At 60.6% G+C, this 54,940-nt stretch carries 56 protein-coding genes and 1 tRNA gene (2 of these 57 cut by a window edge); 33 read left to right on the forward strand and 24 right to left on the reverse strand.

Annotated elements, in window-relative coordinates; all coding sequences use genetic code 11:
* Positions 1–1,008 carry the 5' portion of an oligoendopeptidase F gene (gene pepF, locus Q0X23_RS11105; RefSeq protein WP_297860349.1) on the reverse strand. Its footprint begins 816 nt before the window's first position, so 1,008 of the gene's 1,824 nt are visible here — the first part of the coding sequence; it begins with the start codon at positions 1,006–1,008; its stop codon lies beyond the left edge, outside the window.
* Positions 1,009–1,034: 26 nt separating this feature from the next.
* On the reverse strand, positions 1,035–2,378 hold the full coding sequence (locus tag Q0X23_RS11110; protein ID WP_297860350.1) for a GH1 family beta-glucosidase: 1,344 nt from the start codon (positions 2,376–2,378) through the stop codon (positions 1,035–1,037).
* 115 nt (positions 2,379–2,493) lie between these two features.
* On the opposite strand from Q0X23_RS11110, the gene Q0X23_RS11115 reads away from it, so the two are divergent.
* Complete coding sequence (locus Q0X23_RS11115; protein WP_297860351.1) at positions 2,494–3,030, forward strand: GNAT family N-acetyltransferase; 537 nt, start codon at positions 2,494–2,496, stop codon at positions 3,028–3,030.
* Here the strand turns inward: Q0X23_RS11115 and Q0X23_RS11120 are convergent.
* Complete coding sequence (locus Q0X23_RS11120; RefSeq protein ID WP_297860352.1) at positions 3,025–3,792, reverse strand: VOC family protein; 768 nt, start codon at positions 3,790–3,792, stop codon at positions 3,025–3,027. The genes Q0X23_RS11115 and Q0X23_RS11120 overlap by 6 nt on opposite strands.
* 70 nt (positions 3,793–3,862) lie before the next feature.
* Here Q0X23_RS11120 and Q0X23_RS11125 point away from each other — a divergent pair, with 70 nt between their 5' ends.
* The 4 genes from Q0X23_RS11125 (at position 3,863) to Q0X23_RS11140 (ending at position 7,161) form a co-directional block, all read left to right on the forward strand.
* Positions 3,863–4,702 (forward strand): SDR family oxidoreductase, encoded by an 840-nt coding sequence (locus Q0X23_RS11125; RefSeq protein ID WP_297860353.1) that lies wholly within the window; start codon positions 3,863–3,865, stop codon positions 4,700–4,702.
* 52 nt (positions 4,703–4,754) lie between these two features.
* Positions 4,755–5,567 carry a Fumble domain-containing protein gene (locus Q0X23_RS11130; RefSeq protein ID WP_297860354.1) on the forward strand — a complete coding sequence of 271 codons (813 nt, stop codon included), beginning with the start codon at positions 4,755–4,757 and terminating at the stop codon, positions 5,565–5,567.
* Positions 5,568–5,626: 59 nt separating this feature from the next.
* Positions 5,627–6,055, forward strand: coding sequence for a hypothetical protein (locus Q0X23_RS11135; RefSeq protein ID WP_297860355.1), 429 nt, complete (start codon positions 5,627–5,629; stop codon positions 6,053–6,055).
* A 311-nt stretch (positions 6,056–6,366) separates the two neighbouring features.
* Positions 6,367–7,161 carry an RNA methyltransferase gene (locus Q0X23_RS11140; RefSeq protein ID WP_297860356.1) on the forward strand — a complete coding sequence of 265 codons (795 nt, stop codon included), beginning with the start codon at positions 6,367–6,369 and terminating at the stop codon, positions 7,159–7,161.
* Here Q0X23_RS11140 and Q0X23_RS11145 read toward each other — a convergent pair.
* Positions 7,151–7,816, reverse strand: coding sequence for a vancomycin high temperature exclusion protein (locus Q0X23_RS11145; protein WP_297860357.1), 666 nt, complete (start codon positions 7,814–7,816; stop codon positions 7,151–7,153). The two genes, Q0X23_RS11140 and Q0X23_RS11145, sit on opposite strands and share 11 nt — an antisense overlap.
* A gap of 181 nt (positions 7,817–7,997) precedes the next feature.
* On the opposite strand from Q0X23_RS11145, the gene groES reads away from it, so the two are divergent.
* From groES to Q0X23_RS11180, 7 genes are all read left to right on the forward strand, one after another.
* Positions 7,998–8,279 (forward strand): co-chaperone GroES, encoded by a 282-nt coding sequence (gene groES, locus Q0X23_RS11150; protein WP_186814634.1) that lies wholly within the window; start codon positions 7,998–8,000, stop codon positions 8,277–8,279.
* Between the two features lie 94 nt (positions 8,280–8,373).
* Positions 8,374–10,011 (forward strand): chaperonin GroEL, encoded by a 1,638-nt coding sequence (gene groL, locus Q0X23_RS11155; RefSeq protein ID WP_297860358.1) that lies wholly within the window; start codon positions 8,374–8,376, stop codon positions 10,009–10,011.
* A 110-nt stretch (positions 10,012–10,121) separates the two neighbouring features.
* Complete coding sequence (locus Q0X23_RS11160; RefSeq protein ID WP_297860359.1) at positions 10,122–13,241, forward strand: AAA family ATPase; 3,120 nt, start codon at positions 10,122–10,124, stop codon at positions 13,239–13,241.
* Between the two features lie 199 nt (positions 13,242–13,440).
* Positions 13,441–13,788, forward strand: coding sequence for a hypothetical protein (locus tag Q0X23_RS11165; protein ID WP_297860360.1), 348 nt, complete (start codon positions 13,441–13,443; stop codon positions 13,786–13,788).
* A gap of 17 nt (positions 13,789–13,805) precedes the next feature.
* Positions 13,806–15,428, forward strand: coding sequence for an Ig-like domain-containing protein (locus Q0X23_RS11170; protein ID WP_297860361.1), 1,623 nt, complete (start codon positions 13,806–13,808; stop codon positions 15,426–15,428).
* A gap of 30 nt (positions 15,429–15,458) precedes the next feature.
* Positions 15,459–17,894, forward strand: a complete 2,436-nt coding sequence (locus tag Q0X23_RS11175) for a S8 family serine peptidase (protein ID WP_297860362.1) — start codon at positions 15,459–15,461, stop codon at positions 17,892–17,894.
* A gap of 657 nt (positions 17,895–18,551) precedes the next feature.
* Positions 18,552–19,202, forward strand: coding sequence for a hypothetical protein (locus tag Q0X23_RS11180; RefSeq protein ID WP_297860363.1), 651 nt, complete (start codon positions 18,552–18,554; stop codon positions 19,200–19,202).
* A 278-nt stretch (positions 19,203–19,480) separates the two neighbouring features.
* Here the strand turns inward: Q0X23_RS11180 and Q0X23_RS11185 are convergent, their stop codons facing one another.
* Together Q0X23_RS11185 and Q0X23_RS11190 are read right to left on the reverse strand one after the other, a co-directional pair.
* Positions 19,481–19,783, reverse strand: coding sequence for a helix-turn-helix domain-containing protein (locus Q0X23_RS11185; RefSeq protein ID WP_297860364.1), 303 nt, complete (start codon positions 19,781–19,783; stop codon positions 19,481–19,483).
* A 228-nt stretch (positions 19,784–20,011) separates the two neighbouring features.
* Positions 20,012–20,365, reverse strand: coding sequence for a helix-turn-helix domain-containing protein (locus tag Q0X23_RS11190; RefSeq protein WP_297860365.1), 354 nt, complete (start codon positions 20,363–20,365; stop codon positions 20,012–20,014).
* A 495-nt stretch (positions 20,366–20,860) separates the two neighbouring features.
* On the opposite strand from Q0X23_RS11190, the gene Q0X23_RS11195 reads away from it, so the two are divergent.
* Positions 20,861–21,877 carry a ring-cleaving dioxygenase gene (locus Q0X23_RS11195; protein WP_297860366.1) on the forward strand — a complete coding sequence of 339 codons (1,017 nt, stop codon included), beginning with the start codon at positions 20,861–20,863 and terminating at the stop codon, positions 21,875–21,877.
* A 407-nt stretch (positions 21,878–22,284) separates the two neighbouring features.
* Here Q0X23_RS11195 and Q0X23_RS11200 read toward each other — a convergent pair whose 3' ends face one another.
* Together Q0X23_RS11200 and Q0X23_RS11205 are read right to left on the reverse strand one after the other, a co-directional pair.
* Positions 22,285–23,094, reverse strand: a complete 810-nt coding sequence (locus Q0X23_RS11200; protein ID WP_297860367.1) for an SDR family oxidoreductase — start codon at positions 23,092–23,094, stop codon at positions 22,285–22,287.
* The gene (locus Q0X23_RS11205; protein WP_297860368.1) at positions 23,091–23,717 is read right to left on the reverse strand and encodes a metallophosphoesterase; all 627 of its coding nucleotides are present in this window, start codon (positions 23,715–23,717) and stop codon (positions 23,091–23,093) included. Before Q0X23_RS11205 ends, Q0X23_RS11200 begins: the two co-directional genes overlap by 4 nt.
* Positions 23,718–24,060: 343 nt before the next feature.
* Here Q0X23_RS11205 and Q0X23_RS11210 point away from each other — a divergent pair, with 343 nt between their 5' ends.
* Both Q0X23_RS11210 and Q0X23_RS11215 read left to right on the forward strand, forming a co-directional pair.
* A complete protein-coding gene (locus tag Q0X23_RS11210) occupies positions 24,061–25,032 on the forward strand; it encodes a type I phosphomannose isomerase catalytic subunit (protein WP_297860369.1) in 972 nt (323 codons plus the stop codon).
* Positions 25,033–25,076: 44 nt separating this feature from the next.
* Complete coding sequence (locus tag Q0X23_RS11215; RefSeq protein ID WP_297860370.1) at positions 25,077–25,643, forward strand: thioredoxin family protein; 567 nt, start codon at positions 25,077–25,079, stop codon at positions 25,641–25,643.
* A 61-nt stretch (positions 25,644–25,704) separates the two neighbouring features.
* Here the strand turns inward: Q0X23_RS11215 and Q0X23_RS11220 are convergent, their stop codons facing one another.
* Positions 25,705–25,899 carry a hypothetical protein gene (locus Q0X23_RS11220; protein ID WP_297860371.1) on the reverse strand — a complete coding sequence of 65 codons (195 nt, stop codon included), beginning with the start codon at positions 25,897–25,899 and terminating at the stop codon, positions 25,705–25,707.
* A 242-nt stretch (positions 25,900–26,141) separates the two neighbouring features.
* The gene (ispG, locus tag Q0X23_RS11225; protein WP_297860372.1) at positions 26,142–27,365 is read right to left on the reverse strand and encodes a flavodoxin-dependent (E)-4-hydroxy-3-methylbut-2-enyl-diphosphate synthase; all 1,224 of its coding nucleotides are present in this window, start codon (positions 27,363–27,365) and stop codon (positions 26,142–26,144) included.
* Positions 27,366–27,495: 130 nt separating this feature from the next.
* Between ispG and Q0X23_RS11230 the strand changes: the two genes are divergently transcribed.
* A complete protein-coding gene (locus tag Q0X23_RS11230; protein ID WP_297860373.1) occupies positions 27,496–27,966 on the forward strand; it encodes a redoxin domain-containing protein in 471 nt (156 codons plus the stop codon).
* Between the two features lie 47 nt (positions 27,967–28,013).
* Here the strand turns inward: Q0X23_RS11230 and Q0X23_RS11235 are convergent, their stop codons facing one another.
* Entirely contained in the window at positions 28,014–29,006 is a 993-nt protein-coding gene (locus Q0X23_RS11235; protein WP_297860374.1) for a DUF1517 domain-containing protein, read from the reverse strand.
* Positions 29,007–29,263: 257 nt separating this feature from the next.
* On the opposite strand from Q0X23_RS11235, the gene lon reads away from it, so the two are divergent.
* Positions 29,264–31,624, forward strand: a complete 2,361-nt coding sequence (lon, locus tag Q0X23_RS11240; protein ID WP_374707477.1) for an endopeptidase La — start codon at positions 29,264–29,266, stop codon at positions 31,622–31,624.
* Positions 31,625–31,685: 61 nt separating this feature from the next.
* Here the strand turns inward: lon and mscL are convergent, their stop codons facing one another.
* Together mscL and bshA are read right to left on the reverse strand one after the other, a co-directional pair.
* Positions 31,686–32,054, reverse strand: coding sequence for a large conductance mechanosensitive channel protein MscL (mscL, locus tag Q0X23_RS11245; protein WP_297860376.1), 369 nt, complete (start codon positions 32,052–32,054; stop codon positions 31,686–31,688).
* A 157-nt stretch (positions 32,055–32,211) separates the two neighbouring features.
* Positions 32,212–33,324, reverse strand: coding sequence for an N-acetyl-alpha-D-glucosaminyl L-malate synthase BshA (bshA, locus tag Q0X23_RS11250; RefSeq protein WP_297860377.1), 1,113 nt, complete (start codon positions 33,322–33,324; stop codon positions 32,212–32,214).
* Between the two features lie 271 nt (positions 33,325–33,595).
* Between bshA and Q0X23_RS11255 the strand changes: the two genes are divergently transcribed.
* Genes Q0X23_RS11255 through hisH form a run of 3 tightly spaced genes read left to right on the forward strand, consistent with a single transcriptional unit; the run spans position 33,596 to position 35,858 of the window.
* Positions 33,596–34,654 carry a histidinol-phosphate transaminase gene (locus Q0X23_RS11255; protein WP_297860378.1) on the forward strand — a complete coding sequence of 353 codons (1,059 nt, stop codon included), beginning with the start codon at positions 33,596–33,598 and terminating at the stop codon, positions 34,652–34,654.
* Positions 34,647–35,231 carry an imidazoleglycerol-phosphate dehydratase HisB gene (gene hisB / locus Q0X23_RS11260; protein ID WP_297860379.1) on the forward strand — a complete coding sequence of 195 codons (585 nt, stop codon included), beginning with the start codon at positions 34,647–34,649 and terminating at the stop codon, positions 35,229–35,231. The genes Q0X23_RS11255 and hisB overlap by 8 nt, the downstream gene beginning before the upstream one ends.
* Before the next feature lie 27 nt (positions 35,232–35,258).
* Positions 35,259–35,858 carry an imidazole glycerol phosphate synthase subunit HisH gene (gene hisH, locus Q0X23_RS11265; RefSeq protein WP_297860380.1) on the forward strand — a complete coding sequence of 200 codons (600 nt, stop codon included), beginning with the start codon at positions 35,259–35,261 and terminating at the stop codon, positions 35,856–35,858.
* 50 nt (positions 35,859–35,908) lie between these two features.
* On the opposite strand, the gene Q0X23_RS11270 is transcribed toward hisH, so the two are convergent.
* The 4 genes from Q0X23_RS11270 to Q0X23_RS11285 form a co-directional block, all read right to left on the reverse strand.
* Positions 35,909–36,826 carry a carbohydrate kinase family protein gene (locus tag Q0X23_RS11270; RefSeq protein WP_297860381.1) on the reverse strand — a complete coding sequence of 306 codons (918 nt, stop codon included), beginning with the start codon at positions 36,824–36,826 and terminating at the stop codon, positions 35,909–35,911.
* 123 nt (positions 36,827–36,949) lie between these two features.
* Complete coding sequence (rsmA, locus tag Q0X23_RS11275; RefSeq protein ID WP_297860382.1) at positions 36,950–37,756, reverse strand: 16S rRNA (adenine(1518)-N(6)/adenine(1519)-N(6))-dimethyltransferase RsmA; 807 nt, start codon at positions 37,754–37,756, stop codon at positions 36,950–36,952.
* A gap of 58 nt (positions 37,757–37,814) precedes the next feature.
* Entirely contained in the window at positions 37,815–38,576 is a 762-nt protein-coding gene (locus Q0X23_RS11280; protein ID WP_297861213.1) for a metallophosphoesterase, read from the reverse strand.
* Positions 38,577–38,592: 16 nt separating this feature from the next.
* A complete protein-coding gene (locus tag Q0X23_RS11285) occupies positions 38,593–39,267 on the reverse strand; it encodes a Rad52/Rad22 family DNA repair protein (protein ID WP_297860383.1) in 675 nt (224 codons plus the stop codon).
* A gap of 118 nt (positions 39,268–39,385) precedes the next feature.
* Here Q0X23_RS11285 and Q0X23_RS11290 point away from each other — a divergent pair, with 118 nt between their 5' ends.
* Together Q0X23_RS11290 and Q0X23_RS11295 are read left to right on the forward strand one after the other, a co-directional pair.
* Positions 39,386–39,754: a hypothetical protein gene (locus Q0X23_RS11290; RefSeq protein WP_297860384.1), complete on the forward strand. Its 369-nt coding sequence runs from the start codon at positions 39,386–39,388 to the stop codon at positions 39,752–39,754.
* 37 nt (positions 39,755–39,791) lie between these two features.
* Positions 39,792–39,867: transfer RNA gene (locus Q0X23_RS11295), tRNA-Ala, on the forward strand.
* A 603-nt stretch (positions 39,868–40,470) separates the two neighbouring features.
* Here Q0X23_RS11295 and Q0X23_RS11300 read toward each other — a convergent pair.
* A complete protein-coding gene (locus Q0X23_RS11300; protein WP_297860385.1) occupies positions 40,471–41,097 on the reverse strand; it encodes a chromate transporter in 627 nt (208 codons plus the stop codon).
* On the reverse strand, positions 41,091–41,513 hold the full coding sequence (locus Q0X23_RS11305) for a chromate transporter (RefSeq protein ID WP_297860386.1): 423 nt from the start codon (positions 41,511–41,513) through the stop codon (positions 41,091–41,093). The genes Q0X23_RS11300 and Q0X23_RS11305 overlap by 7 nt, the downstream gene beginning before the upstream one ends.
* Positions 41,514–41,600: 87 nt before the next feature.
* Between Q0X23_RS11305 and Q0X23_RS11310 the strand changes: the two genes are divergently transcribed.
* The 4 genes from Q0X23_RS11310 to Q0X23_RS11325 all read left to right on the forward strand — a co-directional run bounded on the left by Q0X23_RS11310 (position 41,601) and on the right by Q0X23_RS11325 (position 45,681).
* Positions 41,601–43,172 carry an ABC transporter substrate-binding protein gene (locus tag Q0X23_RS11310; RefSeq protein WP_297860387.1) on the forward strand — a complete coding sequence of 524 codons (1,572 nt, stop codon included), beginning with the start codon at positions 41,601–41,603 and terminating at the stop codon, positions 43,170–43,172.
* A 69-nt stretch (positions 43,173–43,241) separates the two neighbouring features.
* Positions 43,242–44,249, forward strand: a complete 1,008-nt coding sequence (locus Q0X23_RS11315; protein WP_297860388.1) for an ABC transporter permease — start codon at positions 43,242–43,244, stop codon at positions 44,247–44,249.
* 15 nt (positions 44,250–44,264) lie between these two features.
* The gene (gene nikC / locus Q0X23_RS11320) at positions 44,265–45,119 is read left to right on the forward strand and encodes a nickel transporter permease (protein ID WP_297860389.1); all 855 of its coding nucleotides are present in this window, start codon (positions 44,265–44,267) and stop codon (positions 45,117–45,119) included.
* Between the two features lie 43 nt (positions 45,120–45,162).
* A complete protein-coding gene (locus Q0X23_RS11325) occupies positions 45,163–45,681 on the forward strand; it encodes a GNAT family N-acetyltransferase (protein WP_297860390.1) in 519 nt (172 codons plus the stop codon).
* A 179-nt stretch (positions 45,682–45,860) separates the two neighbouring features.
* Here the strand turns inward: Q0X23_RS11325 and Q0X23_RS11330 are convergent, their stop codons facing one another.
* From Q0X23_RS11330 to Q0X23_RS11340, 3 genes are all read right to left on the reverse strand, one after another.
* Positions 45,861–46,235, reverse strand: a complete 375-nt coding sequence (locus Q0X23_RS11330; RefSeq protein ID WP_297860391.1) for a hypothetical protein — start codon at positions 46,233–46,235, stop codon at positions 45,861–45,863.
* Between the two features lie 257 nt (positions 46,236–46,492).
* Complete coding sequence (locus Q0X23_RS11335; protein WP_297860392.1) at positions 46,493–48,049, reverse strand: methylmalonyl-CoA mutase; 1,557 nt, start codon at positions 48,047–48,049, stop codon at positions 46,493–46,495.
* A gap of 105 nt (positions 48,050–48,154) precedes the next feature.
* Entirely contained in the window at positions 48,155–48,319 is a 165-nt protein-coding gene (locus Q0X23_RS11340; protein WP_297860393.1) for a hypothetical protein, read from the reverse strand.
* 381 nt (positions 48,320–48,700) lie between these two features.
* On the opposite strand from Q0X23_RS11340, the gene minD reads away from it, so the two are divergent.
* Together minD and minE are read left to right on the forward strand one after the other, a co-directional pair.
* A complete protein-coding gene (gene minD / locus Q0X23_RS11345; RefSeq protein WP_297860394.1) occupies positions 48,701–49,504 on the forward strand; it encodes a septum site-determining protein MinD in 804 nt (267 codons plus the stop codon).
* Positions 49,501–49,737 (forward strand): cell division topological specificity factor MinE, encoded by a 237-nt coding sequence (gene minE / locus Q0X23_RS11350; protein WP_119340876.1) that lies wholly within the window; start codon positions 49,501–49,503, stop codon positions 49,735–49,737. The genes minD and minE overlap by 4 nt, the downstream gene beginning before the upstream one ends.
* A 173-nt stretch (positions 49,738–49,910) precedes the next feature.
* On the opposite strand, the gene Q0X23_RS11355 is transcribed toward minE, so the two are convergent.
* On the reverse strand, positions 49,911–50,585 hold the full coding sequence (locus Q0X23_RS11355; protein WP_297860395.1) for a chromosome segregation protein ScpA: 675 nt from the start codon (positions 50,583–50,585) through the stop codon (positions 49,911–49,913).
* Between the two features lie 9 nt (positions 50,586–50,594).
* Positions 50,595–51,635: a tryptophan--tRNA ligase gene (gene trpS, locus Q0X23_RS11360; RefSeq protein WP_297860396.1), complete on the reverse strand. Its 1,041-nt coding sequence runs from the start codon at positions 51,633–51,635 to the stop codon at positions 50,595–50,597.
* 86 nt (positions 51,636–51,721) lie between these two features.
* On the opposite strand from trpS, the gene Q0X23_RS11365 reads away from it, so the two are divergent.
* The 5 genes from Q0X23_RS11365 to Q0X23_RS11385 form a co-directional block, all read left to right on the forward strand.
* Positions 51,722–52,276 (forward strand): sigma-70 family RNA polymerase sigma factor, encoded by a 555-nt coding sequence (locus Q0X23_RS11365; protein ID WP_297860397.1) that lies wholly within the window; start codon positions 51,722–51,724, stop codon positions 52,274–52,276.
* Positions 52,266–52,883, forward strand: a complete 618-nt coding sequence (locus Q0X23_RS11370; protein ID WP_297860398.1) for an anti-sigma factor domain-containing protein — start codon at positions 52,266–52,268, stop codon at positions 52,881–52,883. The genes Q0X23_RS11365 and Q0X23_RS11370 overlap by 11 nt, the downstream gene beginning before the upstream one ends.
* A gap of 137 nt (positions 52,884–53,020) precedes the next feature.
* On the forward strand, positions 53,021–53,653 hold the full coding sequence (locus Q0X23_RS11375) for a ferritin-like domain-containing protein (protein WP_297860399.1): 633 nt from the start codon (positions 53,021–53,023) through the stop codon (positions 53,651–53,653).
* Positions 53,654–53,665: 12 nt separating this feature from the next.
* Positions 53,666–54,169, forward strand: a complete 504-nt coding sequence (locus tag Q0X23_RS11380) for a CHRD domain-containing protein (protein WP_297860400.1) — start codon at positions 53,666–53,668, stop codon at positions 54,167–54,169.
* Positions 54,170–54,178: 9 nt separating this feature from the next.
* Positions 54,179–54,940, forward strand: partial view of a ferritin-like domain-containing protein gene (locus tag Q0X23_RS11385; protein WP_297860401.1) — the 5' portion only. Its footprint extends 132 nt past the window's final position; the window shows 762 of its 894 coding nt (coding positions 1–762); it begins with the start codon at positions 54,179–54,181; its stop codon lies beyond the right edge, outside the window.

The following is a 54,940-nucleotide window of genomic DNA, read 5'->3' on the forward strand; positions in this document are numbered from 1 at the left end:
CATGCCCCGGCAGATGGTCTCGGCGGCCTCCCAGAAGGTGATCTTGGGGCTCGGCACCAGGGGGGCCGGGGCGTCGTAGATGGGCACGTCGTGGGTGTGGAGCTGTCCGCCCAGGGTCTTCTTGCGGATGCGCCAGAAACGGTGCCAGATGGGCAGGTGGGCCTGGAAGGTGGCCAGCAGGTTGTCGTAGACGGCCCGGGGGATGTTATCGCCGCAGGTGCGACCGCCCCCCGCCAGGGCCATCTCGAGGCTGCTTTTGTAGCCCCTGGTACGGGCCTGAAAAGCAAAGCTTTTAACGCTGCCTTGCAGCGTGGCGGCTAGGGTGTTTTTGAAGGCCAGGTGCCCATCGGCATACGATTCCCAGGCAGCCTTGCACACCTCGGGGCTGGGGTGCACCAGCAGCTCACCGATGGTGGTATGGGAGACCGGTAGGTTGCGGCCCTGGTGCTCCACCGGCCTAAACTGCATGTCGGCGTTGGTGGCGGCATAGGCGGTGGCTGCATGTGCTCCCAACGGGTCGGAGGCAGCTGCCAGCACCGCCTCGACCTCCTCACTGCGCAGGTGGGGTTTGCGGATTTTTAGGGCCTCGAGGTAGTGCTCATAAACTGCCAGCGCAGGCTCGGCTTGCAGAAAACGCTCGAGGGTTTCGGGGGGAATGCGGAGTATTTCGGGCTCGAGGTAAGCCCCTGCTGCGGCCAGTTGTGCCACCACCGTGCGGGCCTCGCCCACCATGCGGGTAAAGGTGGGGTTGGTGCCCTCGGTCGAGAGTTGCAGCGAGGCATACTGAAATACCTTCATGGCCTTTAGCATCCGGGTCTCGTAGGTTTGCAGGGCCTCCAGCAAGACCTGGGCCGACTCCCCCAGCCGTCCGGCAAAGGGTTTGACCTCTTCCACCGAACGAGCGGCTTCTTCCAGGGCTTTTTGCCACTCGGCCTCCGAAGGGAAAAGGGCTTCAAGGTTCCAGGTTTGTTCCTTGGGTAGTTCGGATCGCTTGGGTAGGGTCCTCATCCAGTTTATTCTAACTGACCCGCCGGTCAGTCGGACAGGAATTCCTTGAACCAGCGCCCGGAGTCTTTCAGAATGCGCTTCTGGGTGGGGTAGTCTATGTACACCAGCCCAAAACGGGGCTTGTACCCCTCGGCCCACTCGAAGTTATCCATCAGGCTCCAGTAAAAGTAGCCCTCTACCGGCACCCCCTCGCGCCTGGCCCGGAGCACCTGGGCCAGATGGTCCTGGATGTACTTCAGGCGCTTGGGGTCATGTACCCGCTCCCCCTCCGGGGTGTCGGGGAAAGCGGCCCCGTTCTCGGTGATGATGATGCGCTTTACGCCTTTGTAAGCACTGAACTGCTTGAGCAGGAGGTAGATGTTCTCGGGCCAGACCTCCCAGCCCATCTCGGTAAGCTCGCCGCTGCCGCGCTCGGCGTGGGGTATTTCCTGGCCAAAGGTGCCGGGTGTGAAAAGGTCGAAGCGCACCAGCTGGCGGAAGTAGGTCTGCAAGCCGATGAAGTCGAAATCGAAGGCTAGCTTCTCCATATCGCCGGGGCGGATGTGGCGCTGTAAGAGGCGCAAAAAGGGCATGGTTTTCCAGGGGTAGCCCAGCCCCAGGGCGGGCTCAATAAAAAGCCGGTTGGCAATTACGTCGTAGTTGGCAGCGGCCATGCGGCTGAGCCAGGTGGGGCCGGCAGGCTGCACATAGGCAGCCGAGAAGGTGGTGCCTATCTGGGCGTCCGGCAGGTGGGCACGGAGGATGCGCCCACCTTCGGCCTGGGCCATGGCGGCGTGGTGGATGGCGGGCAAAAAGTTGCCAAAGCCCTTGCGGCCTGGGGCATGGGTGCCCTGCATGTAGCCCAGCACGGTAAAAACCGTGGGCTCGTTGAGCACCATCCAGTGTTTGACCTTATCGCCAAAGGCTTGGCTGCAAACCTCCACGTACTCGGCAAACCACCCCAAAATGTCCCGGTTCGTCCAGCCCCCCTTGTCCTCCAGTACCTGCGGCAAGTCCCAGTGGTACAGGGTAACCCAGGGCTCGAGGCCAAGCTCGAGGGTGCGGTCGATAACCCGGTGGTAATAATCCAGCCCTTTGGGGTTGACCGGGCCGGTTCCCTCCGGCAAAATGCGCGGCCAGGCCAGGGAAAACCGGTTGACCTGCATGTTCATCTCGCGGATGAAGGCAATATCCTCTCGGTAGCGGTGGTAGAAGTCGCAGGCCACATCGCCGTTCTCGCCGGTTTTAATCTTGCCTGGGGTATGAGAGAAAGTGTCCCAGATGGAGGGACTACGCCCGTCCTCGTTCACCGCGCCTTCAATCTGATAGGCGGCGGTCGCCACACCCCAGCGAAAGCCGGGGCCAAAGTCCTTTTTGCTAAAGGCTATCACGGCATCAATCTACTACGGAGTCAGGCTGCTACCAATGGGTTTTTTGCGCTGGAAAAGCCAGGGCCAAAGCGTCTTTGTTCATCCTCCAACGAATCCACTGGGTATGGTATGGGCTATGGAAATCCGGCCCGAACGCACCGACGAATACGCCCTGGTGGAGCAAATTCACCGCCTGGCTTTTGGCGGCGAACAGGAGGCCCGGGTGGTGGCCCGGGTGCGACAGTCGCCTTTTTATGTACCAGAACTTTCGCTGGTGGCAGTGGTGGAGGGCCGGCCCGTGGGTCACATATTGTTCAGTGAGGTGGGTTTGCAGGACGAACAGGGCGTGATGCGGAAGGTGGCGGTGCTGGCTCCTTTAGCAGTTCATCCCAGGTTTCAAAACCTGGGTGCAGGAAAACACCTGGTGGAAGCAGGTTTGGCCTGGCTGGAAGCCCGGCGGGCGCCGCTGGTGCTGGTGCGGGGCCACGCCCACTACTACCCCCGCTTCGGTTTTGTGCCCTCGGGGCAACTCGGCATCCGCCCACCGTTTACAGTGGCCCCCCAAGAATACATGGCCAGGCCGCTTTCGGCTTATACCCCCGAGTACAGGGGCACAGTGCGCTACCCGGCGGCGTTTGCCGAGGTGGGCTACCCGGTGGAGTACGGGCTATAAGCTTGTAATCTGAACCTGCGTTCCATTGGGATCGGTCAGGGTCTGGGGGGCTTGGCCCTGGATGGCCATCTGGTAGGAAAGCAGCCCGGTGGCGTCTTTGGGGGCGGTGCGGCCCCGGGCCCACAGGTTGATGCCGATATGGTGGTGGTAGCTATCGGCGGCTAGGAAGCGGGCGCCGGGGTAGTCGCCCTGCATCAGCTCTAGGCCCAGCCCCTGGTAGAAGGCCTGGGCTTCGTCCAGGTCGCGCACGTGGAGGTGCAGATGCCCCAGGGCGGTCTCTGGGTCGAGCGGTTCGCTGCGTTTGGCTTCGGCGAGAAGGGCTTGCAGGTCGAGCGGCATGGATACCATCGCCAGCCGGTCGCCCCGAAAGGGCCATTCTTTGCGGGGTCGGTCGCGGTAAAGCTCGAGCCCGTTGCCCTCGGGGTCGGCCAGGTAGAGGGCCTCCGAGACCCCGTGATCGGAAGCCCCTTGAAAGTGGGGGTAGCGGGCCTCCACCAGCCGTCGGAAAATAGCGGCCAGGGCGGCCCGACTGGGCAGCAGCAGGGCCAGATGGTACAGCCCCAGGGTAGGCTGGGGGCGCAGGGGGGCGTTGGGCGCGTACAGCAGGGTAAGGGTGAATTTTCCGCCTGTGGGGGCCAGGGTGGTCTCTGGGCCTTGCTGATAAAGAACCTCGAGGCCCAGCAAGCCCTGGTAGAAAGCCAGTTGGCGCTCGAGGTTCTGTACCCGCAGGTTGAGCCCGGTTAGCGCCAGCGTTGGGGTCATGGCTTCATAGTATCCAAAGTGCTATAAAATGTAAAGCATTTGGGGACTAGAATTTCGATATGCTATCGGGGTGCGTGTTTTTGTAACGGGGGGGACAGGATACCTGGGGGCCGCTTTGTTGCGCCAGCAGCCTGGCCAGCCCTGGGTGCTGGGGGCCAGCTACTTTAGCGGTACCCCTGGGCTACCGGGGGTGGCGTGGGTTCGCCTGGATATTCGAGACGCTAAAGCCGTTGAGGCCACGCTGGCCCGGTTTCGCCCGGTGGTGGTCGTCCACACCGCCTACAGCAAGGCCGGCCCGGAGGCGCTCGAGTCCATTACGGTGCAGGGCAGCGCTCATGTGGCCCAGGCGTGCCGGAATATCGGGGCACGGCTCATCCACCTCTCCACCGACCAGGTGTTTGACGGCGAGTACCCGCCCTACGCCGAGTCGGCGCCGCCCAACCCCATCACCCCCTACGGTCGGGCCAAGCTCCGGGCCGAGCAAGTTGTGCAGGCCATCCTGCCCCAGGCCACCATTGTGCGCACCTCGCTCATCTGGGGCCTGAACCCTGTGGACGCGACCAGCCAGATGGTGCTGGAGATTGCCGATGGAAAGCGCACAGGGGGGCTATTTGTGGACGAGCACCGCTCCTTTGTGTTTGTGCAAGACCTGGCCAGCGCCCTGTGGGAGCTGGTTTTGCTGAGCCATCCGGGTGTGCTGCACCTGGGGGGCGCCGAGGTGCTGAGCCGGCTCGAGTTTGGCCGCTTGATTGCCCCCCTTCACGGACGTGACCCGGCCTACCTGCCGCCCCAGTCCCGTACCGACTTCCCCGAACCCCGTCCGGCCAACTGCGCCTTGGACAGCTCGCTGGCCCAGTCCATGCTCCAGACCCGCCTGCGTGGGGTGCGCGAGGTACTGGACACACTATAGAAGCAGGGTACTGGGCTTTTTTGAATTTTCTCTGCAGGTTATTCTGAAGCCCATGTTGAAACTCGGCGTGGACTTTGGGCTCTCCAATACCGATGTGGTGCTGGTGGAAAACGACCAGATTCTGGCTCACCAGACCCTAAAAACCGGCCCCGCCAGCCCGGAGGCGCTCCGGGGGGTGCTCCATCACCTGAACGTGCAATCCTCTGAACTGGGGGCCATTGCCAGCGCCGGAGGTTTATCGCGCCACCTGCCCGATACCTTCGAGGGGCTTCCCGTCGAAAAAATCAGCGAGGCCCAGGCGGTAGGGCGGGGGGCCCTGGCCCTGTCCGGCCTGACCGAAGCCCTGGTAGTTTCGGCGGGCACCGGTACGGCCATGATTGCCGCCCGCGGCGCCGAGGCCCAGCACTTCACCGGCTCGGCGGTGGGGGGCGGGACCTTGCTGGGCTTGTCCCGCTTGCTGTTGGGTACCTCCGACCCCCTCGAGGTGGCCCGTCTGGCTGAAGCGGGCAACCCCAGCGGCGTGGACTCAACTCTGGTAGATGTAATTGGCGGGGGTATAGGACACCTGCCCCCCGATGCTACCGCCGTCAACTTTGGCCGGCTGGTAGAAGGAGCCAACCCCAGCCGCGAGGACCTGGCGGCGGGCCTGGTGACGCTGGTGGGGCAGGTGATCGCCATGATTGCCATCAATGCCGCACAGGCCGCCGGCCTGTCGCAGATTGTGATCGTGGGGCATCTGCCCGACCTGAAGCCCATGCGCCAGGCGTTTGAGCGGGTCTGGTACTTTTACCAGATTGAACCCAGGCCCCTCATTCCCCACCTGTCCGGACTGGCCACAGCCTACGGCGCGGCCCTCTGTGTCTAAAAAAACAAGCCGGGCCTTGCAGGGACGTTTGACATAAAAAGCCGTCGTAAACTGAAACCATGAAACCTCCCGCGGGCCTTTTCGCCCACCTGGAAGACGATAACAACTACGACAACCTCAAGCTGGTGTTGTCGGATGGGGTAGGGGAGGAGGTGCTTTGGCTCTCGGCGCTCGAGCTGGCCGAAGGTTTAGCCCACCTGGAGGAAGACGACCTGCTCGATCCCCACGAGTCGGCCTGGTCGCACGAGGCCGTCGAGGTGCCCGAAGTGCACATCTCGCCCTATGGCGTAGCCCGCCGCAGCCCCCGTCTCGAGGGGGCCTACCGTGCTGCCCAGGTCGAACTCTACAACCCCTCCGGCCTCTTGCTGCTGCGCCGGGTGGTGGAAGATGGGGGCGATGTGCTCGAGATGACCACCCCCAACGGCTCGGTTTATACCTTCGACTATCAGCAGGTACGGGCCTACCTGCGTCTTTTGTTGCCCCACTGATACCAGATTCGCTTGATTCGTTACTGAACGATAACGAATCAACCCTACCGAAGTTATCCGCGTAGCGGAGGGCGATACCGCCCCTTGGAAGTTATCCGCGTAGCGGAGGGCGTAAGCCCCTTTGGAAGGGAGACGCTTTTTTCGCCGACCGTTCGGGAGGGGTGTGCTCTAGGATTCAAAAAGATAACTTTTGGGGGATCTTTGGTTTGAACGATTATCTTTTTGAATCCGGTATAACATCATTATCTTGCGTTACAGTTTTGCTTTGGCGTGGAGGGGATTGATTGGCGATGCTCCGCTAAGATGGGCGCATGCGCATTACCTCTACGTCCAACCCCCGCATCAAGGCCGCCGCACTTCTCAAGGAACGCAAAGGGCGAGAGCAAACGGGGTTGTTCTTGATAGAGGGCTCGAGGGAGATCGAGCGGGCCCTGGCGGTGGGCCTGGAGGTGGTGCAGGCCTACTGCGGTGAGCACCTGGATCCCGAGGAAGCCCGAACGGTGGCGGAACTGGGCAAGCTCGAGCGCCTTGTAGTGACGGAAGTTTCAGAACCAGTGCTCAAAAAACTCAGCGCCAGGGAGAACCCGCCGGGAGTGGTGGCGGTAGCCCGGATGCCCAACCCTTCCTTGACTCGCTTCAAGCCGCCCCAAAACGCCCTGCTGCTGGTGGCGGTGGGGCTGGAAAAACCCGGCAACCTGGGGGCCTTGCTGCGCTCGGCCGACGCCGCCGGGGCGGATGCGGTGCTGGTGGTGGGCGGGGTGGACCTCTACAGCCCCCAGGTGATTCGCAACTCCACCGGGGTGGTTTTTTCACTGCCCACCTTTGCCGTACCGGAACAGGCAGTGCTGGACTGGCTGGAAGAACACCGGATTCCCCTGGTGGCCACCACCCCCCATACCGACCAGGTTTTCTGGGACGCCGACTTGAGGGGGCCGGTGGCCATCGCGCTGGGGCCGGAGCACGCCGGGCTGGGGGAGTTGTGGTTGAACCGGGCCCGGCTGAAGGTCAAGATTCCCATGCAAGGCCAGGCGGATAGCCTGAACGTTTCGGTCACGGCGGCCTTGATGCTCTACGAGGCCAGAAGACAGCGCCGGGCTATTGAATAGGGTCTATCCCAATCCGAATTGGGGCCCCCAGGTACCTGGGCTGCTTGTTCAACAGCAAATCCAGCAGCATCTGCACCCGGGCCAGGGGTTCGCGGAAGCGGGTGTTGGAGTGGAAGCCCTCCGGGGGGTCCGGGGCGTTATAGCCAATGGCCTCGAGGCCCCGGTGCCGTGCAATATAGACCGCCCGTTGGTTGTGAAACCGCTGCGAGACGATAGTAAAGCGCTGTTCCCCAAAAACCCCCCTGGCCCGCACCACCGAGTCCAGGGTGCGAAAACCGGCATAATCGCGGTAGATACGCTCTTTAGGAACCCCAAGAGCTATCAAGGCCTCACGCATGGCCGAGGGTTCGTCGTAGTAGGGGCTGCTATTATCGCCGCTCACCAGCAAATAATCAACTTTCCCGGCCTGGTAAAGCTGTGCAGCCGCCTGGATGCGGCCCACAAAGTAGGGGTTGGGCCTGCCACGAACGGTGGTGGGGCCGGTACCCAGCACCAGCCCCACCCGGTTGTGGGGTACCTGAAGAGGGTCTTGGTAGAGCCAGGGTTGGCTATAGCGCTCCACCCAGGCGTTCGTTCCTGACAGGATGAGAAGAGGGGGCAATACCAGCAATCCAGCGCTCCAGGATAAATATTTGAATAGCAATGTCCAGCGCACAATTTTAGTATAGACCTTATCCTGAACTTGATATTAGTAGACTCAACTGTTTTAGGTTGTGCGCCCCAGACCTCTTGACATTCTCATGGATAGCCCGAAATAATATGATTTCGGGTTGACACTCTAAACCCAAGACTGTCAAAAGCGCAACAAGGAGGTAGTATCTATGGCAACAGCAACCATGCTCAGACCCCTCGGTGACCGTGTGGTGGTCAAGCGCATTGAAGAAGAAGCCAAGACCAAAGGGGGCATTGTGCTGCCCGACACCGCCAAGGAAAAGCCCCAGAAGGGCAAGGTGATTGCTGTGGGTACCGGGCGGGTGCTCGACAACGGCACCAAGGTACCTCTGGAAGTGAAGCAGGGCGACACCGTGGTTTTTGCCAAGTACGGCGGAACCGAGATCGAGATTGACGGGGAAGAGTACATCATCCTCTCCGAGCGCGATCTGCTGGCGGTGATGTAAATAAGAGCCGATGGCGGATAGTCCATAGTCAAAGACAAAAGCCCCAAAAGGCCATTAGCTATTCGCTATATGCAAAACTGAAAGGAGTACAACCATGGCAAAAATGCTGGTTTTTGATGAAGCTTCCCGCCGCGGCCTCGAGCGCGGCATGAACGCAGTAGCCAACGCCGTAAAGGTGACCCTAGGCCCCCGTGGCCGTAATGTGGTGCTGGAGAAGAAGTTCGGTAGCCCCACCATTACCAAAGACGGCGTGAGCGTTGCCAAGGAAGTGGAGCTAGACGATCACCTGGAGAACATCGGCGCCAAGCTGATGATCGAGATCGCCTCCAAGACCAACGACATCACCGGTGACGGCACCACCACCGCTACCGTGCTGGGCCAGGCCATCGTGCGCGAAGGGCTGCGCAACGTGGCTGCCGGGGCCAACCCCCTCGACCTCAAGCGCGGCATCGAGAAAGCCGTGGATGTGGCCATCAAGAACATTCAGGAGCTGGCCGTGCCCGTCAACGACCGCAAGGCCATCTTCGAAGTGGCCAGCGTCTCGGCCAACAACGACGCCGAAATCGGCAACCTGATTGCCGATGCCATGGAGAAGGTGGGCCGCGAAGGGGTCATTACCGTCGAGGAGTCCAAGAGCCTCGACACCGAGCTCAACTTTGTAGAGGGGTACCAGTTCGACAAGGGCTACATCTCGCCCTACTTCGTCAACAACCCCGATGCCATGGAGGCCCAGCTCGACGACCCCTACATCCTGATCACCGAGAAGAAGATCACCAACGTGCGGGAACTTCTGCCGGTGCTCGAGCAGGTCGCCCAGACCGGCAAGCCCATGCTGATTATCGCCGAGGACATCGAGGGCGAGGCCCTGGCTACCCTGGTGGTCAACCGCCTGCGCGGCACCCTGAACATTGCTGCCGTCAAGGCCCCTGGCTTCGGCGACCGCCGCAAGGAAATGCTCAAAGACCTGGCGGCCATCACCGGTGGCACCGTGATCAGTGAGGAGCTGGGCTTCAAACTGGAAAACGCCACCCTGTCCATGCTGGGCCGCGCCGAACGCGTGCGCATCAACAAGGACGAGACCACCGTGGTGGGCGGCAAGGGCAAGAAGGAAGACATCGAGGCCCGCATCAACGGCATCAAGAAGGAGCTCGAGACCTCCGATAGCGAATACGCCAAAGAGAAGCTGCAAGAGCGCCTGGCCAAGCTGGCCGGCGGGGTGGCGGTGATCCGTGTGGGTGCCGCTACCGAAACCGAGCTCAAAGAGAAGAAGCACCGCTACGAGGACGCCCTCTCGACCGCCCGCGCTGCGGTGGAAGAAGGCATTGTGCCTGGCGGTGGCGTGGCCCTGTTGCGCGCTGTGCCTGCCATCAAGAACCTGCTCAAGGAGCTCGATGGTGACGAGGCCACCGGCGCCAAGATTGTGCTGCGGGCCATCGAAGAACCCGCCCGCCAGATTGCCGCCAACGCCGGTTACGAAGGCAGCGTGGTGGTGAACAACATCCTCAGCAAGAAGGATAAGAACTATGGCTTCAACGCCGCTACCGGCGAGTACGGCGACATGATGGAGTGGGGCATTGTAGACCCGGCCAAGGTCACCCGCACCGCCCTGCAAAACGCGGCCTCCATCGGCTCGCTGATCCTCATGACCGAGGCCGTGGTGGCCGAGAAGCCCGAAGAGAAGAAGGCCCCCGCTGCCCCCGCCGGCGGTATGGGCGGCGACATGGACTTCTAAAAAACCTCACCGGCTGGCCCCCTCTTCTCCACAGGAGAGGGGGTATGATTTTAACGCCGGTGTAACGTCACGGTTTGTACGATGAATGCGCTTCGGTTGTGGGGAGCGGTGTGCACCAGGAAGCCATCACTCAGCTCAGGCGGCACTTCAAGGCCGTGCTCTGTAGGCGCCCAGGTCAGGCGCTATGGCTATGGGGCGAGCCTGGGGTGGGCAAGACCTTCACCGCCCAGGCCCTGCTGCTAGAGACCCCCTGCCAGAGCCTGAGCCTGCACGCTACCCTCCCCGACAGGGCCCTGGTCCTCTCCCTCCCCCGACCTCCCAGGCGGCCTGCCTGGACCGAGGCCCAGCGCCAGCGGCTCATGCACAGCCAGTACGTGCCGCTAGCGACCCTGGTGGACACCCTGACGGCCACCATGAGCGCCCTAGCTCCTTTCGTGCTTCACCTCGAGGACCTCCACGAGGCCAGCCCCGAGCGCCTCGAGCTGGTTCAAAAACTCGCCCGGGTCGTCCTGCGCTTGCGGGGGGTCGGGCTTCTGGTCACCAGCCGCGGCGAGCCGCTTGAATGTTTCAAAGGGTATCGCATAGCGCCCTTAAGCGAGGCGGAGTCAAATCAGCTGCTCCGTGCCGAAGCCGCGCACGAGCTGCCCCAGGAGGGCCTGGAGTGGGTCTTTTCCCGTGCGAAGGGGAACCCCCTCTTCACGCTGGAGTTCTGGCGTTACCTCTCCCGGCAGGGCTACTTCTGGTCGGATGGCCGACACTGGCACTGGAGAAAACCCCCGGATGACTTCGTTCCCGTGAGTGTGGAGGCGCTAATTGCCCGGGTACTCTCCGGCCTTGTCGAGGCTCCGGAGCAGCAAGCCGCCCTGGAAGCACGGGCCATACTACCCAGCAGGTTCCATGGCGACGCTCTTGAGGCGCTATGGTCCAGGATGGCGGAGATGGATAGCCAAACCCTGAGCCATATCCAGCGACTTCTAAACCAAAAGGGGGTCTTGCAGCAGGATCGCTTTGCCCATCCGCTGATTCAGGAAGTGGCCGAGCGGGAGATCCCCGGCTTACGCAAGCAGGCCTACGCCCGCCGGGCCCTGGCGGCGCTGGCCGGGCAACCCGAAGAGGCGGCCTGCTTCATCGAAATGGCCCACCTGGAACCCCAGGAAGCCCTCAGGCTGCTCGAGGCCGCCGCGCAAAGCGCAGAAGCCAGGGGGGACAGGCCGGGCCGGGCTAGGTGGCTGGCCGAGGCCGTGAAGTGGGGCGGCCTCGAGCAAGCCGGGCGAGCGTTCGAAGCCGCCCAGCTTCTCAAGACTGTGGATCCCACTCGAGCCGTTCAGATGGCCGAAATCGCAGCTTCCGCTCCCTTGCCCAACCCAGAGGCAGTTCTGCTGCTGGCCGAGTTGCTGGCGGCACAGGGACGCATCCGTGAAGCCGAGGTCTCACTGCGGCGGCTTCCTCGATCAGAAGACAGCGCGCTTCGCTGGTGGGAGACCCAGATCTACGTCCTGGGCCAGGGTGGCCGGTGGCAGCAGGTCGTCGAGCTGTGGAGCCAGCAGCCCGGCTATCAGGCCAGGGCCAGGCCCCGAACCCGCCTTCAGGTAGCAACCTGCCTGGCCTTCTTGAACAGGCTCGACGAAGCCCAGCACATCCTGGAGGAACTGCCCATCCTGGACTCGCTGCCCCCGGAAATTCAGCTCGCAGCGCTCAACCTCCAGGGACAGATACAGACCTATCGAGGTTGCCATGCCCAGGCACTCGAAATCGAGGAGCGCTTCATCGTCTTGGCCAAATCCATGGGCTCGGCACAAGCCATCGCCACCGGTCTGCTCAATCAGGCCAGCACCTACAGCGCTTTGGGGTTGCGCAGCCAGGCCAAAGCCTGCTTGCAAGAGGCCAGGGCCCTGAGCATGCACTCTGGTCAGACCATGCGCTACGCGGTGGTGCAGCTTCGGCTGGCCGACGGGCTGGCCGACGAAGGCGAGTTCGAGCAGGCCGAAGCCCTGCTGTTGGAAGCGCAGGGCCTGTTGCAGCAGTACCATCAGGTGCAGTGGCAAACCGAGAGCCACCTCAAGCTGGCCCGCCTCTACCTGACCTGGCAGCCGCTCCACGGGCCCGCCCTGGCGCTCAAGCACGCCCAGGGCGCGCTAGAGCTGGCTCGAGCCAGCCGCGACGTGAAGTTCATGGCCTCGAGCCTGGCCTACCTGAGCCGCGCTCACAGCCAGGCCGGCAGCCCCGTGGCAGCGTTGGAGATCGCTCAGGAAGGCCTGGCCCTGTGCACCCGCGAGGGCATCAAACAGGCCGATGCCTGGCTTGCCTATGGCCTGGCCCTGGAGGCAAATGGGCGGCTGGCCGAAGCCCTCGAGGCCATCCAGGCTGCTTCCGCCCAGCAACACGAGCGCAAACTGGCCGAACGCTTTGCCCTCGAAGCCGACCGCATCTCCGCCAATCTGGAGAACGCGCGCAAACGCCACGAGTGGTTCGTCTCCCAGGGGTTGCTGGGGCTGGCCAGGCTGGCTTCGCGCTACTTCCCAGCGCTGGCCGGCCCGTCCCAACTACTACACGAAAGCCCCCCCCAAAGTGGGCTCCGCCTCAAAGTGCTGGGTCCGGTGGAGCTGGAGCGGGATGGCCAGCCCATCACCTACCGGGGCAAGAAGCGCCTGGAGTTGCTGTGCTATTTGCTCGAGGCCCGCATCGCCGGGAAGACCGAGGTGAGCGGGCTCGAGCTAGCGGACGTGTTCTACCCCGCAGTCGAGGAGGCCAGGGCCAGGGCCACGCTCAAGCAACAGGTTCACCTCATCCGCATGACCCTGGGCTCCGAAGCCATCCAGAGCACCCCGAGTGGCTATGCCCTCGGAGCCATCCGCTCCGATGCCGAGGAGTTCTTGCAGAGGGGGGATGCTCGCTTGTGGCGCGGGCCCTACCTCGAGCACCTCGGCGAAGGCTGGCACGGCAGCGTGCGCGAGGCCCTGACCCAGGCCCTGTACGCTGGGGCCGCAGCCCTGCTGGAAAGTGAGCCCAAAGAGGCCTCCCGGCTGGCCCAGATCCTACTCGAGATGGAACCCTACGACACCAGCTTCTTGCAACTCAGCCTGCAAGCCGTCCAGCGCTCCGGAAGCCCCAAGGCCGCCAGTCGGCTGTACAAAGAGGCCCAGGAGCGCTTTTTGGAAGTGGGCGAGGTCTTGCCGGGGCTCGAGGCTTTCCTCCAGGCAGCCCCTCCAGCCTGGGCTCATAAGCGATAGCCAAAGTGCGCAAAATGCCAAACACTGAACACCCAAATCGCAACCGAACAGCGTTTCGCGTCTTGCGTACGACGTAAGGCATAGAACCCCCAGTCCTCGACCCTCGACGTATTTTTGACCGGCTTTTGACCAGACCTCCCCCAGGCTAGACCCCAAGGTGAAGCGGGGTTTGGAGGAATGCAGGGGAAGGAGAGCGGTCATGGATAAGCCGGTTTCGCCAGCGGACTGGTCAGGCATCTATGCGGGGCAGATAGGCGGGGTAGACTGCACCCTCGAGCTGAAACTCGACCCGCAAGGGAAGCTGCACGGGTACTTCAACAGCGGAGATGAGCGCCTCGAGGTGCGCGGGGTCACCCCTGCGCACGGCGGGGCTATCCGGGGGCTTCTGCAGGAGCCCAGTGAGCCCGCCGGCATCGCCATCTTCCGGGCCTCGCTCGAGGGCCAGGGCCTGCTACTGGAGATGGACGTGCCCGACCCCGATGAGCGGGACTTCTCGGGGGCCGAGCGGGTCTGGCTGGTCCGCCTCGAGGCGCTCTCCGCCGGTTAAACCTGAGGGAGGATCGCATGAAGCTAAGACTCATTTTCCTGCTGCTGGCCCTGGCCGCCTGTCAGAGCGCCGACACCACCCCGCCCACCATCGTCTCGAGCATCCCCGCCAACGAAGCCACCGATATCGTCCCTTCTGCCAAGCTCTCCATCGTTTTCTCCGAGGCCATGGATCAGAACTCGGTCAAGGTGGTCCCGACCCCGGCCACCGATCTGGGCACGGCCATATGGAACGACGGCAAAACCGTGGTCTATACCCCCCCCAGCGGCTGGCAGGTGGGAACCCACTACACCCTCACCGTAGAGGGCAAAGACCTCGCCGGCAACGCCCTCACGGGGAACAAGACCATTGCCTTCCAGACCACGCCGCCTCCGGACAGCACCCCACCAGCTACCCCCACCGGGGTCAAGGCCACTGCGGGCGACGGGGAGTTCTTCGTGGAGTGGAACCCCAACCCTGAGCCCGACCTGGCCGGCTACACCCTCTACGTGGGCACCGCCGCCGATGCGCTGCTGCCCACCCTGTTCGTCGAAAAGCCGGCCACGCTGGCCAAGGCGACGGGGCTCGAGAACGGCAAGGCCTACTTTTATGCCCTGGACGCGCAGGACACCAGCGGCAACCGCTCGGCGAAGTCCAGCGTGGCCTCTGTGACCCCCAAAGACATGACTCCCCCCACCCTGCTCTCCTCGGAGCCGGCCAATGGGGCCACCGACTTAGCCCTGGTGCCCTTCCTGCGCTTCACCTTCTCCGAGCCCATGGACAAAAACTCCGTGGAGATCGGGATGTGCGTGAGCACCGACCCCCCCGCAAGCGCGAGCTGTGAAGCACCGGTACCGGTGAACTTCGGCACCCCTACTTGGAGCGAGGGCGACACGGTGGTGCAGTTCACCCCCACCGACCAGTTCCAAAGCGGCAAGACCCACATGCTGGTGATCTCGGCCAAGGACAGGGGGGGCAACCCCCTCTCCGGGCCGAACAAAGTGGCCTTCTCGCTGCGGGCCACGCCGGACACCACCCCGCCCGAGGTGAGTTCACGCGCCGCCATCATCAACCCTCAGACCCACACCGGCTACATCTTGCTGGAGTTCAGCGAAGCTATGAACCAGCAGTCGGTGCTGAACGCTTTCTTGAGCCAGCCCTCCCTCACCTGCTCTTGGGTCTGGAACGCCAACGCCGTCCGCTGCAACACCACCTTCCAGCAGCTCACCACCTACACCATCACCCTCGCAACCGCCGCCAAGGACACTGCGGGCAACGCGCTGGCCACGCCTTACCAGTTCAGCTTGGACACCGGTAACTTCAACCCCCGCCTCAAGAGCACGAGCCCCCGCAACGGCGCGTGGGGCGTCTCGATCACTACCCCCATCACCTTCACCTTCACCGAGGCCATGAACCCAAGCAGCGTGCAGGGAGCGCTGGAGGTCAGGGTGGGAACAAGCAGCATCTCCGGGACACTCAGTTGGAGTTCCGACAGCACCCAGGTGACCTTTACTCCCAACGCCCCCTACGGCTACGGCAGAACCGTCACCTGGAGGATCACCACCGCTGCGCGGGAGCAATCCGTCGGTCGGACGATAGGCCTGCCTCTTCCCGAAGAAGTCAGTGGCTCGTTCGTCACCGAGCTACAGGTAGGTCCCTAGGGCCCCTTTCACTTTAGAGGAGAAACGGTTATGCACAAGCATTTTTTGGCCATTCTGACCTTGCTCGTGGTTTCGGCCTGCCAGCAGCCGGCCCAGCAACTTCCCCCGCCCACCGTCAGCGTGGACCCCACCGTGAGGCCCAGCGTGCCGACGCTGCCCGGCCTCGAGGACGGCGTGCCCCGCCCCCTGGCCAGCATCCGCGACGCCAAGGGCAACCAGGCCGACTTCGTGGAGAACGAGCTGGTTGTTGCCACCGACGACAGCGCCGCCCTGGGCGCCTTCCTCGCTCGCTGGCAGGGGAGCATCCTGAAGACCTTTGACCCCGCCGCCGCGGGCCTGAGCGGGGTGAGCAAACAGTACCTGGTGCGCGTGCGCGCCGACGCCGCCGACATCTCCAAGCTTTCGGCCAACCTGCGGGCTTTGGACAAGGACAGCCGGGGGGCGCTCTTGGTCTCGAGCGCCGCCGCCCACAAGCTGCTGGCCGCTGCCGCTCAGGAGCAAGTAGGCGGGCTCGCCATCGGGGTGAACTGGGTCAGCAAGGGAGACCTTTTTGCCAACAAGGTCACAGTAGAGGCCCCCGCCGGGGACAGCATCAGCGGCACCGCCTACACCATCAACGCCTTCAACTGGCCGCACATGAAGACCGGGGGCAACCAGGACATCGGAGTGGCCGAGGCCTGGCGGGCGCTGGAGCTGGCTGGAAAGCTCTCCAACAAGGTCAAGATCGCCATTCTGGACATGGGTTTCCAGCCCAACGACGACTTTCCCTCTGGCTGGCTGGCCCTCTCCAACGTGCCCTTCGTCAATCCCATCGGAACCGAGAATTTTCTCTCCTGCTCGGGCGGGAACCCTTGCCCCTGGCACGGTACGTCGGTGGCCCATGCCGCCGCAGGTCTGCCGGATAACAGCTACGGGGCCGCTGGTTCCGCCGGGCCGGTGGCCGACTTGGTATTGGTGTTCACCTCCTACGACTACTTCACCGTGATCGGAGCCCTCACCACGGCCCGCATCGCCGGGGCCAAGATCATCAACATGAGCTTCAGTGCGCCGGTTCCGGCGGCGCTGGCCTGGACCGCCCTGCCCCTCGAGGCCGCCACCCGCGCCATCCGGCTCAGCGGAGCACTGCTCTTCGCCTCGGCGGGCAACGACGGCAAGAACGTCGAGGCTGAGGATTGCTTCATCGTCTGCTGGGAGGAGACCTGGTGGGTCCCCTGCGAGAGCGGTGGGGTGATCTGCGTGGGTGGGCTGGCCTGGGACTCCAAGAACCGGGCTTCCGGCTCCAACTACAGCTCCGATGATGGCGGTGACAGCGACCAGGACGTGGAGATCTTTGCGCCATTCACCCTTTGGGTGGGCCCCGACCCGGACAACCCCGCTAATTACGCCAGAAAAATCAGCGGCACCAGCTTCTCCTCGCCCTTCGCCGCCGGGGTTGCGGCCCTGATCTGGGCGGCCAAGCCCTCCTTGAGCGCGGGCGAGGTCGAGGACATCCTGAAGGACACGGCCCACACCAGCCCCGATCCCAAAGTCAAGAAGTACGTCAACGCCCTGGCCGCGGTGCGGCAGGTGCTGGGCAACGTCCCGCCCAACGTGCAGATCATTTCCCCCGGTAGCGGAAGCGTGCAGGTGGCGGTGAAATCGAGGCTCGAGGCCGCCGTCACCGATTTCGAGGATCCCTTCCCCTGCTGCACCGTCACCTGGAGCTCGAGCGTCGAGGGCAACCTGGGCAGCGGCTACAGCGTTGACTACCTCCCCACCAGCCTGGGCAGCCGCACCATCACCGTCACCGCCACCGACAGCGCCGGCGCGACCGCCAGCGTCAGCCGCGCCGTCACCGTGGTCAACACCCCGCCCACCGTGGCCATCAGCTCCCCCTATAGCGGACAGCAGTTCTTCCGGGGCGTGAGCTACACCCTGCGCGGGGTGAGCTACGATCCCAACGAGCCCGGCTACCAACTCGCCTGCTCCAGCATGGTCTGGAAGGATGGAAGCACCCCCCTGGGCACAGGCTGTGACCTTCCGGTGAGACTCACCTCTAATGGAAACCACACCCTCACCCTCACCGGCACCGACTCCCACGGCGGCAGCGGCAGCGCCTCCGTGAACATCAGCGTGGTCGACCCACCCGCCAACCTGCCGCCCGTGGTTAACATCACCAGCCCCCAGAACGGCATCACCATCGGGCCCGACCAGGTGGTCAAGCTCGCCGGGAACGCCAGCGACCCCGAAGGCGGGGCGGTCACGCTGGCCTGGGACGTGACCACGGGCTACGACCCGAATACCGGGCAGGGCACCAACACCTACCCCGTCACCCCTGCCGCGGGTGGCGACTGGAAGCCCACCGACAGCATCCCCTACAACACTTGCGAGGTCAGCGACACCCTGCGCCTGCGGCTCAAGGCTAAAGACCCGCAGAACAACGAGGGGTTTGACTTCGTCGTGATCAAGGTCAGCCGCATCTGCTAGGGTCGGGGCGGGGTTTTTCGTCCCAAGAGCGGTCTGCGGAATGCCCGGTAGACCCGCAAAAGGGAGTTATCGGTGAATTTATACGCATACCTCAGCCTGCTCCTGCTCCTCGCGGCCTGCGCCCGACCGCCCGCGCCGCGACCGGCGAGTACGGCGACATGATGGAGTGGGGCACTGTAGACCCGGCCAAGGTCACCCGCACCGCCCTGCAAAACGCGGCCTCCATCGGTTCGCTGATCCTCATGACCGAGGCCGTGGTAGCCGAGAAGCCCGAAGAGAAGAAGGCCCCGCGGCCCCCGCCGGCGGCATGGGCGGCAACGTCTGTGAAGGGCGCGATAAACCCTGCCCTACACCGGACACCCAACCCCGAGGGTTGGGTGTTTTTATTTGGCTTGGCCAGTACGTTTGCCCTTGCACCCAACCCAGCATGCCGCTTGGCACGGTGCCATGAAAATGCGGTACTCCTAACTTTCATCTGCATTTGCAAAGCCGAAGACAGGGAATTTTAATCATCGGTCATGCTGTGTGGCGCTGCGAATAACGCAAAAAGCCTTGTGCTGAACGCAAAAATCGCTATGGCAGGAGATGAACCAGGGCTTGTTAGTACTTGCACAAATAGAGCTCTAATGATATTTTCACCCGCAGGAGGTTTTCTGTATGAAAAAACTCTTTTTTGCAGTGGTCGCTGTTCTAGCTCTCGCCGCGCCTGCTTTTGCGCAGTTTAGTGTGGGTGCACGCCTTGAAGCCAACTACAGCACCACCCTGGCCCCTAACCTGACTGCGGGTGTGCTGGGTCGTCTCGAGGTGCCCATCACCCCCACCTTTGGCGTGGGAATTCTGGTTCGCCCCTTCGTGCAGTATGGGGTTGATCTGGTGAACGATGGCCCGCTGAGCGTGAGCGCCTATGCTCGAGTTCGCCTTCCTATCACCCTGGACATTACCCCCGCCAGCGGCTTTGGCTTTAGCATCTCCCCCCAGGCTGGCGTGGATCTAGCCTACGACCTGGGTGGTGGAGCCAGCCTGAGCAGCGGCCTGCGCCTTGTGACCGACCTGCCCATTGCACCTTCGGGCGGTAGCTTTTCCTGGCTGATGGATGGGTATCTCGAGTTTGGCTATGCCCTGGATATGCTCAGCCTGTACGCTGGCATTTCCCTGGATCAGATCGTACCCAGCCCCTTTGCCCAGACCATCTACCTGGGGGCCAGCTACGACATCCTCTCCAACCTGACCTTCAACCCCGAATTTGGCTTCAGCAACTTTGACTTCAACACCGCTTACTTGACCCTGCGTTTTGCGCTCAAGCTTTAAGCGAAACCGCTCAAAAAATATCAGCTGAAGTTTTTCGGCTGATATTTTTCTTGGGCCAAGTTCACGAGAGCAGTCCAGAGCTTTTGGATTCAAGGCGCCCTTTACAGATAGAGATGTCTGATACCAGATTCGGTTGGTTCGTCACAGAAGGGTGACGAACTAACCCGACCGAAGGGAGTACTCTAGGATTCAAAAAGACAACCTATAGGTTTTTTGTTTTTTTGAACTGTCTTTTTGGATCCGGTATGAGCGGCTGCAATACGCAATGGGTTTGGAGATCAGGTGACTTTATCCTGCCATTGTGCTAGGGCCTCTAGAGCGGGCTCGAGGCCCCGACCACGCTCGGTGAGGGCATAGTCGACCCGTGGAGGCACCTCGTGGTGCTCGGTTCGGCTAATCAGGTCCAGCTCTTCGAGTTCCTTTAGCCGCAGCGATAGGGTTCGCGGGGGCAGGGCTGTTACCTGCTGCAATGCACCAAATCGCAACGAGCCACTTCGGAGCGAACGCAGAATGGTGTATACCCCGCGTTGGCCCAACAATTCGAGTACTGCCTCGAGGGGCTTCTCCGCAGATTTAATCATACTTAAAGCGTAACCACGCTTATTCCAACTCAGGTATATCAGCATTACAATGCGACCATACGGTCGTTTTGGAAATAATTCCAGTAAAATGAACTGAAAAACGAAGATAACCACAACAAGGTTTTGGCTATCGCAAAACGGGTTTGGTTCTGCATAAGAGCCATCCTCGAGTATTAAGACCAAAAATTAGCCCAGTCTACAAACCTGGGTAACCTGCAAGCCTTGTGTCTATATGGTAGACGGTGCAGGCAGGTATTGTCGGCTCCAGCGGTCTATCGCTTCAATCACAGCCTGCAGGGCTTGTCCGGCCTCGGTCAGGGCGTAGCTGGTGCGGGGGGGCATGGTGGAGTGAATGGTTTTGGAAACGATGCCGAGATGCTCGAGCTTTTCTACCCGCTGGGCCAGGGTGGCCGGATTACAGCCGCCCACTGCCCTGGAGAGTTCGTTGAAGCCTTTGGGGCCATCCAACAAGCTGCGAATGATGTGTAGGGTCCACTTTTCCTGCAATACATTAATGGCTTCATAGACCGGACAGAAGCTGTGGTCTACTTCAGGGGTTTCAGGGGTAATGGACCTGACCATATCTATAACAGTGTAGCACATTTACTTTCTTTGCCCAAATGCTTGATAATACTTATCACTATAAAATGCTATGTGCTTGTTGATCCGAAGCAATAAGTCCGGATCAAATCCAAGGAGAACAAAATGAACTGGAATCTCGATAGCAGCCACACCACCACCGAATCTACGGCGATCTGACCATTTGCAACATCACCAAGCCGGTGGTACTCGAGGCCGAACTCAGCGCCCCAGTCAAGGACCCCTGGGGTCTGACCCGCACCGTGGAGCGACCGCTACCGGTGTTCTCAACCGCAAAACTGGGGCCTGAGCAGCGCCTTGCCGTAAACTTACACAGCTTTTGGGCAACCAGGCGGTATCGTTGGTTGTGGTGGATTGCCCAGGCAAGGGTTGCTGGATACACACCCAAGCCTGACAAAACTGAACACAGATACATACGTGGCGGGTGCTTTCGTGTGTTCTCTGTGGTGCGCTCTGTTTGTGTTCGAGGAAAATACCATGCACAAGGTTCGTGGAATTCATCACATCACCGCGATGGCAGGCCACCCACAGCGCAACCTGGAGTTTTACACCGGCGTGCTGGGGTTGCGCCTGGTCAAGGTAACGGTTAACTTCGACGATCCCGAGACCTACCACTTCTACTATGGCGATGGGTTGGGCCAGCCCGGCACCATCCTGACCTTTTTCCCCTGGCAACGGGCCCTAGCCGGACGGGCCGGGGTGCATCAGGTGGCGATTATTAGCCTGGCGATTCCCCTGGAAAGCCTGGGTTACTGGATACACCGCCTGATGGAAAAGGGGGTTGGATACGAAGGCCCCCAGCACCGCGAAGTTCTCGGCCCCCACGGCTTGGAAGAAGTCAGGGTACTCACCCTCCGGGACCCCGATGGCATTGTGGTGGAACTCGTAGCGGCTTCGAGCGTGCCCGCCATTCAGCACTGGGCCGGAGCCCCGGTACCGGAGGAGTGTGCCGTCCGGGGCCTTTTTGCAGCGCAGATGTGGGTGCTGCAAGCTGAACCTTCGGTGCGGCTGCTCGAGGGGCTGGGGTACCGGGTGTTGGGTCAGGTGGATGCCATCACCTATCTGGGTCCGTCTGAGGAAGAACCCTCTTGGGGCCGTATCGAGGTGCGCGAAACCGGCCAGTTTATGGCCGCCAAAGGGGGTGTGGGCACGGTACATCATGTTGCCTTCCGCGTACCCGACGATGAAACCCAGCAAGCCCTGCGCGAGCAACTCCTGCGCCAGGGGGTTCGGGTGACGGCGGTGCAGGATCGCCAGTATTTTCGCTCGGTCTATTTCCGCGAGCCGGGAGGGGTGTTGTTTGAGATTGCTACCGATACCCCTGGCTTTACCCACGACGAGTCCTTTGAGCAGCTGGGTACCAGCCTGCGCCTGCCTGCCTGGCTCGAGCCCGTCCGGGCCCAAATTATGCAAAAGCTGCCGGCCATTCCCTATGCAACACCTCTACCGGTGCAAATCCCAGGGCAGGTTTCGGCAGCCTCGAGTGAAGAGTGATGGGCAGGCCTCGTATAGGCCGAGCCGATGACCTGTAATACCAGATTCGGTTGGTACGGCGCCGGATGGCGGCGAACTAACAGGGCCGAAGTTATCCGCGTAGCGGAGGGCGATACCGCCCCTTGGAAGTTATCCGCGTAGCGGAGGGCGATACCGCCCCTTGGAAAGGGAGACGCTTTCTTCGCCGACCGTTCGGGAGGGGTGTGCTCTAGGATTCAAAAAGATAGCCTCTGGGGGATCTTTGGTTTGGATGATTATCTTTTTGAATCCGGTATTATCTGCGCACTAAGTGCGCCACATTAGATTTTTGTGGTGACGGTTTCGGCGAAAGAAGTGGCCGGTCTTCAAAGCGGCGCAGCTTATGGGCTCCCCTTTTCGGGTAGAGCAAATTCCTAACGTTGTTGTACTTAGCCCTGCGGCCCTTTGCGCCGGGCCCCGCTGGTCCAGGCCAGGTGTTCGGCGATGCGGGGAAACCAGCGGGCCAGCAGGTCGAAGGCCTGCAACTGCCAGGGTACAAACATCATGCGGGCGTTTTGCTCGAGGGCCCGCACAATGCCCAGTGCCGCTTGCCGGGAGGTAATCTCGGGTATGAATCGCCCGATGTGGGGTATGCGCTGCTCGGTATCGGTGTTATGGGTGAAATACTCGGAGTCGCTGATTTTGCCTGGAAAAAAAGCGCACACCTGTAGATTGGTATGGTAAAGATCGGCACGCAGGGCTTCGGTGAACCCGTTCAGGGCCCAGCGGGCGGCGACATAGCCGGTAGCCCCCGGCCAGACCAGCCGGCTGGCCGGTGAACAGACCGAAAGAATAAAGCCCTGGTTTTGCTGCAACATGGCCGGCAGAAAGACCCTCGTCAGGTAGGCCGCCGCAAAGTAGGGGGTGTCCATCAGGCGCTGGAGGTCTTCGAGGGGGGTTTCGTCTAGAAAGCGCCACTCGCCGGCCCCGGCACTGTGAATCAGGGTGTCCGGCGTACCCAGCTCGCAGAGCACCCACTCGCCCAGGCGCATGGCCTCCTGGGGCTGGCTGAGGTTGGCGGGAAAGGCCCAGGCCAGTCCGCCAGCAGCGCGAATTTGCCCCTCGAGCTGTTCCAGGATCTGTGCCCGGCGGGCTACGAGCACCACCCGGGCCCCGCGCCTTGCGAGCTCGAGGGCAGTAGCTTTACCAATCCCGCTGCTGGCCCCGCTGATTACACACAGGCTGCCGGCAATCTTCATAGCTCAATCAGAGTGTACTCGAAGGCGTTAATCACCCGAACCCCCTCGGGGCTGGTGTACTCACGTTTGGGCTGGGCCTCGTAGAGGTGGATGTGACCGTGAACGTGGATTCTAGGGCGATACAGACGGTGGAACAGCCCCAACGCAGTGCTGCCCCGGTGGGCGAAGTCCGCGCCGGCATGGGGGCCCGGAGGTGGGGCATGGGTGAGCAGGATGTCCACGCCGTGCCCCTTCAATAAACGGCGGCCCATCAGTACCGGATACCACGACAAAAAGCGGCTCTGGGCTTCGGCTTCGTTGTACTGCCCAATCTCGCGGTTGTTGTAGCGGGGACAGCCCCCCCAGCCCGCAATCCGAAGGCCCGCCACCTCCACAATGCGCCCGTGGGCCTTGATGGCCCCGCCAGGCGGGCTCAGGTTGCCCAGATAGTCCTGTACATATTCCTCTTTGTGATTGCCGTGCACATACACCACCGGTACCCGAACCTTGGTCGCTACGAACTCGATATAGCTACCCGGTAAATCACCGGCTACCAGCACCAGTTCAAAAGGGGGCAGGTTGTCGGGAAAGCGCTCCTGGTAGATGAAGGGGTGAATCTGATCAGAGAGCGCTAGAATGCGCATTGCGGAGCACTCCTGAATACTTTAGGTGCAACTCGGTTGATCACAACATGGGGTTTGGGCATAAAGACACCCGATTGAGCTTGGAAATAGTCTCAGGTACACCTGGCAGTTTGTCAAAGCAGATCGATGTGTTTTTTAGCTTTATCGCGTTTCTCACATTTACGCTACACGCGATGCAGCGTAAATTACCCCACACACCATAGCTTCCAAAGGATGCGGTGTGGGGTATTCGTGGGAGGACGCTCTAGATTCGTCCAGGCTATGAGCTCGCTTTTAACCACGGAAATGATAAAGGCTTTGGGCAGCCTGGCGGTTTCCATGGATTGGCTTTAGTATCGACAGGATGGTACCAAGCATTTTTGCCGTGAGCCTCGAGGCCCAGCCCGTGCCCAGGGTCTGGGGTGGGACGCGCATAGCCGAGAGGCTGGGCCTGCAAACCAACGAACCGCTAGGAGAACTATGGTTGGCTTACGACCAGAATCGCATTCGCTCAGGGCCGCTGGCAGGAAGAACCCTGGCCGAGGCCTTGCCTGATCTGGGCCCAGACTTCATCGGCAAGGTCGCCCATGGCAAGTATGGCCTCGAGCTGCCCCTGCTCATCAAATTTCTCGATACCGCCGAGTGGCTCTCGGTGCAGGTACACCCGGACGATGCCTATGCCCACACCGTAGAGGCGGCCAGTGGTTTTCACGGCAAGACCGAGGCCTGGTACATCCTCGAGGGCGAGGGCGAAATTGTCTATGGTCTGCGTGAGCCAATGGATCGCCAAGACCTGGCCAGGGCTGCCCGGAACGGTAGCCTTTGGGACGCGCTTCGGCGGGAGTGGGTGGTTTCCGAGCAGGTGATCCCCGTACCCGCAGGCACCATTCACGCCCTGGGGCCCGGCCTGTTGCTCTACGAGGTGCAGCAGCGTTCCGATCTGACCTATCGCCTCTACGACTATGGACGGCCGCGTGAGCTACACCTGGAAAAAGGGCTGGACGTCGCCATCCGTACCCCCACGCCGCTGCCCCACCCGACCCCTCTCCCTTCCCATCACAAGGAAATCTTGCTGGTCTGCGAGGCGTTTGCGCTCGAGCGCTACCACCTGCGCGGCAGGCTGACCCTGCGGGCACCTGAGGAGAGCTTTTTGCTTCTGACCCTGGTTGTGGGGGGTGCCGAGTGGCTCGAGGGGCCGCTCTCCTGGGGCGATACCCTGCTCATTGGGGCTGGCCAGGCTATCGAGCTCACAGGGCAGGCCCAGCTTTTGGGTGCATTTGTGCCTTGCCCGGACTGGCTGGACTGGTATCCAAAGTCGCTACGGGCGCTTCCATAAGGCGTGTTTATCGTTTCTGGCCAGCAATTTGCTAGCATGATGCCATGCTTCAGTACGATCAGCTACCCCTTGGGAGTCCTCTAATTGATGCCTCCTTGCCCGACCTTTCGGGCCAGGTGGTCAGACTCTCGGCCTTTACCGAGCCGTTTCTGGCGGTAATGTTCATCTGCAACCACTGCCCTTACGTCAAGGGTTCTATAGAGGAGCTGGTGGCCCTGGCCCAGAAATACCAGGGGAAAGTGGCCTTTGTGGGCATCAATTCCAACGACTACGAGCGTTACCCCGAGGATGCTCCCGAAGGCATGCGCTTGTTTGCTCAGGCGCACCGCTTCAACTTCCCCTATCTGCTCGACGAAACCCAGGCCACTGCTAAAGCCTACAAAGCCCTGCGAACTCCCGAGATTTTCGTCTTCGACCAAAACCGCAAGTTACGCTACCACGGCCGGGTGAACGACACGCCCAAAGACCCCACCACCGTCACGGAACACACCCTCGATCTGGTGCTGGCGGCGCTGGTACAGGGCCAGGAACCGCCCGTTACCGAGGCCAACGCCATTGGCTGCACCATCAAGTGGAAGCCTGGCAACGAGCCCACGGTGCGCATCGGTTGAGGCCGGGTCGTCGAAAATGAAAAGCGGCGGGGAAGACCCGCCGCAGGTGTTTCTCGCCAGGTTATTCGTGGGGCAGGTCGTAGGTCTCGAGCGCCTCGCCCCAGGCCTTGCTCATGCGGAAGCCATCCCAGATGGCCTTGACCGAGCTCTTGGCAGGCGGACGGCTCAGAATCAGGCGAGCAGGGCGGGTCAGGCGGCTCGAGCCGGAATATTGTGTTATTGGGGTGCTGCTGGTTTGTATCAGGGTGGTCTCCACGGTAGTCCCTCCTTGGATAGGAGGATAGGGCAAGTCGTGTTTATTTTGTCAAAGTCAAAGTTACAACATTTACACTCGCTGGAGAATATACACACATACTACTACACGTTATTTATTGTAGAAACACTGGCCTTACACAAAAAAGGGCCTCAGCCGGTGTAGCAAGCCCCGACAGTACTCAGAGTACTGCCGTAATGCTTTGGCAGCTACGCCAAACCTTTCGCCCAGAGAGCTCGAAATAGCTAGGCCGGCTGCTTGCCATAGCGCTTTTGGATATACTCTTCCACCATGCCCATAAACTCCTCGGCGATGTGGTCGCCCTTGAGGGTGGTGGCAAGCTGGCCGTCGATGTACACCGGAGCCCGGGGCGCCTCGCCGGTGCCGGGCAGGGAAATTCCGATGTCGGCGTGCTTGGACTCGCCGGGGCCGTTGACCACACACCCCATCACGGCCACCTTAAGGTTTTCAACCCCGGGGTACTGGGTTTTCCAGGTCGGCATCTGGGCGTTCAGGCGGGTAGAAACTTGCAGGGCCAGCTCCTGGAAAAAAGTGCTGGTGGTGCGTCCACAGCCGGGGCAACTGGCCACGCTGGGGGTGAACTGGCGCACCCCGATGGACTGCAGAATTTCCAGGGCCACCTCCACCTCTTTGGTGCGGGGCTCACCGGGAGCCGGGGTAATGGAGACCCGGATGGTATCGCCAATGCCTTCGGCCAGCAGGGGCACCAGGCCAGCCGTACTGGTCACAATCCCGCTCACGCCCATCCCGGCTTCGGTCAGCCCCAGGTGCAGGGGGGCATTGGTGCGTTTGGCCAGCTCGCGGTAGACCCACCACAGGTCGGGCGCGTTGGAAATCTTGGCCGAGAGGATGATCTTGTCTTCGGTCAGGCCGTACTTGAGGGCCCAGTCGTAGCTACGCACCGCCGACTCCACAATAGTCTCGAGCGTAACCTGGTGGGCATCCTTGGGTTCGGGCCGGGCGGCGTTAGCGTCCATCATCTCGTCCAGCAGCCCGGCATCCAGCGAGCCCCAGTTCACCCCAATGCGAACTGGCTTGCCATACTCCACCGCTACCTCGCACATGGTGCGGAAGTTGGGGTCTTGTTGCTTACCCTTGCCTACCGTGCCGGGGTTAATGCGGTACTTGTCCAGGGCCAGCGCCATTTTGGGGTATTTGCGCAGCAGGATGTGGCCATTGAAGTGAAAATCCCCTACCAGCGGCACGTCTACCCCCAGGTCGGCCAGGCGTTGCTTGATTTCCGGCACGGCCTGCGCGGCTTCTTCGTTATTAACGGTCATGCGCACGACCTCGGAGCCAGCTCTGGTGAGCGCCCAGACCTGGCCCACGGTGGCCTCGATGTCGGCGGTGTCGGTATTGGTCATGGATTGCACCACGACCGGATGGTCGCCCCCTTTGGGCACCTTACCCACCCAGACGGTGGGTGTCTTGCGGCGGTTAACTACCATACTTCCAAGTCTAATATGGCCGGGTCAGGTAAAAAGTAGACCAGGCTGGGGGTTAGGCCTCGAGCCTCGTGGGGCCGCGTAGGGTTGCGCGAGACAAGAAGGGGAAACTTTGGGTAATCTTTCATGCATTATGGCAATTCAAGTAGGAGACCGCCTGCCCGATGTAACCGTGTTCAACACGGCTGCTGAAGCCGTATCGCTCGCCCAACTGCCGCAAGGAAAGCCGTTGGTGTTACTTTTTTTTCCTGCCGCCCACACCCGCGTTTGCGAAAAGGAGCTGTGCACCTTCCGCGACGGGCTGGCCGAGTACAACCAACTCGGAGCCGAGGTCTACGGCCTGAGCGTGGATACCCCCTGGACGCTGGGGGCCTATGCCCGGTCGCTGGGTCTGGCCTTTCCCTTGCTCTCCGACCACAACCGGGAGGCCACCAGGGCTTTTGGCCTCGAGATCAGCCTGCGCGGCCTGCCCGGCTTTTCGCAACGGGCTGCCTATGTGGTGGATGCTTTGGGCCGCATTGCCTGGGCCTGGGTGGCGGAGGTGCCCGCTCAGGAACCACCCTACGAAGAGGTGGCCGCTGCGGTGAGGGGGCTGTCTGGGTGAAGGACGATAGTCCATAGTCGATAGACCATAGACCTACATTGCTCTATTCACAGCAGCTCGAGCTTGGGCCACCCCAGTAGCAAGTCCTGCTCGGTGAGGGCTTCGCCTTCGGCCTCGGGGGTCCAGGCTACATAAGCGGCCAGGGTGTTGGTGGGGCTCGAGGAGGCCAGGGCCATCAGGGCCTGGCGGGCACCCTCGCGCCTGAGCGGGGTGGGAACGGGGGGTAGGCTGCCGCTTACGGCCAGTAGCAGCGTCACCAGGATATAGCGGCCATCGGGCTCGGCTTTGGGCTGGTATCCAGCCTGCACGACCTCCTTGCCTTCAAAGTGCCGGTAGGTTTCCAAAAACTCCGAACGGGTCTCGGTCATCCAGGCATCAAACTGCCCCTCAGCTTTCTGAAGGCTGCCTTGCCATACCTCATACATGCCAAATCGCCACCCGGCCTGCTCGCGCAGCAACAGCACAGCGGCGTTGTCCATAAGGTCGGCCAGCCCGCGCACGTTCTCGGTATCGGCAGCCTGGGCCATGTGGCGCAGATTGGCTTGTAACTCGGGGTTAAACAGGGTGGCCAGCCGAAGCCGGGCCACCGTGCTTTCGGGTTCGCCACCCCCACCAATGCCGCTTCCGGCTCGCTGCAAGCCGCGAATCATGGAAAAGCTCACCAGAAGGATACCCCCAATGAAGAGCAGGGCCACCAGGTCGAAGCCATAGCCGGTGCCCGGGTTGATGTAGATGGGCGGGCGGGTACTGGGGTAGCTGGGGTAACTGGGGGGATAGTAGTCGCGGGGGTAGGTGGGGTAGGTGGGATAGCTCCTTGGGGTTGGCAGCGGTAGGGAAGGGGAGGGGGAGGGGTTAACCCTGGGAATCGAGGGCGCGGGCCTGGGTGTAGAGAATCCACCTCGGCCCCCAACGCCACCGCCGCTCCGCTGGGCCAGGGCTACATTCCAACCTGGCCAGGAGGTATGTGTCCATGTGGTTCCGGTTGGCAGGGGGGCCAGAGTCCAGAGCAAGAGCAGTATCCAAACCCCAGTAAATCTCATTCATATCAGCATACGCCATTGTGTTGGAGGTTCTTATTGCTACTACTAGATTCACTAAACTTGATAATGTAAGACTCATGGTGTGCTTTGTGTTTTGCCCCAAATCAAGTCCTGTTGGAAGGTGAGTCCAGGTTGTAAACTTGCGATATAGATGGGGAATCCCGATGAACGAAAAAACTGATAAGCCCAATACACATCTTCCCGATACCCTCCCGGTATGCCCGGTGCGTGGCTCGGTGATCTATCCCAGCATGGTGATGCCGATTGATGCAGGCCGACCCATCTCGATTCGCGCGATTGATGCGGCTCTGGCCCAGGAGCGGGTTATCCTGATTGTGAGCCAGCGTGACAAAGAAGTTGAAGAACCCGGTGCCGAAGACCTGTATGAGGTGGGCACGGCTTGTAACGTACTGCGCATGCGCAAAAACGCTGACGGCTCGGTGCAGATGCTCGTACAGGCATTTGCCCGGGTGCGGGTTCAGCAGTACCGCAAGGCAGATGGATATCTGCAAGCCAGCGTGGTGCGGTTGCCCGAGGTCGAGGGTAAGGACACCGAGGTGCGGGCGCTATTCCGCGAAGTTAAGGAGCGCTTTGAAAACCTCCTAAGGGAGGGAAAGTATCTCTCGCCAGAGGTGGCCCAGTTTGTGTTGAACCTCGAGGATCCCTCGCAACTGGCCGACTACATTGCCTTTCACCTCGAGTTCAAGCTGGAAGACAAGCAGCAAATACTGGCGACCCCCTCGGTAGTGGACCGCCTCAAGCGCGTTGCCATTTTGCTCGATGCAGAGCTGGATTTGATGGAGACCCAGCGCCGAATCCAGCAACAGGTCAAAGAAGAAATTGACAAAAATCAGCGCGAGTTCTACCTGCGTGAGCAGATGAAGGCCATTCAGCGGGAGCTGCACGGTGAAGAGGGCGAGGTGGAGGTTGAGGAGTTTCGCGAAAAGATTGCGGCGCTCAAGCTACCTCAGAATGTGCTGTCCGAGGTGGAGCGCGAACTCTCGCGTTTTGCCCGGATGCACCCCGACTCCGCCGAAGCCAGTGTGGTGCGCACCTATCTGGACTGGATTACCAACCTCCCCTGGAATACCCGCACCGAAGATCAGATTGACCTCAAGGAGGCCCAAAGGATTTTGGAAGAAGACCACTATGGCCTGGAAAAGGTCAAGGATCGTGTGCTGGAATACCTGGCGGTGCGCAAGCTGAAGCTGGAGCGCCAGAAAAATGGAGAGATTCCCCTGGAGGAGGTCTCCAAAGGGCCCATTCTGCTCTTTGTGGGGCCGCCGGGGGTAGGCAAGACCTCTATTGCCAAGTCCATCGCCAAGAGCCTGGGGCGCAAATACCACCGGATCTCGCTGGGGGGTGCCCGCGACGAGTCCGATATTCGCGGACACCGCCGCACCTACATTGGGGCCATGCCGGGCCGCATCATTCAGGGGATGCGCCAGGCCGGTAGCAAGAACCCGGTGATTCTGCTGGATGAGGTAGACAAACTCGGGGTTTCTTACCAGGGCGATCCCGCTGCAGCCCTGCTCGAGCTGCTCGACCCAGCGCAGAACAAGGAGTTCACCGACCACTACCTGGGGGTGCCCTTTGACATGAGCGAGGTGCTCTTTATCTGCACGGCCAATTTTCCCCAGAACATTCCGGGGCCCCTCTTCGACCGCATGGAGTTGATCGAGTTTACCAGCTATATCGAGCAGGAGAAGCTCGAGATTGCCAAGCGCTACCTGCTGCCCCGCCAACTCGAAGAAAATGGCCTCAAGGAGAATCAGGTGGTGATTACCGAAGCCGCCTTGATGCGACTGATCACCCACTACACCCGCGAGGCGGGGGTACGCAACCTCGAGCGCGAAATAGGCACCTTGTTGCGCAAAGCAGCCCGCACCATTTTGGAGAGTGGGAGAAAACGGGTGCGCATAACCGATTCCGACCTGGAAAAATACCTGGGCCCGGCCCGCTACCAGCCCGAATCGGAGGCCAGAACCCCCCAGGTGGGGGTGGCTACGGGGATGTTCTATACCCCGGTAGGTGGCGACATCATGTTTATCGAGGTCTCGGTGATGCCAGGCAAAGGCAACCTTATTCTGACCGGGCAGCTTGGTGAGGTCATGAAGGAGTCGGCTCGGGCGGCCCTTTCCTACGCCAAGAAAAACGCCAGCCGCTTTGGTATTCCGCTCGAGAAATTCGATAACTCGGATGTGCACATCCACGTTCCGGCGGGCGCTGTACCCAAAGAAGGCCCCTCGGCGGGCATTGCCATTACCTCGGCGCTGGTCTCGGCCCTGGCCGAAACTCCTGTGCGCAACGACGTAGCCATGACCGGAGAGATTACCCTCACCGGGCGGGTACTGCCCATTGGAGGGGTCAAAGAAAAGGTGTTGGGCGCACGGCGGGCCGGAATCCGGGAGGTAATCCTACCCAAGCAAAACCAGCCCGACCTCTCGGATATCCCTGCTTACTTACGCCAGAACCTCAAGTTCCACTTTGCCGAATCGCTGGACGAGGTGCTCGACTGGACGCTCGTAGGCGGCCTGGCTGCCCTCGAGCGCAAAGCCATTGCCCCCACGCCCAAAAAGGCCCGCCGGAGTAAGGTGCAACCTGCGGCCAGGGCCTAGTCGGAAACACACCACCAGGAGGTAGCTGAGGGCGTTGCCCGCGTTACCCTACCTGGTTTCATTATTTCTTCAACGCATCGCGGATTTCCCGCAGCAATACAATGTCTTCGGGTGGGGCCGCCGGTGCGGGCTCGGGCGCATTCTTCTTAGACATTTCTTGCAGCTTGTTCATGGGCGTGACCACAAAAAAGTACAGGGCAAAGGCGATCATTAGAAAGCTCACCACAGCGTTGAGAAACTTGCCGATATTCAGCGCTCCGAGCTTGATGGCCGAGAAATCCGGTGCGCCAAAAATCATGCCGATCAAGGGGTTAATAATATCGGCTACCAGCGAGTTAATAATCGCCCCAAAAGCGCCCCCAATAATTACACCTACCGCCAGATCGAGCACGTTTCCACGCATGATGAATTTCTTGAATCCTTCCAGCATACAAACCTCCAGGTGGCTGCTCTGGATAGAGGCCGTCCCTTCTGTTCCAGTAGCGCCGTCTTATGGCAATTGATACTCCTATACACGACGACCTCTCGCCAATCTAAGCCCCAGGCGATTCGGGTGTCAAGGCATTTTCCTGCAAGCAGGTCTGGTTCTATGTTTCGCTGGGCTCGAGGGTTTTGCCCTGCATAGCCAACGCATACACCCTTTCGTATTGGTCGGTAATCGTTTCGGGATTGAAATGGGCCTGGGCATACTGTCGAGCGGCTTCGCGCATCTGCGCCAGATGGGGTGAAGACAAAAGTTCCACTACTGTCTGGGCAAAGGCTTCCAGGTCGCCAAACTCCACCTGGCGCCCCACCTCTGGCGTCAACCATTCGGGAATACCCCCCACGCGGGTTGCCACCACCGGAACCCCGCAGGCCAGGGCCTCGAGGCCCGACTGTCCAAAGCCCTCATACTCCGAGGCCAGCAAGAACACGTCTGCTGCGCCAATCACTTCTTCGGGGTTTTTGGCCGTAGCCAGCGAGGTCACGCTGTCGTCCACCCCCAGGCTATGGGCGATCGAGAGTGCCTCGGCCCGCTCCGGCCCGGTGCCCACCAGCACCAGCCGAGCCCTGAGTTTCTGGCGGATTTTGGCAAACACATGGATGATGTCCCCTACCCGCTTAACGGCCCGGAAGTTGGAGGCATGAACCAGCAGAAACTCGTCCTGGGCGGCATAGAAGCGCTTAGCTCCGGGGTTGGGTCGAAAGCGCTCGGCGTCCACGGCATTGTAGATTACCTGTGGGTTCACCCCAAAAGTACGCTGGGCTTGCTGGGCCAGGTTCTGCGAAACTGCGGTCACCGCGCTGGCTTTTTGTAGCGCCTTACTGGTGAGGGTCTGGTAGGCCGGGTCGATCCCCAACAAAGTTACGTCCGTGCCGTGAAGGGTGTGAACCAGGGGAATGCGGCCTTCGGTGGCCAGCTTGGCCGCAACGGCGTGGGGGATGGCGTAGTGGGTGTGGATGAGCTCCAGGTGCTCCTCCCGGATGGCCCGCTCCAAAGCCCCCGCCAGGGCCAGGGTGTATAGAGGGGCCGGAAAAACAGGATAACTGGGTACCTCTACCGGCATAAACTGCACCGGGCTGTCCTCCGGCAAGCGCATGGGAAGCTCAGTAGCAAACAAGAAAACCCGGTGCCCCCTTCGAGCCAGCCGGTCGGCCAGCTCCGAGGCCACAATTCCGCTCCCGCCCAGACCCGGATAACACACCACCCCGATCCGCATGGCCTTAGCCTACGCAACGGCGCATGGGCGCATTGGTGCTGGGTTCACGGTTGAAATCAGACGATGGGTGGTTACACTAGCGACTTCACACGCCAATTTTTTGGATCGATTTTCCCTTATCTGGGCTGCCTACCAGCAGCGTTCGTTCGCACGGGTGGAAGGTCGGGTAGGGGTTGGGCCGACCCGAGAGGTGTAACTTCAGGGGGGTACTGGGCGAGTGACCCACAACGCGACCCTTGACGCTGGCTTGTAGACTCTAGACAATCGGGGGGTGAAGGCTTTCAAACCCCATCTCCAAGGGCTGCCCAGCTACCCCTACAAAAAGGTAGATGCTTCGGTCAAGCTTGACCAAAACGAGAGCCCCTACGACCTACCTGCTGAACTCAAGCAAAGGGTTCTACAGCGTTTGCAGCACCTTGATTTTAATCGCTACCCCGCGCTTCACGCCGAGGATGTACGCGAAAAACTCTCGGCGTATCTGGGATGGCCTATGGAGGGCCTGGTGGTCTCGCCGGGTTCCAACCTGCTCATTCAGGCCCTGGTACAGGCGGCGGGGCGGGTGCTGGATACGGCACCTTCCTTTCCTCACTACGCTTTTTCCGCTAAAATTTCGGCCACCCCTTACCAGGCCATCGCGCTGGGTGAGGGATTTGCACTACCGATGGAGGCGCTGCTCGAGGCCCAGCAAAAAACCCCTGCTGTACTCTTTCTGCCCAACCCCCACGCCCCCACCGCGCAGCTCTTCGCCGAGCGCGATATCCGCCGCCTGGCCGATAGAGCCGCGCAAACCGGCGGGCTGCTGGTTATCGATGAGGCCTACCACCAGTTTTCGGGCACCGACTACGCCTGGCTGGCCAGCGCCAACCCCCATGTGGCCATTCTGCGTACTTTCTCCAAGGCCTGGGGTCTTGGGGGCATTCGGGCGGGCTACCTGATGGCCTCGCCCGAGGTTTGCAACGTTGTGCAGAACTTTGTGCCCCCCTTTGGCCTGCCCGCCCACACCGGCCAGATTCTCCTCTCGGTTTTGGAGTCGCCCGGCTATGTGCAGGGTATTGTGCAGACCTTGCTGGCCGAGCGCGAGCAATTATTTCAAGCCCTGCACTCACACCCGACCTGGAAGGTCTACCCGAGCCAGACCAACTTTTTGCTGATCCGTACCCCCGATGCCGCCGCCGCTTACAGTGCACTGCTGGAGCAAGGGATCCTGGTGCGGCGGCAAGACCATTACCTGGGCCTGGAAGGTTGTATCCGGGTCTCGGTAGGTACGCCACAGGAAAACCGGCGCTTTTTGCAGGCTGCGTTCTCCCTCGCCGAGGTGCCCCATGCGTAGTGCGACCATCGAACGCAACACCGCTGAAACCCAGATTAAGCTAAGCCTGAGCCTCGACGGAGTTTCTCAGGCAAGCATTTCAACCGGACTGGGTTTTCTCGATCACATGCTGCTGGCCTTCCAGCGGCATGGGCGTTTTGGGCTGGTGGTAGAAGCCAGAGGTGACCTGGCCGTAGACGTGCACCACCTGGTAGAGGATGTAGGTATTGTGCTGGGCATGGCTTTCAAGCAGGCGGTGGGGGAGGGTAGGGGAATCGAGCGCTACGGCGAGGCCAGCGTACCCATGGACGAGACCCTGGTGCAGGTGGTGCTGGACTTTTCCGGGCGCAGCTACCTGGCCTTTGCGCCCGAGGAACTTGGCATTGAAGGGACGGCGGGGGGCCTGAATGCCTACCACCTGCGCGAGTTTCTGCGGGGGCTGTGCAACCATGCGGGGCTCACCCTGCACGTGCGCGTACTGGCGGGCCGGGAAGCCCATCACGTGCTCGAGGCCGCCTTTAAGGCCCTTGCCCGGGCCTTGTACCAGGCCACTCGCCTGACCCGCACCGACCTGCCCAGCACCAAGGAAGTTTTATAGGATACCCGCGCAAGACGCACCGACGTTATGAAAACACTCCTGATTGACTACGGCTCAGGTAACCTGCACAGTGCGGCCAAAGCGCTGCAAGCCACAGGCTACCAGGTTACCGTGTCGGCTGACCCCAGCACGATAGACCGGCACGACCTGCTGGTGCTGCCAGGGCAGGGCCATTTCGGCCAGGTGATGCGTTCGTTCAAGGCTTCCGGGTTTGAGGAAGGGGTACGGCAGCATATTGAGGCAGGAAAGCCCTTCCTGGGGATTTGCGTGGGCATGCAAATCCTCTTTGAAGGCTCGGAGGAAGCGCCAGGAACGCCGGGGCTGGGCCTGGTGCCGGGGTGGCTGGCCCGCTTCAAGGCCGCGCGGGTGCCGCAGATGGGGTGGAATACGGTGGAGTATAGCGCCCACTTTAAGCACCTTTCGGGCCGCTATTTCTATTTTGTGCACTCCTATTTTGCTCCTTTGGTGGAAGGGAGCGTGGGTATCACCGACTACAGTGGAACCCGCTTTACTGCGCTTTATGCGCGCAATAACGTGGTAGCCACCCAGTTCCACCCCGAGAAAAGCGGAGCGGTGGGACTGGCTTTGCTGGAGGTTACCCGGCTGTACTTCGCCGCCAGACAGTAGCCTGTAGAGCGGGCAGATTGGTTGTGCTCACCCTGCTTTTTGCCCGACTGTTACCTGGCCTGTAAAAGATCTTTTTCGGTGATCAGGCGACCCTGCCCTCCAACGGCGGTGGCTGCCAGAGAGCCCGCCAGGTTACCCAAACGGGCGGCCACAAAGGGGTCTTTGCCTTGCAGGATGGCATGGGCGAAGGTGGCCGTAAAGGCATCCCCCGAGCCGGTGGTGTCTACCACTTCTTCTAGGGGGTAAGGCTCAATTAGTTCTTGCCGGGTGGGGGTAATCACGATGGAGCCCATCGCTCCGACCTTAACGACCACCGTCTCGAGGCCCCAGCCCTTGAGCTCGTTAACCCCATCGCTAATCGAAGCGGTGCCGGTCAGGGCCAGCAACTCCACCTGGTTCATCAGCAGGTACGGAACACCCCGCAGAATGTCCAGCAGCTCCTTGCCGGCGGCCCGCACTGCGCCGGTGCCGAGGTCAACAAAAATGGGCAGTTCGCGTTTGCGGGCTGCGTCCAGGGCGTTGATGGCGTACTGCTTTTGCGGCCCGCCCACAAAGGCATAAGCGGAGAAAACAACGGCGTCAACCTGGTCGAGCATCCTGGCCTTGAACTCGGCTGCATCGAGGTAGCGGCTGGCGCCCCCCGCTGAAATCATGGAGCGTTCGCCCCCAGGAATTAGCAAGATCAGGATCGAAGAGGTGGTTTGCTCGAGATCTACTTGTAGATATTTGAGGTCAACGTTTACTTTCTCAAGCTCCGACAAAGCCACGCTACGGAAGGGATCGTTCCCTACCCGGCTGGCCAGATATACCTTGTTGCCCAGACTGGCCAGGTGAGCGGCCAGGGTGCCTCCTGCGCCTCCAGGCTTCATTAAGGCTCGCTGCGCCGGAACCTCCTCGCCAGGCTCTGGGATTCGCTCGAGAAAATAAATTAGGTCAACTGATACGTCTCCTACGACAAAGAACCGCATTCCGGCCTCCCAGCCACCGTTTCCCGCTTGCAGGGCTTACTGTTACTATAGTCTAGCGGTATAGCCAACTGATGTGGAGTAGCCTATCCCACCCATATGAGAAATCGCTAACAAGGCTATAGCTTAGCTGATTTTAACGAGCAAATGTTCAAATTGCTGCAAGCTCAGGGCCTCACCCCGAACCTTGGGGGAAAGATTAAGGATCTGCAGAGCTTTGGAAACCTTTTCAGGGTCGTAGCCCCCCGCTTTGAGGGCATTGAGTAAGGTTTTGCGTCGCTGGGCAAACGCCGCTTCGATCAGGCGGAACAGCGCGGGGTGGTCGGGCTTGGTGTTGGGGTTCAAGCAAACTACCGAACTCGTGACCCTGGGTGGAGGAAAAAAAGCACCGGGGGGTAAGTCCACGATGCGCCGAGCTTGCGCGTGGTACTGCACCCGCAAACTCAGGAGACCATATTCGGGCGTACCAGGTAGAGCGGTCATGCGCACGGCTACCTCTTTTTGAACTAGAACCACCATGCGGCGGAACCGGCTCGAGCGCAACAGCAGGGTGATGAGGGGGGTGGCAATGTTGTAAGGCAGGTTGCCCGCAAAAAGGCTTTGGGAGGGGACACTGGCCCAGTCAAAAGCAAGGGCGTCCTCCCAGACAATTTGCACCGGCAGTCCGGCCAGGGTCTCGGTATAGACGGCCTCGAGCCGACGATCCATCTCGATAGCGACCACTTTTGCCCCCGCCTCGGCCAGCGCCCGGGTCAGGGTTCCCAGTCCAGGCCCCACCTCGTACACGGTTTCGCCAGGAGTAAAGCCTGCGGCTTCAACTATTTTTGTCAGGTAACCCTTCTCCACCAGAAAATTCTGCCCAAAACGTTTATCCGCCCGCAGGCCGTAGCGCTCCAGCAGATCCCGGACGACTTTAGGTGAAGTGAGGTTCATGGGCGTTGGGATAACCCAAACGTTTTTCTGTGCTGGCAGGCTTTTCGCTCTAGTCCCTTTATTGAAGGGTTGCGCCCACCGGCGGGATTTCTACTATTTCCCAGTCGAGCTTGTCTTCATCGAGAATCAGTTCCAGGTACTGATCCTTATCCAGAGCATCAATCAAGGCCAGTTTGTCCTTGATCAGGATGCCGTTTTTCATCACGGTGTGCCCGTACACGCCGAAGCGGTATCCCATGCGCTCGACGTAGTCGGCGTTGTGAAGCCACCACTCCTTTGCTTCGCGTCCGTTGTAGAACATTTCATCGTAGGTTTGTAGCCACGGCACCGGCCCTACATGGGCAAAATTTACGCCGTACAGATTGACCTGGGCCGGGAAGGTTTGAAACCATTTCTTCAAATCCTCGGGAAACTCGACCCCCCCTAACTCGGGATGAAACTCCTTGTGCTCGAGCTGAGCATTTCCCAGAACCATCTCGCCAGTGATGGCGGCGTGGTCGTGGTTGCCCATCAGAATGGTGATGTGCTCGGGGGCGGCCTCCTGAAAGCGTTTGATGCGCACCAGCTCGCGGATTTGCGCCCTGGCCGCCATGCGCAGGTGGTCGGGGTTGTTGGGGTCGTAGTCCTCGAGGCCGGTCAGGCGGCGGTAGTCGGCCAGCAGCTTGGGGTGCACCAAATCGCCCATCAGCACCACCCGGTAGGTGCCGCGCCGGAGGGGGTCAGAGGGCAGCCAATCCTCGCCTACCGCGTACGAGTTCTTCAGGGCCCGCCACAGCTTGGGAAAGTCGGCGTGAAGGTCTCCAATGGCAATAACCTTAATCACGGGTGTCCTTTGCTCACGAAGCCTGCCCTTTTAGCAAAGCGCGTAGCTCGCCGTAAAGTTTACGGGTTTCGTCCGGGTGTTTGCCATATCCTCCATATTTCATCACAATCTGGGCGGCTTGCTTGCCCAAACCCGCCTCCTTCAGGCGTTCAATCAAGCGGTCAATCAGTTCCTGGGGTTCGGGTTTGGCCTCGGGGGGGGCAGGGGTGTTTTCTGGTCGGGCTATAGGGGGCGATGCAACCTCAGCGTCCCGGCTTCTATGCACAGCGGCCTCTAGGTGCGCCTGGGGAGGGTTGAATTTCCCGGTCTCGGGGTCGTGGTCAACCCACTGCTTCTGGCGGTACAGGTGCCGCCCCACGCCAAATTTTATCGCGGTTCGCAGAAGGGCATCGGCAAAAGCGGCCTTGAAGCTTTCACCTTCCCCCACGTCTTCTTTGGAAATATCCATCACGGTGAGCCTGCATTTCACCGCATAATGGCCTGCTGCATCGGTTGGAACGTGAAGCACCTCATAGGTGTCTTGCCAGCCGTGGATACCGACCACCTCATCCAGCCGATCCAGCACCGCCCGGGCATCCGCATATGGCGCCACCAGAGCCCGCCTTTTATCTTTGGATAGAGCCTCCACCTGCCACTCAAGTTCCTCTGGTGGGAAGGGCTCGCTCAACATATCCCAGACATCGTTCATCGGGCTTCATTCTAGCAGCCCATCCATCTGAGTTCTGGCTGAGTTCTGGCTGAAGGTGAAAGGCCCATTAACTTCCCTCACATGCGAGCTTAGATATCCAGAGGCTATTGTGGGGGCTATGAAGTGGTTTGTTGTCATGCTTGTGTTGGGTTCGGTGGCCTATGCCCAGATTCACGTTACCCTCGAGGCCCCACCTCCCCCTACCCTGGTGGTCAGCGCCGATGTTCGCATCGCGCTGGTTCCAGGCATTGTGGTGGTGGAGCGGGTTCCCGAACCCCAGGGGATTCTGGTGGTGTACCGCAGCAGCCGGGTAGCCGAGGTGTATGCCTACCACCACCGCGACCTGGTGGCCCGGGGCTGGACAAGGGTCAAATACCAGACCAGCGACGGCCGCTATAAGTCGGAGTACCGCCGGGGCCGGGCCAAAGCCAAGCTAGAGGTGCGTGACCGCCGGGGGCGTATTGAGGTGCGGGTCAAGGAAGGCTAGACACCAGAAGCGCTCCCGGCTACACTAACAAACGCTTGGGGCCGTGGCGCAGTTGGGAGCGCGCTTGAATCGCACTCAAGAGGTCGGGGGTTCGAATCCCCTCGGCTCCACCAGGTCCAGGACGATAAAAATCCGAGGGTTGGTTGCCTCGGATTTTCGTTTTTTTAGCGCACCTGGAATCAAGCCTGGCCACTTGAATTGTGGTGCCAAATAAGGCCTATCAAGAAGAAGATAGGGAACGATAACCTTACCAGTTGTTTGTCAAAGACGTTCTCATGCCAAAAAAAAATCGTCATTCCAAGGAGGCGTAGCCCACGAAGAATCTGATAACCCTATGGGCAGGAGAAAGGTATTCATACCGGATTCAATAAAGATAATCATCCAAACCAAAGACCCCCAGAGGCTATCTTTTTGAATCCTAGAGCACACCCCTCCCGAACGGTCGGCGAAAAAAGCGTCTCCCTTCCAAAGGGGCTTACGCCCTCCGCTACGCGGATAACTTCCAAGGGGCGGTATCGCCCTCCGCTACGCGGATAACTTCCAAGGGGCGGTATCGCCCTCCGCTACGCGGATAACTTCGGCCCTGTTAGTTCGCCGCCATACGGCGCCGAACTAACCGAATCTGGTATCAGAGTGCACAAGATTCCTTGCTGTGCTCGGAATGACCATCTCGGGGCTGCAATTTATGCGTGAAATGCAGAGGCGCAAGCTATCGGTTAACCCATCCAAATCCTCCAGAGCGCACCCCCCAGCCCAAACAAGCCTAGCAGGGGGAGGGGAGGAAATTTTCGTAGCAAAAGGCCCAGGGCCAGCAGTGTGAACAACCACTCTGCCCATCCCACCAGGGTTTCGTGTCCCAGCAGCCACAGCGCCCAGCCAATTAGTCCCAAGGCCGCTCCAGAGGCGCCGGTTAGAAAGGCTTCGGCCAGGGGATGACCCTGTAGGCGCTGCAGGATGCCGGCTACCAGGAAGGTAAACACAAACGAGGGCAAGAAAATGCCAAGGGTTGAAAGAAGTGCGCCCGGTATGCCCGCTGCCAGGTAGCCAGCGGCTGTGGCTGTGGTGAGCAGGGGGCCTGGCGTAATTTGCCCCAGGGCCAGCGCGTTCAGAAGTTCGCTCGAGGTGAGCCAACCTCGGGTTACCATGTCCTGCATCAGGCCCATCAGCACATACCCCGAGCCAAAAAGGGTCGAACCCTCCAGCAAGAAGAACCAGAATAGACCGATAGGTTCCACGCTCAACGCGGGAACCCGACTCAACATCCATATCAAACCCAGCAGTAGTACCACCCCCCACTCCACCAGACCCAACGCGGCCAGCGCCAGGCCCGCCAGCGCTAGCATCCAGGTCGGGGGTTTTTTTGGGGTTTCGGGAGTAAGTCCCACAGGGCCTGGGCAATCAGGGCGATCACGCCTAGCTTGAGCCCCAGAAAAGCGCCCTGTATCAACGGGAGCGAGGCAACCTCCTGGTATAGCGCTACCAGCAAGAGGGTGACCAGTGCGGCAGGCACAATAAACCCCAAACCAGCCAACAACAAACCCCAGAGTCCACCCCTGGCATGGCCCCAAAGCATCGCCGTTTCGGTGGAGTTGGGGCCCGGAATCAGGTTGACGGCAGCTAACATTTTCCTGTACTCCTCTTTACTTACCCATTTACCTTCACCCACCAGCAGCCGCTGAAAGATTGCAAAATGGGCGGCAGGGCCTCCAAAGGCAGTAAGCCCCAGCCAGGTAAAGGTTTTGAGAATGGCCCCGTGCACCTCCTGAGTGTACAGGCCCAGGTGATTCTGAGTCTTGACCGGTGGCGTGCTTATCGGTATTGTTGCAACGTATCGAAAGGAGGTCTCATGAGGTTAATAAAAGCAGTTGGGCTTATTGCGGCATTGAGTCTGGGCGGTGTCCTGGCCCAGGATCGCACCCAGACCCTGATTTACGGTGGGGACTGGTCGGATCTGATTACCATGGATCCACAGGTTTCCTACGAGTTTTCCGGGGGGCTGGTCACCGACAACCTGTACGAAACCCTGGTCAAGTACGAGGGGGCCGACCTCTCGACCCTGAAACCAGGTCTGGCCGAGAGCTGGAAGGTGGATCGGGGGCGGGATACCTGGGACATCACCTTCCGCTTGCGCCGGGGCAGCAAGTTTTCCAGCGGCAACGAGGTGACGGCCAAGGACGTGGTCTATACCTTTGAACGGGCCCTGGCCATCAAGGGGCCGGGTTCTTTCCTCTTTACCGAAATTGCCCAGCTGAAGCCGGGGGCCACCAAGGCCGTGGATAACTATACGGTGGTGGTCAGCATTCCCAAAACCGCCTCGCCGGGCTCCTTCCTTTCGATTTTGACCTTCAACATCGGCGGTATCGTGGACTCCGAGACGGTGCAGAAAAACGCCAAAGGCAACGACTTTGGCAAGGAATGGCTCACCAACAACTCGGCGGGCTCGGGTCCCTTCCGGCTGGTGCGTTGGGACCGGGGGTCGCAGGTGCTGTTGGAAGCCAACCCCAACGCCCGCGTCAAGCCCAAGCTGCAACGGGTCATTCTGCGTGAGATCAAGGAGCCTGCGGTGTTGCGCACGGCCCTCGAGTCCGGCGAGATTGATATTGCCGAGGGGCTGACCCCCGAGGCTTTGCGGGCGCTGTCCAACAACCCGCGCTTCCGTACCCTCAAGGCCGACAGCCTGCGCCTGAACTACCTGGGCATGAATGTAAAGGAAGGTAGCCCCTTTGCCAATAAACTGGTACGGGATGCCGTGCGCTACAGCATCAACCAGGACGAGTTGGTGAACGGGCTTGTGCAGGGGAACGGCACCAAAATCCAGACCTTGATTCCCAAGGGCCTGCTGGGCTACGACCCCCGCACTCCTTATACTTTTGACCCGGCAAGGGCCAGGCGCTTACTGGCTCAGGCGGGGTATCCCAATGGCCTCGAGTTCGAACTCCTGGTCAGTACAGGTATCTGCGGGGGCGGCATCCCCTGTGCGGACATCGCCGCCAAGATTCAGTCCGACCTGGCCAAAGGCGGCTTCAAAGCCAACGTGAAGGCCATCGCCAACGCCGAGGTGCTGCGCACCTACCGTGCCCAGAACCACCAGATGGTGCTGGTCGGCTGGAGCCCCGACTTCCCCGACCCCGACGGCAACGCCACCCCCTGGGCCGACTTCAACGCCCGCAGTCTGGCCTGGCGCAACGTCTGGAACGATCCCACCGCCATCCGGCTGGCCAACCAGGCCGCGCTGGAAACCGAGCCGGCCAAGCGGGTCGCGCTTTATCGCCTCCTGACCGATTACGTGCTCAAAAACGGCCCCTACGCGGTGCTCTATCAGCCCTCGGTACCGCTGGGTCTCTCGGTCAAGGTCGAAGGGTACGTGCGCAACGCCCAGGGCCAGGTGCGCTTCGAGAACATCAGCAAACAACCTTGAACAAGCCAGGGTTCAGGGCTCAGGGTACCGCTCAATAAGGCCCTGGGCTCTGAACCCTAAGCCCTGACTATGTTTTCTTACTTTATCCGCCGCTTGTTTTTTGTGGTTTTTGTGGCCTGGGGGGTCACATTTACAACCTTCTTTATCGCCAATGTGGTGCCGATTGATCCGGCCATTGCGGCTCTGGGCGACAACGCCCGTGAAGAACAAATCCGGGAATTCCGTGAACGCTACGGTTTAGACAAACCCATCTGGCAGCAGTACCTGATCTACATGGGCCGCTTACTTTCAGGTGACCTGGGCAATTCCCTCCGCACCGGGCGGGCTGTACTCGAGGATTTGAAGGAGTTTTTCCCGGCGACCCTCGAGCTCTCGGTGGCCGCCTTTCTTGTCACCTTGCTTTTAGGGGTGCCTGCCGGTATTCTGGCTGCTCTTCGGCAAAATAAGGCTTCCGATGTCACGGTGCGGATCCTGGCCTTGATCGGCGGCGCAACGCCGGTATTTTTTCTGGCGGTGTTGCTCCAGTTTGTGCTGGCCCGACAGCTTGACCTTCTGCCGGTACAGGGGCGGCTGGATGGGTTTACTTTTCCACCACCCAGGGTGACCGGCATCATGGGTATAGATGCCTTGCTGGCCCGTGACTGGCCTGCATTTTTGGACTCGCTGCGGCACCTGGTGCTGCCGGCTTTTGTGCTGGGGATGTTCTCTGCGGCCATTCTGGCCCGCATGACCCGTGCGACCATGCTCGAGGTTCTCTCGCAAGACTATATCCGTACCGCACGGGCCAAAGGGGTGCCGGGGCGTGCGGTGGTGTTTCGCCATGCCCTCAAAAATGCTGCCTTGCCCGTTCTGACTTTGCTGGGGGGCTTGCTGGGTGGCCTGCTCTCCGGGGCGGTGCTGACCGAGACCATCTTTAGCTGGCCCGGCATTGGGCGCTATGTCACTCAGTCCGCAACCAGCCTGGACTTTCCAGCGGTGATGGGGGTTACGCTGCTGGTGGGGCTGGTGTACGCTCTCATCAACCTGGTGGTGGACTTGCTCTATGCCTTCCTAGACCCCAGAATCCGCTATGCCTGACCAAGACGAGAAATCATGGCTGCTGTAGTTTCTACCAACCGTCCTGCTCGGCCACTCCGGCGTTTCTTGCGCAACCCGGGGGGTCTGATTGGGCTATTTTTGCTGGTGCTGCTGGTTCTGGTAGCCCTGCTGGCTCCCCTCATTGCCCCCGATCCCATTAGCCAGAACATTGCCCAGCGCCTTCAGCCCCCCTCGGTAGAACACTGGCTCGGTACCGACCAGCTAGGCCGCGATGTATGGGCCAGGGTGGCGCACGGGGCAGGCATTTCTCTTCGCGTTGGGTTTGGCGTGGTGATATTGGCGGTTCTGCTGGGGGTTTTGGTCGGCTTGTTGGCCGGCACGCTGGGTGGTGCCTGGGACAACCTGCTGATGCGCCTGACCGACATCTTTTTTGCCTTTCCCTCGCTGATTCTGGCAATGGCCATTGCGGCAGCCCTGGGGCCCAACCTCAACAACACCATCGTCGCGGTAGCGCTGGTGAGCTGGCCCATCTATGCCCGGCTGGTGCGGGCCAACGTGCTGGCCCTGCGCGAGCGCGAGTTTGTGGAGGCGGCCCGTGCGCTAGGGGCTCCACAGAGTCGCCTGATGCTGCGCCACCTGTTGCCCAATACCCTAACGCCTGTGTTTGTGCAGGCCAGCTTCGATGTGGGTGGGGCTATCCTGACCGCCGCCGGCCTCTCGTTCATTGGCTTTGGAGCCCAGCCCCCCACCCCGGAATGGGGGGCCATGGTCTCCGAGACCCGCAGCTACATTGCCGAGGCCATCTGGGCGCCTACTGCGCCTGCTATCGGCATCCTGCTGACCGTGCTGGCCTTCAACCTGCTAGGCGATGCCTTGCGGGATGTGCTCGATCCGCGAGGCAGGGACTGAGCCCAGGGGCAAGACCCGTTTCTTCAAACCTGGGGTGTCGAGTATGTCGAAGATTGAGATCGCAGATTTGAAAATAAAGCCCGCTTCGCTCGAGGAGGTTGAGGTCGCCTGCGATATCCTGCAGGAGGCCGCCCGATGGCTCATGGCACGGGGCGAGACGCTCTGGCACCTCGATGAGCTAACCCCCGAACACTTTCGCCCGGTGGCCCAACAAGGCGAACTCTTCCTGGCTTACTTGAATTTGCGGGCGGTCGGGACGTTTACTTACCAACTCTCGGATCCGCTATTCTGGCCTCGAATTCCTGCCGGTACCTCGGCTTTTCTTCACAAGGTAGCGGTTCGGCGCGAGGTGGCTGGACAGGGCGTGGCTATAGCGATGGTGGCCTGGGCGAAGGAACAGGCCAGGGCTGCTGGGCTTTCTTACCTGCGTCTCGATACCGACTTCAACCGCCCCAAGCTACGCAGCTTTTACGAGCGCTTGGGTTTTACTTGCGTTGGAGCAAAGCAGCTGACCCGTTTGGGATACCCCTTGCATGTTGCGTTATACGAGTTGAAACTTTGACGGCTCATGCCAAATCCACATTAACCCCTGGCCTTCTCCAGGAGGGAGAAGGTGGCGACACCCCGACCGCGCTATTTACAAACAGCGATAGGAACACGCTTGACTGCACCTGGGTGTCGCTGGATGAGGGCGCTTGGGAAGACCCTTAAGGCTTACTGTCCAAGTGAAGTTGGTATCAACTACAAGCCCCCACAGCCCACCGGGGCTGAGGGATTCCGAGTCATGCGCCACTCACCGGAACGCAGTTGTCCGGCCTCGTAGTAGATGTGGCGTGGGCTGCTCAGGTCTTCGGGGTCGCCGAGCGAGGCCAGGGCTACCTCTAAGGCCATGCACTGCTCGAGGCTGGCGCCAACCGTGTAGAGCTGCCCCTTCTGTGGCATCTCGGCCAGGGCAAAGCCATCACTCAGGCTGACCCACTGATGCAGCTTAACCAGCACCGCACAACCATGGGCTCCCTGTGCCTTTACGTTCATCACCTGACCGGTGGCGGTGTACGTGCGGTAGGGGCTTTGAATGTCTGTGCTAGCAGGCTGTGGGTTGTTATGGCTTCGCATCCACAGACTTCCCCCCATCGCCAGGACGGCCAGGGCGGCAACCCCCCCTGCGATTCTCCACGGTCTAATCCAAACCACCTTCTTACCATTAGGCCCAATTGGGTTTGGGATGGGTGTGAGGGCTGGCTAAAGGGGGGCTTTAGTTAACGGGGTTGGGTTGGAACGCAAGTGTAGAAGACCGGTGGATGACTGCGCTTTGCCCCGAGGGACTCAGGGCCCGACAGCAACCCATGGCCCCTGCACTTCGGCCCTCCTGCTCAGTAAGAGGGTTGGTACTCCCCCCACTCCTCGCGCAGAACGCCACAGATTTCGCCCAGGGTGGCGTGGCGACGGAAACCGTCCAGGATGTAGGGCATCAGATTATCCCGACCCCTTGCCGCCTGGCGCAGGGCCTCCAGAGCATTACCTGCCGACTGCCCATCCCGTTTGGCCCGGAAAGCCTGAATCTGGGCTCTGCGGCGGCTGCCCAGTTCGTCGCCGATCTTTTGCACCGGGGTGTGTTCGTTGAGGGGAGACTCGGGGTTGTTGAACCGGTTGATGCCCACAATCACCCGCTTGCCGTTCTCGACCTGGCGCTGGAACTCCCAGGCCGACTCTTCGATCTCCTGCTGGAAAAAACCCGCCTCCACTGCCGCAACGGCACCCCCCAGCTTGGCAATCTGATCCAGATAATCCTGGGCCTCTGCCTCGAGCTGATCGGTCAGGTGCTCCACGTAGAAGCTGCCCCCCAGCGGGTCTACGGCGTGGGTCACGCCGGACTCGTAGGCTAGGATTTGCTGGGTGCGCAAGGCCAGCAAAGCGCTTTTCTCGGTGGGCAGCCCCAGCGCTTCGTCGTAGGCGTTGGTGTGCAGGCTCTGGGTTCCACCCAACACCGCCGCCAGGGCCTGGTAGGCGGTGCGCACCACGTTGTTGAGAGGTTCTTGCGCAGTGAGGGTGGAGCCGCCGGTCTGGGTGTGAAAGCGCAGCATCCAGCTTTTGGGGTCTTTGGCGTTGAACTCGTGGCGCATGATGCGGGCCCACATGCGCCGAGCAGCGCGAAACTTGGCGGCTTCCTCGAGGATGTCGTTGTGGGAGGCAAAGAAGAAAGAAAGCCGGGGTGCAAAAGCATCCACATCCAGCCCTGCCTCGATGGCCGCACGTACATAAGCCATGCCGTTGGCCAGGGTGAAGGCAATTTCCTGGGCGGCGGTGGACCCCGCCTCGCGGATGTGATACCCCGAGATACTGATGGTATTCCAGCGAGGCACTTTTTCGCCGCAGAAGGCAAAAACATCGGTAATGAGGCGCATGGAAGGGCCCGGGGGATAGATGTAGGTGCCGCGGGCAATATATTCCTTCAGGATATCGTTCTGGATGGTGCCGCCCACTTTGTCCCAGGTTACGCCCTGCTCTTCGGCAACCAGCAGGTAAAGCGCCAGCAGCATGTTGGCCGGGGCATTGATGGTCATGCTGGTGGTCACCTTGTCTAGCGGAATGCCGTCGAGCAGGGTTCGCATGTCCTCGATGGAAGCAATCGAAACCCCTACTTTACCCACCTCCCCCACGCTTAGGGGGTGGTCGGGATCCATGCCGAGCTGGGTGGGCAGGTCAAAGGCCACCGAGAGACCGGTCTGGCCTTGCGAAAGCAGGTAGCGGTAGCGGGCGTTGGACTCCTCGGCGCTGCTGAAGCCGGCGTACTGCCGCATGGTCCAGGGGCGCTCGGTGTACATCCTGGGGTAGACCCCCCGCGTGAAGGGATACTCCCCAGGGCGGCCCAGCCGCTCCTGGTATCCCTCGGGCAGTGATTCAAACAGGTATTCTACTGTGGCTTGCATAAGCCCTCCTTGTCTTGATGGCGTGCCTCGAGCCCATAGGAACCCAGAACCAGGTTCTGGGATGGGTGGTTTTGCAAGGCGGTGTAACGCTCATTGCCGGATGGTTTAGAAAACCAGGTACAAAAGCAGCAGCACCAGTGCGGCGGCGCCGAAGATCAACAACAGCGGGGGGAGCAAGATCGAGTAAGCAGCCATCACCAGGGCCACAAAATCCTTCCAGTCGGGCTTGAGTTCGCCTTGCTTTGCTTCTTGGTTTTTGGACTCTTGCATACTTTGATTGTAACGCTTTGCAAAGATGCATTCAGCCCCCACTATTACCAGATTCGATTAGTTCGGCGCCATCCGTCGCCGAACTAACCCGACCGAAGTTATCCGCGTAGCGGAGGGCGATACCGCCCCTTGGAAGGGAGTGCTCTAGGATTCAAAAAGATAGCCTCTGGGGGATCTTTGGTTTGGATGATTAACTTTTTGAATCCGGTATATCCCGCTTTTCGAGGTGGCCGGATAGGGCATTTCGTACCTGAACGTGTAGCCAGAGCGGCCCTTCACCTGGTTGACCAAAGCCTGACACACGTCCCAGCTTGCCCGTATACTAAAGCCAGCTTGTAGTAGTCTGAGCCAGTCTGGCTTAAAAACCCTGGAGGATTTAGCGTGAATGCCCGTGCAATTGTGGTGACTTCGGGAAAAGGTGGGGTAGGGAAGACCACCACTACAGCCAATGTGGGAGCGGCATTAGCCAGGTTGGGCGAGAAGATAGTGGTAGTGGACGTGGACGTGGGTCTGCGCAACCTGGATGTGGTAATGGGGTTGGAAGGCCGGGTCGTTTACGACCTGATTGACGTGATCGAGGGGCGCTGCAAGCTGCGCCAGGCCCTGATCCGCGACAAGCGCGTCGAGGGGCTGGCCTTGCTTGCGGCCTCGCAGACCAAGGACAAGGAATCTCTCGACCCTGAGAAGTTCCGCCAGATTGTGCGGGCCTTGCTGGAAGAGGAGGGCTTCGATCGGGTCCTCATCGACTCGCCAGCTGGCATCGAGAAGGGCTTCCAGACGGCGGCCACGCCTGCGGAAGGGGCCCTGGTGGTGGTGAACCCGGAAGTCTCGAGCGTGCGCGACGCCGACCGCATTATTGGGATGCTGGAAGCCCGCGAAATCCGCGAGAACTTCCTGGTGATCAACCGCTTGCGCCCCAAGATGGTGCAGCGCGGCGACATGCTCTCGGTAGAAGATGTGGTGGAAATCCTGGGCATCAAGCCCATCGGGATTGTGCCCGAAGACGAGAGCGTTTTGGTTTCGTCCAACCAGGGCGAGCCGCTGGTACTCAAGAACGGTACGGCCGCGGGTAAGGCCTTTTTAGAGATAGCCCAGCGGGTGCGGGGCGAGGACGTACCTTTTGCACCCCTGAACGATTCACCGGGCTTTCTGGGCACGCTGCGCCGCCTGTTTGGGGGTAGATGATGGGCTGGTGGCCTTTTGGTGCGAAAAGCAGCAAGGATACCCTGAAAGACCGGCTCAAGGTGGTGCTGGCCTACGACCGGGCCCACCTGAGCCCGGGCATGGTGGAACAGCTCAAGCAGGACCTGTTGGCGGTGCTGAAGCGCTACTTCCCCGATGAAGAAAACCTTTCCATCCATGTCGAAACCATCGACGACAAAATGAAGCTCCAGGCCGATGTGCCCATTCCGAAGTAAGGTTTAGCTGAAAGCCAAAAGCCAGAAGCTGAAGGTGTTCTCTAAAAAGGTTTTACGGTACAGGGATCGTCTGAATCCGACTCCTGACTCTCAGTAGCGGGGTTGAGTCTTTGAAGCTTTTAGCCTTCGGCTATTTGCTAAACTTGAAAACTGGCGGCAACCGGGTGCGAGACCTATTTGTTGCTTTTGAGCTCGACCTCGAGCGCCTCGAAGTTTTGTTCCTGACGTAGCTCCACCTCACCTTGCTTTTTAGCTTCCAGGAGTGCTGCAAAAGCCACGGTTTGTTCGCCCCAGGTGCGAAAAGGCAAACCGGCAAACAAAGCCCGACGAACACCCCACAAAAAGCCCTTGATGCGTTCCCAGGCTTCGCGCAGGCCAAAGGTCTCGCGCTCGAGCTGAAGTTCGGCCCGCCGGGCGAAGGGCTCTACCGCCCGGACCAGCATTTGCAGCGGCATGGGCCGCAGGCGACGGTCTTTGGGTAAAGGAGAGGGAGGTACTGCCAGGACACGGGCCCGTTCCCGCGAGCGCTGCTCGAGGAAGGCGATGGCTTCTTCCAGAGCCAACAGGGTCTCCAAGAAAGCCGGGGCGCTTTCCTCCTGCAGTTCTTCGTCCTCGGCCAAAACAACCTGTGGACGTTTGGCAAAAGCTCTTAGCTTGAAGAGTAGAAGCTCGGCCAGAAGGGGTAGTAGTTCACTTCGCTCGGAAAGCCCCAGGGCCTGCACCTGGGCTAAGGCCTGGTCGGTCAGGGCCAGCACGGGCAGGTCTTTGGCGGCAATTTTGCCCTTGCGTACCTGCTCGGAAAGCTCTCTGGGCGTTCCTCTAAAGCCATCGAAGGTGAGCGTGATCACGGTCGTTAATTATTTGGCGAGGACCTTTCCCTGTTGCCGGAGTCCTGTCCCATGGCCCCTGGCCCTGAGCAGGCCAAACTTTTCCCGTACCTCTTCCATGGTGGCCTGGGCGATGCGGCGGGCTTTGGCGGCACCGTCCTCGAGGGCGTCCAGCACCCGATCGGGGTTGGCTCGAAGCTCGGCGGCCTGTTCGCGGATGGGCCGCAGGGTTTTCATCATCTCCTGCATCAAAAGCTGTTTGACCACCAGCGTACCGATGCCCCGGCGGCGGTACTCCTCTTTGAGTACCTCCACCAGCTCGGGCGGAGCGAAATACTGCAAGAACTTGAACACCACGCTTCTCTCGGGGTCGCCGGGGTCGGAGAGGCGGATGCGCGCCGGGTCGTCGGGCATGGTGCGAATCTTAGCCCAGATGCTTTCCTCGTCCTCGAGTATCCCGATGGTGTTGCCCACACTTTTGGACATTTTGGCTTTGCCATCTATGCCGGGCACGCGGGGTGCGTTGGGGTTCAGGTAAATGTTGGGTTCGGGGAAGGTTTCCCCGTATTCCTGGTTCCAGCGCCGGGCAATTTCGCGGGTGAGTTCCAGGTGCTGGGTTTGGTCGTCGCCAACCGGCACGGTGTCGGCTTTGTAGATCAGAATGTCGGCGGCCATCAGCACCGGGTACATGAGCAGCCCTGCGGGAACCGACTCGAGCTTGGCGGCTTTGTCCTTAAACTGGGTCATGCGGGTCAGGTCGCCATAGGGGGTTTGGGTGGTGAAAATCCAGGCCAGCTCGGTGTGCTCAGGCACGTGCGACTGCACGAATAGAATGACCTTGTTGGGATCGAGACCCGCTGCCATGTTCACCAGGGCCGCATCGAAGGTACGCCGGGCCAGCAGGTCTTTGTCGTAGGCCGCGGGGTTGGTGGGGGCGTGGTAGTCCACAATGCAGTAGATGGCGTTCTGCCCCAGCTTTTCTCCCAGGGCGATGTAGTTGACCATAGCGCCCAGGTAGTTGCCGATGTGTAAGTCGCCAGTGGGCTGAAAGCCGGAAAAAACGCGCTTCATAGCAGTTCAGAATAACAGGGTTGGTGCTTTTTGCACAAATGAAAACCAAAATCGTAGCAAAATACGTATGCTAACATAGGCCGAGCATGAGCTTCGAAGCCTTCTCTGACGAAGCGTTGCTGGCCTTGGTGGCCAAAGGTGAAGAGGCCGCCTTGCAGCAACTCTTTCGACGTTACGCGGGGGCTTTTCTGGGACTCGCAAGGCGTATGGGCCTGGACTCGAGTACCCGGGAGGACGTGGTGCAGGAGGTTTTTAGCAAAGTTTGGAAAAACGCTCCGGATTTTGACCCCAGGAGAGCTTCGGCAAGAGCCTGGCTTCTGGCCGTAGCCCACCACACCACGGTGGATTTCGTGCGCCGCCTGGAAGCCCGGCCCCGACCCCTAGAACCCAGTGAGGACGAGCCTGAAGCCTTCGATCTTCCAGGCCCCGGTCTTGATGAGGAGCGCCATCTGGATCGCATTCGCCTTCGCCAAGCTCTGGCCCGGCTGGCGCCCGAGGAACGCGAGGTCATCGAGGTGCTATTTTACCAAGGATATGCCCACCAAGAAGCAGCCGTTAAGCTAAATATCCCCCTGGGAACCCTAAAAACCCGGGCCCGGAGGGCGCTTTCCCGCTTGAAGGAGGAGTTGCGTGAAGCCTGAAGAGGTGCGAGAACTCCTGCCCTTGTACGCACTTGGCGCCTTAGAACCAGCAGAGCGGGCGCGGCTCGAGGCAGCCCTCAAGAACTACCCCCAGCTTTGGGCCGAAGCCCGTGCCCTACAAGAAACCGCGGCCGACCTGGCCGAACTGGTATCCCCGGCCCCAGTACCCACTAATCTGGAGCAGAGGGTTATGGCTCGCATAAAGCCGGTCCGCCGCCTGGTCTTGCCGGTCTGGCTAGCCAGAGCCGCGGCGCTGCTGTTGCTGCTGGGACTAGGCTACACCGGTGGGTGGAGTGCTTTCTGGTTAATTAATCTAAGCGACCCCCAGACCCGCGTGGTGGCCTTGGCTAGCCCCAAGGGTGAAGGGGTGGGCCGGGCTATACTGCTAAAGGATAATCGTGTTTTAGTGTTGCTTAACCGCTGGCCTCCCCAGGGCCAGGTTTTCCAGGCCTGGGGACTGGCTCAAGGAAGCCCCGTTCCCCTTCCTACCTTCCGCACCCCGCTCAAGACCTTGCGCCTACCCCCAGGGGCTCAAGCGGTGGCGGTCTCGCTCGAGCCCCCCGGTGGCAGTCTCCAGCCCACCACCCTGCTGGGCCTACCCCAGTAACTTTCCGGACCAGCTTAAGCGCGCGGACGGTGCCGTGCGCTGTATTTGTTATGATCTGCAGCCCGCTGGTCGGTCCTGGCAGGCTGGGTTAATCCAAACACCTCCCCACCTGCGAACGGCAGGGTGGAGGTGCAAAAATGGAAACGCAACCCCAAAACCTGGCCCGTCGGCAGTTTGTAAAAGTCTTGACCGTTACCGGTATCTCTACGGCTATAGCCCACAGCCTGGTGGGCCAGGCCCTGGCACAGTCGCAGGGCGTTGGCGATCTGGACGTGCTTAACCTGGCCCTTACTGCTGAATACTTGGCCACCGACGCCTACACTCGAGCCCTCACGGTAAACTACCCCAGCGAGATTCGGGATTATCTGGCCGAGGCCCTTAAGCACGAGGAAGCCCACGTTAAGGCCCTCACCGACACCATCCGGGGTCCATTCAACGCCATGCCGGTGGCCCGCCCGCAGTTTACCTACGGGGATCTGCAGTTCAATACAGCCAACCGTCTCAAGGTGCTGGAGACTCTGGTGGCCCTGGAGACCGCCTTTACCGGGGCCTACCTGGGGGCTATCCCTCTAATTCAGAGCAAGGCGGTACTCTCGGCAGCGGCCAGTATTGCCATGAACGAGGAGGCTCACCTGGCTGTACTGCGCGACTCGGTGCTGAGCCTGGGTGGACGGGTGGAAGGCCCCCAGACCCCGGTAGGCCGGGCTTTCGCCGCTGCCATTACTCCCCAGCAGGCTACTCAGGCTGTGCAGAGCTTTATCCGCAAGTAAAAGGAGACCCACATGCAGCGCCGTAAGTTTCTTGGGGGTGTGGGCGCCAGCTTGGTGGCGCTAGGCCTGGGTAGCGTAGCGTCCCAGAGCATGAGCGGCGCAGTGCGGGCAGTGGTGTTGAGCGGGGCCGAGGTAGTACCCAACCCGACTAACACCATGGCCCTGGCGGTGGTGCGCCTGGAGCTGGTGGGTTCTACCCTGAGCCTCCAGGGTGCGGTGGCCAACCTGGCCGGGGCATTCCGCGATTATACCCGCGACCCGGTGGATGATCCGGCCCTCAACGCCCGTCTGACCAGCGCTGTGCACCTGCACCGCGGCCCCAAAGGGCAGAACGGCCCCCTGTTGCAGGCCCTCAAGGTGATGAGCGCCGCGGATGGTCGAAGCGCTACCTTTATGGATCGCATCGATCTAAGCCTGGATGACCTGAACCGTTTGTACCGCGGGGAACTCTACTTTGACATCCACACTGCGGCCTTCCGGGCAGGAGAGTTACGGGGACAGATTCAGATTATGTAGGAGGTGGGTATGAACCGCAGGGACATGCTTAAGCAAACAGGACTGATGGGTACCGGCCTGGTGCTTGGGGGTGTGATGGGGGCTTGCGCCACCACCCCCGGCATGAGCCAGGGCCCCAACCAGGATGTGGCTATTCTCAACTTCGCCCTCAACCTGGAGTACCTCGAGGCGGCTTTTTATCTGGCCGCGGTAGGCCGGATCAACGATATTCAGAGCATTGGGGGCAATGCCCAGATCAAACTGCCCGCGGGCTTTAGTGGTACCAGCCCAGTTCCGGGTATGAGTGCGGACATACTCGAGTACGCCCAGGAGATTGCCGAAGACGAACTGGCCCACGTCAAATTCCTCCGCCAAGCCCTGGGGTCGGCCGCGGTAGACCGCCCCGTTATTGACCTCGATCAGGCCTTTAAGAATGCTGGAAGTGCTGCCAGTGGTGGGGCCATCACCAACTTTGATCCCTTTGCCAACGAACTCTTCTTCATTCACGGGGCCTTCATCTTCGAGGATGTGGGGGTGACCGCCTACAAAGGTGCGGCCAAGCTAATCACTGATAAAAACAATGTGCTAGACCCTGCCGCCGGCATTCTGGCGGTGGAGGCCTATCACGCTGGGCTCATCCGACTGCTCCTGCACGATCGCAAGGATATGATGGTCACCTCGAGCCTCACCGTAGCGCAGGTGGCACAGGCCATCAGCGACCTACGCGGCAGTGTGGGCGGAGGCAAGGACGAAGGCATCACCAGGATGGGCAAGGCCAACCTGGTTGCTGCT

It is taken from the genome of Meiothermus sp., assembly GCF_026004115.1.
Lineage (GTDB): Bacteria > Deinococcota > Deinococci > Deinococcales > Thermaceae > Meiothermus.

What these genes read in the sequence shown, in the direction of transcription:
- lon (WP_374707477.1), top strand. Translation starts at nt 29,264, where the DNA reads ATGCCGATTGATGCAGGCCGACCCATCTCGATTCGCGCGATTGATGCG.
- groES (WP_186814634.1), top strand. Translation starts at nt 7,998, where the DNA reads ATGCTCAGACCCCTCGGTGACCGTGTGGTGGTCAAGCGCATTGAAGAA.
- Q0X23_RS11170 (WP_297860361.1), top strand. Translation starts at nt 13,806, where the DNA reads ATGAAGCTAAGACTCATTTTCCTGCTGCTGGCCCTGGCCGCCTGTCAG.
- Q0X23_RS11310 (WP_297860387.1), top strand. Translation starts at nt 41,601, where the DNA reads ATGAGGTTAATAAAAGCAGTTGGGCTTATTGCGGCATTGAGTCTGGGC.
- Q0X23_RS11195 (WP_297860366.1), top strand. Translation starts at nt 20,861, where the DNA reads ATGCACAAGGTTCGTGGAATTCATCACATCACCGCGATGGCAGGCCAC.
- Q0X23_RS11300 (WP_297860385.1), bottom strand. Translation starts at nt 41,097, where the DNA reads ATGCTAGCGCTGGCGGGCCTGGCGCTGGCCGCGTTGGGTCTGGTGGAG.
- hisB (WP_297860379.1), top strand. Translation starts at nt 34,647, where the DNA reads ATGCGTAGTGCGACCATCGAACGCAACACCGCTGAAACCCAGATTAAG.
- trpS (WP_297860396.1), bottom strand. Translation starts at nt 51,635, where the DNA reads ATGAAGCGCGTTTTTTCCGGCTTTCAGCCCACTGGCGACTTACACATC.
- Q0X23_RS11190 (WP_297860365.1), bottom strand. Translation starts at nt 20,365, where the DNA reads ATGGTCAGGTCCATTACCCCTGAAACCCCTGAAGTAGACCACAGCTTC.
- nikC (WP_297860389.1), top strand. Translation starts at nt 44,265, where the DNA reads ATGGCTGCTGTAGTTTCTACCAACCGTCCTGCTCGGCCACTCCGGCGT.
- mscL (WP_297860376.1), bottom strand. Translation starts at nt 32,054, where the DNA reads ATGCTGGAAGGATTCAAGAAATTCATCATGCGTGGAAACGTGCTCGAT.
- Q0X23_RS11210 (WP_297860369.1), top strand. Translation starts at nt 24,061, where the DNA reads ATGGTACCAAGCATTTTTGCCGTGAGCCTCGAGGCCCAGCCCGTGCCC.
- Q0X23_RS11180 (WP_297860363.1), top strand. Translation starts at nt 18,552, where the DNA reads ATGAAAAAACTCTTTTTTGCAGTGGTCGCTGTTCTAGCTCTCGCCGCG.
- Q0X23_RS11380 (WP_297860400.1), top strand. Translation starts at nt 53,666, where the DNA reads ATGCAGCGCCGTAAGTTTCTTGGGGGTGTGGGCGCCAGCTTGGTGGCG.
- hisH (WP_297860380.1), top strand. Translation starts at nt 35,259, where the DNA reads ATGAAAACACTCCTGATTGACTACGGCTCAGGTAACCTGCACAGTGCG.
- Q0X23_RS11315 (WP_297860388.1), top strand. Translation starts at nt 43,242, where the DNA reads ATGTTTTCTTACTTTATCCGCCGCTTGTTTTTTGTGGTTTTTGTGGCC.
- Q0X23_RS11335 (WP_297860392.1), bottom strand. Translation starts at nt 48,049, where the DNA reads ATGCAAGCCACAGTAGAATACCTGTTTGAATCACTGCCCGAGGGATAC.
- Q0X23_RS11200 (WP_297860367.1), bottom strand. Translation starts at nt 23,094, where the DNA reads ATGAAGATTGCCGGCAGCCTGTGTGTAATCAGCGGGGCCAGCAGCGGG.
- Q0X23_RS11205 (WP_297860368.1), bottom strand. Translation starts at nt 23,717, where the DNA reads ATGCGCATTCTAGCGCTCTCTGATCAGATTCACCCCTTCATCTACCAG.
- ispG (WP_297860372.1), bottom strand. Translation starts at nt 27,365, where the DNA reads ATGGTAGTTAACCGCCGCAAGACACCCACCGTCTGGGTGGGTAAGGTG.
- Q0X23_RS11285 (WP_297860383.1), bottom strand. Translation starts at nt 39,267, where the DNA reads ATGAACGATGTCTGGGATATGTTGAGCGAGCCCTTCCCACCAGAGGAA.
- rsmA (WP_297860382.1), bottom strand. Translation starts at nt 37,756, where the DNA reads ATGAACCTCACTTCACCTAAAGTCGTCCGGGATCTGCTGGAGCGCTAC.
- Q0X23_RS11175 (WP_297860362.1), top strand. Translation starts at nt 15,459, where the DNA reads ATGCACAAGCATTTTTTGGCCATTCTGACCTTGCTCGTGGTTTCGGCC.
- minE (WP_119340876.1), top strand. Translation starts at nt 49,501, where the DNA reads ATGATGGGCTGGTGGCCTTTTGGTGCGAAAAGCAGCAAGGATACCCTG.
- groL (WP_297860358.1), top strand. Translation starts at nt 8,374, where the DNA reads ATGGCAAAAATGCTGGTTTTTGATGAAGCTTCCCGCCGCGGCCTCGAG.
- Q0X23_RS11215 (WP_297860370.1), top strand. Translation starts at nt 25,077, where the DNA reads ATGCTTCAGTACGATCAGCTACCCCTTGGGAGTCCTCTAATTGATGCC.
- Q0X23_RS11140 (WP_297860356.1), top strand. Translation starts at nt 6,367, where the DNA reads ATGCGCATTACCTCTACGTCCAACCCCCGCATCAAGGCCGCCGCACTT.
- bshA (WP_297860377.1), bottom strand. Translation starts at nt 33,324, where the DNA reads ATGCGGATCGGGGTGGTGTGTTATCCGGGTCTGGGCGGGAGCGGAATT.
- Q0X23_RS11375 (WP_297860399.1), top strand. Translation starts at nt 53,021, where the DNA reads ATGGAAACGCAACCCCAAAACCTGGCCCGTCGGCAGTTTGTAAAAGTC.
- Q0X23_RS11340 (WP_297860393.1), bottom strand. Translation starts at nt 48,319, where the DNA reads ATGCAAGAGTCCAAAAACCAAGAAGCAAAGCAAGGCGAACTCAAGCCC.
- Q0X23_RS11330 (WP_297860391.1), bottom strand. Translation starts at nt 46,235, where the DNA reads ATGCGAAGCCATAACAACCCACAGCCTGCTAGCACAGACATTCAAAGC.
- Q0X23_RS11130 (WP_297860354.1), top strand. Translation starts at nt 4,755, where the DNA reads ATGTTGAAACTCGGCGTGGACTTTGGGCTCTCCAATACCGATGTGGTG.
- Q0X23_RS11230 (WP_297860373.1), top strand. Translation starts at nt 27,496, where the DNA reads ATGGCAATTCAAGTAGGAGACCGCCTGCCCGATGTAACCGTGTTCAAC.
- Q0X23_RS11135 (WP_297860355.1), top strand. Translation starts at nt 5,627, where the DNA reads ATGAAACCTCCCGCGGGCCTTTTCGCCCACCTGGAAGACGATAACAAC.
- Q0X23_RS11185 (WP_297860364.1), bottom strand. Translation starts at nt 19,783, where the DNA reads ATGATTAAATCTGCGGAGAAGCCCCTCGAGGCAGTACTCGAATTGTTG.
- Q0X23_RS11290 (WP_297860384.1), top strand. Translation starts at nt 39,386, where the DNA reads ATGAAGTGGTTTGTTGTCATGCTTGTGTTGGGTTCGGTGGCCTATGCC.
- Q0X23_RS11270 (WP_297860381.1), bottom strand. Translation starts at nt 36,826, where the DNA reads ATGCGGTTCTTTGTCGTAGGAGACGTATCAGTTGACCTAATTTATTTT.
- Q0X23_RS11235 (WP_297860374.1), bottom strand. Translation starts at nt 29,006, where the DNA reads ATGAGATTTACTGGGGTTTGGATACTGCTCTTGCTCTGGACTCTGGCC.
- Q0X23_RS11115 (WP_297860351.1), top strand. Translation starts at nt 2,494, where the DNA reads ATGGAAATCCGGCCCGAACGCACCGACGAATACGCCCTGGTGGAGCAA.
- Q0X23_RS11120 (WP_297860352.1), bottom strand. Translation starts at nt 3,792, where the DNA reads ATGACCCCAACGCTGGCGCTAACCGGGCTCAACCTGCGGGTACAGAAC.
- Q0X23_RS11165 (WP_297860360.1), top strand. Translation starts at nt 13,441, where the DNA reads ATGGATAAGCCGGTTTCGCCAGCGGACTGGTCAGGCATCTATGCGGGG.
- Q0X23_RS11325 (WP_297860390.1), top strand. Translation starts at nt 45,163, where the DNA reads ATGTCGAAGATTGAGATCGCAGATTTGAAAATAAAGCCCGCTTCGCTC.
- Q0X23_RS11365 (WP_297860397.1), top strand. Translation starts at nt 51,722, where the DNA reads ATGAGCTTCGAAGCCTTCTCTGACGAAGCGTTGCTGGCCTTGGTGGCC.